This is a genomic window from Tolypothrix sp. PCC 7601 (genome assembly GCF_025677855.1).
GTDB lineage: Bacteria > Cyanobacteriota > Cyanobacteriia > Cyanobacteriales > Nostocaceae > Aulosira > Aulosira diplosiphon.
Genome location: NZ_CP064879.1, coordinates 8,247,022 through 8,304,692, shown reverse-complemented (window position 1 = coordinate 8,304,692; position 57,671 = coordinate 8,247,022). Strand labels below are relative to the sequence as shown.

51 protein-coding genes and 2 pseudogenes (1 of these 53 running past the window's edge) are annotated in these 57,671 nt (G+C 43.2%); 25 read left to right on the top strand and 28 right to left on the bottom strand.

Annotated elements, in window-relative coordinates:
- Window positions 1-161: 161 nt before the first annotated feature.
- Window positions 162-2,609, top strand: coding sequence for a VIT domain-containing protein (locus tag HG267_RS33635; protein ID WP_045874048.1), 2,448 nt, complete (start codon window positions 162-164; stop codon window positions 2,607-2,609).
- Window positions 2,610-2,923: 314 nt separating this feature from the next.
- Here the strand turns inward: HG267_RS33635 and HG267_RS33630 are convergent, their stop codons facing one another.
- Window positions 2,924-3,097 (bottom strand): hypothetical protein, encoded by a 174-nt coding sequence (locus HG267_RS33630; RefSeq protein WP_263420002.1) that lies wholly within the window; start codon window positions 3,095-3,097, stop codon window positions 2,924-2,926.
- Between the two features lie 681 nt (window positions 3,098-3,778).
- On the opposite strand from HG267_RS33630, the gene HG267_RS33625 reads away from it, so the two are divergent.
- From HG267_RS33625 to HG267_RS33600, 6 genes and pseudogenes are all read left to right on the top strand, one after another.
- Window positions 3,779-3,994 carry a hypothetical protein gene (locus HG267_RS33625; protein WP_155539611.1) on the top strand — a complete coding sequence of 72 codons (216 nt, stop codon included), beginning with the start codon at window positions 3,779-3,781 and terminating at the stop codon, window positions 3,992-3,994.
- A gap of 133 nt (window positions 3,995-4,127) precedes the next feature.
- Window positions 4,128-4,367, top strand: coding sequence for a hypothetical protein (locus HG267_RS33620; RefSeq protein ID WP_045874044.1), 240 nt, complete (start codon window positions 4,128-4,130; stop codon window positions 4,365-4,367).
- Window positions 4,339-4,566, top strand: coding sequence for a hypothetical protein (locus HG267_RS33615; RefSeq protein ID WP_096621716.1), 228 nt, complete (start codon window positions 4,339-4,341; stop codon window positions 4,564-4,566). The genes HG267_RS33620 and HG267_RS33615 overlap by 29 nt, the downstream gene beginning before the upstream one ends.
- Before the next feature lie 114 nt (window positions 4,567-4,680).
- Entirely contained in the window at window positions 4,681-4,908 is a 228-nt protein-coding gene (locus HG267_RS33610; RefSeq protein WP_045874043.1) for an antitoxin, read from the top strand.
- A pseudogene (gene vapC, locus HG267_RS33605) lies at window positions 4,909-5,309 on the top strand (type II toxin-antitoxin system tRNA(fMet)-specific endonuclease VapC). It abuts the gene before it with no gap.
- Between the two features lie 307 nt (window positions 5,310-5,616).
- A complete protein-coding gene (locus HG267_RS33600) occupies window positions 5,617-5,748 on the top strand; it encodes a hypothetical protein (RefSeq protein WP_255325363.1) in 132 nt (43 codons plus the stop codon).
- 157 nt (window positions 5,749-5,905) lie between these two features.
- On the opposite strand, the gene HG267_RS33595 is transcribed toward HG267_RS33600, so the two are convergent.
- On the bottom strand, window positions 5,906-6,112 hold the full coding sequence (locus HG267_RS33595) for a hypothetical protein (RefSeq protein WP_155539609.1): 207 nt from the start codon (window positions 6,110-6,112) through the stop codon (window positions 5,906-5,908).
- A gap of 151 nt (window positions 6,113-6,263) precedes the next feature.
- Between HG267_RS33595 and purD the strand changes: the two genes are divergently transcribed.
- The gene (purD, locus tag HG267_RS33590) at window positions 6,264-7,553 is read left to right on the top strand and encodes a phosphoribosylamine--glycine ligase (protein ID WP_045874041.1); all 1,290 of its coding nucleotides are present in this window, start codon (window positions 6,264-6,266) and stop codon (window positions 7,551-7,553) included.
- Between the two features lie 278 nt (window positions 7,554-7,831).
- Window positions 7,832-9,727 carry a two-component system sensor histidine kinase NblS gene (nblS, locus tag HG267_RS33585; protein WP_045874040.1) on the top strand — a complete coding sequence of 632 codons (1,896 nt, stop codon included), beginning with the start codon at window positions 7,832-7,834 and terminating at the stop codon, window positions 9,725-9,727.
- A 138-nt stretch (window positions 9,728-9,865) separates the two neighbouring features.
- Here nblS and HG267_RS33580 read toward each other — a convergent pair whose 3' ends face one another.
- The 8 genes and pseudogenes from HG267_RS33580 to HG267_RS33545 all read right to left on the bottom strand — a co-directional run bounded on the left by HG267_RS33580 (window position 9,866) and on the right by HG267_RS33545 (window position 20,555).
- Window positions 9,866-10,501 (bottom strand): Uma2 family endonuclease, encoded by a 636-nt coding sequence (locus HG267_RS33580; protein WP_045874039.1) that lies wholly within the window; start codon window positions 10,499-10,501, stop codon window positions 9,866-9,868.
- 80 nt (window positions 10,502-10,581) lie between these two features.
- Window positions 10,582-11,451, bottom strand: coding sequence for an oxaloacetate decarboxylase (locus tag HG267_RS33575; RefSeq protein ID WP_045874038.1), 870 nt, complete (start codon window positions 11,449-11,451; stop codon window positions 10,582-10,584).
- 663 nt (window positions 11,452-12,114) lie between these two features.
- Window positions 12,115-17,070, bottom strand: a pseudogene (locus HG267_RS33570) (AAA family ATPase); the annotation flags it as partial.
- An 8-nt stretch (window positions 17,071-17,078) separates the two neighbouring features.
- On the bottom strand, window positions 17,079-18,389 hold the full coding sequence (locus HG267_RS33565) for an IS701 family transposase (protein WP_096621593.1): 1,311 nt from the start codon (window positions 18,387-18,389) through the stop codon (window positions 17,079-17,081).
- Between the two features lie 38 nt (window positions 18,390-18,427).
- The gene (locus HG267_RS33560) at window positions 18,428-18,904 is read right to left on the bottom strand and encodes a serine/threonine protein kinase (RefSeq protein ID WP_052335259.1); all 477 of its coding nucleotides are present in this window, start codon (window positions 18,902-18,904) and stop codon (window positions 18,428-18,430) included.
- Window positions 18,905-19,422: 518 nt separating this feature from the next.
- A complete protein-coding gene (locus HG267_RS33555; RefSeq protein ID WP_045871570.1) occupies window positions 19,423-20,049 on the bottom strand; it encodes a Uma2 family endonuclease in 627 nt (208 codons plus the stop codon).
- 87 nt (window positions 20,050-20,136) lie between these two features.
- The gene (locus tag HG267_RS33550; protein WP_045871569.1) at window positions 20,137-20,379 is read right to left on the bottom strand and encodes a DUF6887 family protein; all 243 of its coding nucleotides are present in this window, start codon (window positions 20,377-20,379) and stop codon (window positions 20,137-20,139) included.
- Window positions 20,379-20,555 (bottom strand): DUF6888 family protein, encoded by a 177-nt coding sequence (locus HG267_RS33545; protein ID WP_194007800.1) that lies wholly within the window; start codon window positions 20,553-20,555, stop codon window positions 20,379-20,381. Before HG267_RS33545 ends, HG267_RS33550 begins: the two co-directional genes overlap by 1 nt.
- A 181-nt stretch (window positions 20,556-20,736) precedes the next feature.
- On the opposite strand from HG267_RS33545, the gene HG267_RS33540 reads away from it, so the two are divergent.
- Both HG267_RS33540 and HG267_RS33535 read left to right on the top strand, forming a co-directional pair.
- Window positions 20,737-22,854 carry an ATP-binding protein gene (locus tag HG267_RS33540; RefSeq protein ID WP_045871568.1) on the top strand — a complete coding sequence of 706 codons (2,118 nt, stop codon included), beginning with the start codon at window positions 20,737-20,739 and terminating at the stop codon, window positions 22,852-22,854.
- A gap of 10 nt (window positions 22,855-22,864) precedes the next feature.
- Window positions 22,865-23,239 (top strand): response regulator, encoded by a 375-nt coding sequence (locus HG267_RS33535; protein WP_045871567.1) that lies wholly within the window; start codon window positions 22,865-22,867, stop codon window positions 23,237-23,239.
- A 10-nt stretch (window positions 23,240-23,249) separates the two neighbouring features.
- On the opposite strand, the gene HG267_RS33530 is transcribed toward HG267_RS33535, so the two are convergent.
- Complete coding sequence (locus tag HG267_RS33530) at window positions 23,250-23,831, bottom strand: phycobilisome protein (RefSeq protein ID WP_045871566.1); 582 nt, start codon at window positions 23,829-23,831, stop codon at window positions 23,250-23,252.
- Between the two features lie 227 nt (window positions 23,832-24,058).
- On the opposite strand from HG267_RS33530, the gene HG267_RS33525 reads away from it, so the two are divergent.
- Complete coding sequence (locus HG267_RS33525; protein ID WP_045871565.1) at window positions 24,059-24,856, top strand: DUF1838 family protein; 798 nt, start codon at window positions 24,059-24,061, stop codon at window positions 24,854-24,856.
- A 114-nt stretch (window positions 24,857-24,970) separates the two neighbouring features.
- On the top strand, window positions 24,971-25,630 hold the full coding sequence (locus tag HG267_RS33520) for a HEAT repeat domain-containing protein (protein ID WP_045871564.1): 660 nt from the start codon (window positions 24,971-24,973) through the stop codon (window positions 25,628-25,630).
- 43 nt (window positions 25,631-25,673) lie between these two features.
- Here the strand turns inward: HG267_RS33520 and HG267_RS33515 are convergent, their stop codons facing one another.
- The 7 genes from HG267_RS33515 to HG267_RS33485 all read right to left on the bottom strand — a co-directional run bounded on the left by HG267_RS33515 (window position 25,674) and on the right by HG267_RS33485 (window position 36,147).
- Complete coding sequence (locus HG267_RS33515) at window positions 25,674-28,790, bottom strand: PatA/PatG family cyanobactin maturation protease (RefSeq protein ID WP_045871563.1); 3,117 nt, start codon at window positions 28,788-28,790, stop codon at window positions 25,674-25,676.
- Window positions 28,791-28,860: 70 nt separating this feature from the next.
- Window positions 28,861-29,778 carry a LynF/TruF/PatF family peptide O-prenyltransferase gene (locus HG267_RS33510; RefSeq protein ID WP_045871562.1) on the bottom strand — a complete coding sequence of 306 codons (918 nt, stop codon included), beginning with the start codon at window positions 29,776-29,778 and terminating at the stop codon, window positions 28,861-28,863.
- A gap of 302 nt (window positions 29,779-30,080) precedes the next feature.
- Window positions 30,081-30,329 carry a DUF5837 family cyanobactin class RiPP gene (locus tag HG267_RS33505; RefSeq protein ID WP_045871561.1) on the bottom strand — a complete coding sequence of 83 codons (249 nt, stop codon included), beginning with the start codon at window positions 30,327-30,329 and terminating at the stop codon, window positions 30,081-30,083.
- A 137-nt stretch (window positions 30,330-30,466) separates the two neighbouring features.
- A complete protein-coding gene (locus HG267_RS33500; RefSeq protein ID WP_045871560.1) occupies window positions 30,467-32,797 on the bottom strand; it encodes a TOMM precursor leader peptide-binding protein in 2,331 nt (776 codons plus the stop codon).
- Window positions 32,798-33,063: 266 nt separating this feature from the next.
- Window positions 33,064-33,822: a cyanobactin biosynthesis PatC/TenC/TruC family protein gene (locus HG267_RS33495; RefSeq protein WP_081584057.1), complete on the bottom strand. Its 759-nt coding sequence runs from the start codon at window positions 33,820-33,822 to the stop codon at window positions 33,064-33,066.
- 6 nt (window positions 33,823-33,828) lie between these two features.
- On the bottom strand, window positions 33,829-34,059 hold the full coding sequence (locus HG267_RS33490) for a cyanobactin biosynthesis system PatB/AcyB/McaB family protein (RefSeq protein WP_045871559.1): 231 nt from the start codon (window positions 34,057-34,059) through the stop codon (window positions 33,829-33,831).
- Window positions 34,060-34,152: 93 nt separating this feature from the next.
- Window positions 34,153-36,147 (bottom strand): S8 family peptidase, encoded by a 1,995-nt coding sequence (locus HG267_RS33485; RefSeq protein WP_045871558.1) that lies wholly within the window; start codon window positions 36,145-36,147, stop codon window positions 34,153-34,155.
- 1,928 nt (window positions 36,148-38,075) lie between these two features.
- On the opposite strand from HG267_RS33485, the gene HG267_RS33480 reads away from it, so the two are divergent.
- Window positions 38,076-38,282, top strand: a complete 207-nt coding sequence (locus tag HG267_RS33480; protein ID WP_045871556.1) for a hypothetical protein — start codon at window positions 38,076-38,078, stop codon at window positions 38,280-38,282.
- A gap of 79 nt (window positions 38,283-38,361) precedes the next feature.
- On the opposite strand, the gene HG267_RS33475 is transcribed toward HG267_RS33480, so the two are convergent.
- The gene (locus HG267_RS33475) at window positions 38,362-39,174 is read right to left on the bottom strand and encodes a pentapeptide repeat-containing protein (protein ID WP_045871555.1); all 813 of its coding nucleotides are present in this window, start codon (window positions 39,172-39,174) and stop codon (window positions 38,362-38,364) included.
- A gap of 105 nt (window positions 39,175-39,279) precedes the next feature.
- Between HG267_RS33475 and HG267_RS33470 the strand changes: the two genes are divergently transcribed.
- From HG267_RS33470 to HG267_RS33445, 6 genes are all read left to right on the top strand, one after another.
- Window positions 39,280-39,867 carry a phycobiliprotein lyase gene (locus HG267_RS33470; protein ID WP_045871554.1) on the top strand — a complete coding sequence of 196 codons (588 nt, stop codon included), beginning with the start codon at window positions 39,280-39,282 and terminating at the stop codon, window positions 39,865-39,867.
- A 174-nt stretch (window positions 39,868-40,041) separates the two neighbouring features.
- Window positions 40,042-40,608, top strand: coding sequence for a Uma2 family endonuclease (locus tag HG267_RS33465; protein WP_045871553.1), 567 nt, complete (start codon window positions 40,042-40,044; stop codon window positions 40,606-40,608).
- Window positions 40,609-40,756: 148 nt separating this feature from the next.
- Window positions 40,757-41,488, top strand: a complete 732-nt coding sequence (locus tag HG267_RS33460) for a 15,16-dihydrobiliverdin:ferredoxin oxidoreductase (protein WP_045871552.1) — start codon at window positions 40,757-40,759, stop codon at window positions 41,486-41,488.
- Window positions 41,489-41,572: 84 nt separating this feature from the next.
- A complete protein-coding gene (locus tag HG267_RS33455) occupies window positions 41,573-42,322 on the top strand; it encodes a phycoerythrobilin:ferredoxin oxidoreductase (protein ID WP_045871551.1) in 750 nt (249 codons plus the stop codon).
- Between the two features lie 168 nt (window positions 42,323-42,490).
- Complete coding sequence (locus tag HG267_RS33450) at window positions 42,491-42,730, top strand: hypothetical protein (protein WP_045871550.1); 240 nt, start codon at window positions 42,491-42,493, stop codon at window positions 42,728-42,730.
- A 4-nt stretch (window positions 42,731-42,734) separates the two neighbouring features.
- Window positions 42,735-43,676, top strand: a complete 942-nt coding sequence (locus HG267_RS33445) for a HEAT repeat domain-containing protein (protein WP_317891619.1) — start codon at window positions 42,735-42,737, stop codon at window positions 43,674-43,676.
- A 34-nt stretch (window positions 43,677-43,710) separates the two neighbouring features.
- On the opposite strand, the gene HG267_RS33440 is transcribed toward HG267_RS33445, so the two are convergent.
- The 5 genes from HG267_RS33440 to HG267_RS33420 all read right to left on the bottom strand — a co-directional run bounded on the left by HG267_RS33440 (window position 43,711) and on the right by HG267_RS33420 (window position 47,101).
- Complete coding sequence (locus HG267_RS33440) at window positions 43,711-44,007, bottom strand: type II toxin-antitoxin system RelE/ParE family toxin (protein WP_045871548.1); 297 nt, start codon at window positions 44,005-44,007, stop codon at window positions 43,711-43,713.
- Window positions 44,004-44,228 carry an addiction module protein gene (locus tag HG267_RS33435; protein WP_045871547.1) on the bottom strand — a complete coding sequence of 75 codons (225 nt, stop codon included), beginning with the start codon at window positions 44,226-44,228 and terminating at the stop codon, window positions 44,004-44,006. The genes HG267_RS33440 and HG267_RS33435 overlap by 4 nt, the downstream gene beginning before the upstream one ends.
- A gap of 208 nt (window positions 44,229-44,436) precedes the next feature.
- Window positions 44,437-45,180 carry an SIR2 family NAD-dependent protein deacylase gene (locus HG267_RS33430; protein ID WP_045871546.1) on the bottom strand — a complete coding sequence of 248 codons (744 nt, stop codon included), beginning with the start codon at window positions 45,178-45,180 and terminating at the stop codon, window positions 44,437-44,439.
- A gap of 349 nt (window positions 45,181-45,529) precedes the next feature.
- Window positions 45,530-45,856, bottom strand: a complete 327-nt coding sequence (locus HG267_RS33425) for a hypothetical protein (RefSeq protein ID WP_045871545.1) — start codon at window positions 45,854-45,856, stop codon at window positions 45,530-45,532.
- A gap of 285 nt (window positions 45,857-46,141) precedes the next feature.
- Entirely contained in the window at window positions 46,142-47,101 is a 960-nt protein-coding gene (locus HG267_RS33420) for an orange carotenoid-binding protein (RefSeq protein WP_045871544.1), read from the bottom strand.
- A gap of 367 nt (window positions 47,102-47,468) precedes the next feature.
- Between HG267_RS33420 and HG267_RS33415 the strand changes: the two genes are divergently transcribed.
- A complete protein-coding gene (locus tag HG267_RS33415) occupies window positions 47,469-47,636 on the top strand; it encodes a hypothetical protein (protein ID WP_155539359.1) in 168 nt (55 codons plus the stop codon).
- Window positions 47,637-47,671: 35 nt separating this feature from the next.
- Here the strand turns inward: HG267_RS33415 and HG267_RS33410 are convergent, their stop codons facing one another.
- Complete coding sequence (locus HG267_RS33410; protein ID WP_045871770.1) at window positions 47,672-47,857, bottom strand: DUF433 domain-containing protein; 186 nt, start codon at window positions 47,855-47,857, stop codon at window positions 47,672-47,674.
- A gap of 154 nt (window positions 47,858-48,011) precedes the next feature.
- On the bottom strand, window positions 48,012-48,779 hold the full coding sequence (locus tag HG267_RS33400; protein ID WP_045871543.1) for a TetR/AcrR family transcriptional regulator: 768 nt from the start codon (window positions 48,777-48,779) through the stop codon (window positions 48,012-48,014).
- 65 nt (window positions 48,780-48,844) lie between these two features.
- Here HG267_RS33400 and HG267_RS33395 point away from each other — a divergent pair, with 65 nt between their 5' ends.
- Together HG267_RS33395 and HG267_RS33390 are read left to right on the top strand one after the other, a co-directional pair.
- Window positions 48,845-49,861 (top strand): Rieske 2Fe-2S domain-containing protein, encoded by a 1,017-nt coding sequence (locus tag HG267_RS33395; protein WP_045871769.1) that lies wholly within the window; start codon window positions 48,845-48,847, stop codon window positions 49,859-49,861.
- Window positions 49,862-50,111: 250 nt separating this feature from the next.
- The gene (locus HG267_RS33390) at window positions 50,112-52,946 is read left to right on the top strand and encodes a poly(A) polymerase (protein WP_228045450.1); all 2,835 of its coding nucleotides are present in this window, start codon (window positions 50,112-50,114) and stop codon (window positions 52,944-52,946) included.
- Window positions 52,947-53,168: 222 nt separating this feature from the next.
- Here HG267_RS33390 and HG267_RS33385 read toward each other — a convergent pair whose 3' ends face one another.
- Both HG267_RS33385 and HG267_RS33380 read right to left on the bottom strand, forming a co-directional pair.
- The gene (locus tag HG267_RS33385; protein WP_071989426.1) at window positions 53,169-54,887 is read right to left on the bottom strand and encodes an ankyrin repeat domain-containing protein; all 1,719 of its coding nucleotides are present in this window, start codon (window positions 54,885-54,887) and stop codon (window positions 53,169-53,171) included.
- Between the two features lie 167 nt (window positions 54,888-55,054).
- Window positions 55,055-55,600 (bottom strand): RNA 2'-phosphotransferase, encoded by a 546-nt coding sequence (locus HG267_RS33380; RefSeq protein ID WP_045871541.1) that lies wholly within the window; start codon window positions 55,598-55,600, stop codon window positions 55,055-55,057.
- 405 nt (window positions 55,601-56,005) lie between these two features.
- Between HG267_RS33380 and HG267_RS33375 the strand changes: the two genes are divergently transcribed.
- Together HG267_RS33375 and HG267_RS33370 are read left to right on the top strand one after the other, a co-directional pair.
- Complete coding sequence (locus HG267_RS33375; protein WP_045871540.1) at window positions 56,006-57,031, top strand: HEAT repeat domain-containing protein; 1,026 nt, start codon at window positions 56,006-56,008, stop codon at window positions 57,029-57,031.
- A gap of 569 nt (window positions 57,032-57,600) precedes the next feature.
- Window positions 57,601-57,671: the 5' end (the start) of a DUF2809 domain-containing protein gene (locus tag HG267_RS33370; RefSeq protein WP_045871539.1), read on the top strand. It continues 310 nt past the right edge of the window; the window shows 71 of its 381 coding nt (coding positions 1-71); it begins with the start codon at window positions 57,601-57,603; the stop codon falls past the right edge of the window.

Here is a 57,671-nt window from a genome sequence, read left to right as displayed (position 1 = left end):
CACCAATGCCCAATGCCCCATGCCCCATGCCCCATGCCCCATGCCAATGCCCTATGCCCAAAAACACCATCTGAGCATATAGTGAGCACAAAGGTGAGCACTTTTGCCCGATTAACCCACCTACGCTAGAGACAGGAAAGAAATAGCGATAGGTAATTTATATGACTCAAACTTTAGAACGCCAAGCTGGTGGCTTATATGTTCAAACTCCCGATCAACAGCAAATTGCTTTTCCTTTAAAGCACACTGAAGTACAAGCGCAAGTAGCGGGTAATATCTCGCGGGTGGAAGTTACCCAAAGCTTTGAAAATCCCTTCACAACTACATTAGAAGCTGTTTATATATTTCCGTTACCTGATGAGGCTGCTGTTGATGATATGCTGATTCGCATTGGCGATCGCACTATTCAAGGCAGTATCAAAAAGCGCCAAGAAGCACAGCAAATCTACGAGCAAGCTAAACAACAAGGACGCACGGCTGGGCTGCTGGAACAAGAACGAGATAACATTTTTACTCAATCCCTCGCTAATATCAAACCCGGTGAGCAAATTGATGTGATTATTCGCTACACCGAAAGCCTAAAATTTACGGCGGGAAATTATGAGTTTGTCTTCCCAATGGTGGTAGGGCCACGTTACATTCCTGGGACAACCATTGAAGACAATACCCAAGGTGGCGGTTCTGCTGCTGCACCGATGTTGCAAAATCAAGATACTGACTTAGTACCAGATGCTTCGCGCTTGAATGCACCGATTTTACCTGCGGGTACTCGCTCTCGCCATGATATAAATGTCACGGTAGAAATTAATGCGGGGGTGGACATTCAGGATATTTCCTCACCTTCTCACCAAATCCAAATCGCCTATGAGGGACAACGAGTACAAGTCAAACTCGCGGGTGGAGATACAATTCCTAATAAAGACTTGATTTTACGCTACCAAGTAGCAGGTAAAAGCACTCAAACAACTGTACTCTCCCAAAATGACAAACGGGGTGGACACTTTGCCGTTTATTTAATTCCGGCTGTCCAGTATCGCCCAGAACAGATGGTTCCCAAAGATGTGGTGTTTCTGATTGACACCTCTGGTTCTCAAAGTGGCGCACCATTGATGCAATGTCAGGAATTAATGCGGCGTTTTATTAATGGGCTGAATCCTGACGACACTTTCAGCATTATTGATTTTTCTGATACCACTCAGCAACTTTCACCTGTTCCCCTCCCCAATACCCCGCAAAATCGCACCTTAGCGATTAATTACATCAATCAATTAAATGCAGGTGGCGGAACAGAAATGTTACGCGGGATTCGTGCGGTGTTGAACTTCCCCGTTACAGATCCTGGACGCTTGCGGAGTATTGTACTGCTGACTGATGGCTATATCGGCAACGAAAACCAAATTTTGGCAGAAGTGCAACGCCATCTCAAACCGGGAACCCGCCTTTACAGCTTTGGCGCAGGTAGTTCGGTGAATCGTTTCCTACTCAATCGCATTGCGGAATTAGGGCGGGGTATGGCGCGCGTGATTCGCCATGATGAACCAACTGATCAAGTAGTGGAAAAATTCTTCCGCCAGATTAACAATCCTGTCCTCGCCAACATTAACTTGCAATGGGAAGGCGATGGTACATCCCCAGTTATGTATCCTTCCACACCACCGGATTTATTTGCAGAACAGCCGTTAGTGCTATTTGGCTGCAAACCAGATAGTCGTGCAGGAAAATTGCATATTACTGGCATAGCTGCAGGTGGTACGCGCTACCAACACACCTTCCAACTGGATTTTACAGCCACAGGTAATCCTGCGATCGCACAACTTTGGGGTCGTTCCCGCATCAAAGATTTAATGAATCAGATGGTGAGTGGTGAAACCAAGCTAGGTGTAGAAGCTGTGACGGATACAGCCCTTACCTATCAACTGTTATCGCAATATACAGCCTTCGTTGCCGTCAGCGATGATGTGCGTGTTAATCCCAGCGAGGCTTCTGTTTCTGTGCAAGTACCTGTAGAAATGCCTGAAGGTATTAGCTATGAGGGCATATTTGGTAGTGCTGTACCAACTGCAATGGCTGCGCCTATGGTGGAAATGGTCTATTCCTCGCCTCAGCTATCTGCACCACCACCCAGCACTATTTCTCCCCCTGCATCCAGGGCAGAAATGCCACCAATGGCAAAACCATCTTTTGATGCGATGGATTCAGCCAAAGTAGAAAGGAAAAAGGCTAAAAAGGAAAGTAATTATCCAATCCCAGGCGGCGGAAATTTTGGGACTAGAGATGCAGAATTGGAAGAATTGGCAGGGAAACTCTCAGAAATTGCGCCTGTTTATCGTCCGCAAATTGTCAGCGTATCAGGATTGGATCAACAAATGATTTCTCTGCTTACTCAACATTTACAATCAATTCAGTTCTCTACAATTTTCAGTGGCAATTTAGTCTTTGATTTGCAAATCAGCAAAGGAAGGGTGAGACAGGTAGTGCTTGATGAGCAATTGTCTTCTTTAGAAGACCATGAAGTAATTGAAAAAATTAGGCGATCGCTCTTAACTTGGCGAATACCCCGAATTCTCACAACCACAGTCATTCTCACAATTCAAATGCAACAAGTCTAAAGTAGTTTTCATAGTAAGTCTGCGGGAAACTTCATCACCTTTTGGGTAGCCAGTAGGGTGCGTTACACTTCGTGATAACGCACCGTATTCTGGGCTTTGGTGCGTTGCGCTGCGCGACAACACACCCTACTGGCGTGGCAAGCCTTAAATGTTGCAATAATTTTTCTTGTGGGGTGGACATCTTGTCCGCCCCGGACGGGCAAGATGCCCATCCCACAAGAGTTTTTTTCATGCACTATTTTTGGCGTGTCAGTCCACTACGTGTATTTCAGAAATCAAATATGAGTCCTATATATCGTAATAAAGAATTGGTATTATGCTGTTTCTATCGGCTCAACAGGTGGTTTCTCTGTACCTGATTTGATGTGAGTGATAGTAGCCTTGCGGATGCGATCGCTCTTGGCGTTGGCGAAGCCATCACTCTTGAATACTCCACCAGCTTGCACATATTCAGCGCTTTCTTTTCCGTATCTGCCAGCAACAGACATCAGCATATTTTCACATAAAACACCAAGGTTTTTTCTAATACCAATTCAAATAATGTTTGCGACAGATAAATTCTTTGTAGGGGCACGGCATCCACAATCTTTTGGTATATCAAATATCTTACAGGTGCCGTGCCCCACCCATCTTTTTTCAAAACGGTATAACTTATCAATATCAGTTTTGGAGGCATCAACTACAGCCAAAGCAGTATTATGAGCGTTGATGAGTAGGTTGGGTTGACGTAAGGAAACCCAACACCGAAATATCGGTTAAGCATTTTGAAAGCAAAATTGGTTTTGGGGAAAAGGTGAAAGGTGAAAGGTTAAGGGTTCAAGGTTTTTTCTTCCCCTTTTCCCCTTAAGCGACAAGTATTGACACCTAGGCGTAGGTTGGGGAGCTACTGCGTTGACGGGTTTCCCGGCTTAAAGCAAGTGGCGTTTGAGGGACGAAACCTAACATTGTCACAACTTTGTTGGGTTGAACGGAGTGAAACCCGTTTGGTTGCAAGGTTTCGCCCTCACCCCCAGCCCCTCTCCCACAGGGCGAGGGGAGCAAGAGATTTAGTTCCCCTTCTCCTGCGGGAGAAGGGGTTAGGGGATGAGGGCGCGAGGTACAGCCTCTTAATGCAAAAAATTGGCTCGTTGGTTGTGAATGAGATCTGGTTGTGAACGAAGGAGCGCTCATTGATAGACAACCCGATCACGTTGGTCATGAAGGAACCGATGTTCTCTATGGATGAGCGTTCATTGATAGACAACCCGATCACGTTGGTTGTGAAGGAACCGATGTTCTCTATGGATGAGCGCTCATTGATAGACAACCCGATCACGTTGGTTATGAAGGAACCGATGTTCTCTATGGATGAGGTAATTTTGGGAAAGAAGGCTGATTTGGCGTAGATGCTGCATCGCTTGGTGGTAGAAATCGCCTACTATTCTCTAGAAAAGACGGCATTTCGCCTTGGCAAAAACATAACTGTTAAAATCAGCATCATGAGCCAAAATGCGAAAAAACGCACCTAGTAGGAGAAAAATGCCAGCTATTGTTAAACTACAACTCTCTTTAGAAACTTTAGCAGAAGCAATATCTTCTCTTGATTTACAAGAAAAGCGTCAACTTCAAGAGCTAATTGAGCAACAGATTTTTGAAGCGGAAGAAGCATTGTATGAAGACGATGCAGAAACAGTCGCAGAAATTCAAGCGGTGCGTGCTGAGTATAGGGACGGCGAGTCATTAACTATCGATGAATATCTTGCTAACCGAGCGAATTAGAAAAGCGATCGCATTTTGTAGAGAAGCGATCGCTTTTTCTGGAGTAGTCAACCGCGATCGCATTTTGTCGAGCAGCGATCGCACTCTATACTTTGAGACTGGGAAGGCGATCAAATCCCCAAATCCCAACGCTGTAAGCCCAAAAATCCTACCTGCATCACAAAACCGTCAGAATGCGATCGCTAATTGTGGAAAATAACACGATGTTTGTCCATAGGGTGAACAATATCCATCAAAACCCAGATATGCTTGAGATTAGCTACTCTAAACTGAAAGCTAAAGTGTACGAAACCAAATTTCTATATAAATTCTCATGAACACCGCTAAACTTAGCACTGATGGCACTCACCAAGTTGTGATTTTGCCGGAAGATTTTCAACTCACTGGCACGGAAGTTTATATTAAAAAAATTGGTAATGCCATTATTCTCATTGCCAAAGATAACTCCTGGCAATCTCTCATTGAGAGTTTGGACAATTTCTCCGATGATTTCATGACTACTAGAGAGCAGCCACTAATAGACACCAGAGAGAGTTTGTAAATGCAATACCTGCTTGATACAAATATCTGCATTTATATCATCAAGCAAAAACCCCAAAAAGTGCTGGATAAATTTCAAACCTGAGCATTTCTGATGTGGGTATCTCCTCTATCACTGTGGCGGAACTTGAATATGGAGTAGCCAAGAGCCAACAGCAAGAGAAAAACCGCACCGCCCTGCTACAATTTTTGCTACCCCTAGAAATAGTTGATTTCAATCCAACAGCAGCAACGATTTACGGCAGCATTAGAAGCGATCTCGAAACTAGAGGAATCATTATTGGTGCAATGGATATGCTCATTGCTGCTCATGCTCTAAGTTTAGGAGTTATTCTTGTTACTAATAATCTAAGAGAATTTTCGCGCATTCCTGCGCTGTTATTAGAGAACTGGGTTGATTAGCTGTAAATAGATGATGTGTAACGAACTGATCGCTGTTAAATCACCGCCACCATCGCGCTACATCTACAATTGCACGGGCAATTTCTGCTGTTGCCACTTCGCCACCTAATGCAAAGATAACTGGAAACAATGCTCCGCCGACTTAAAGCAACTGGCGTGCAAAAATGCAAAGAAGAATTTGAAAATTACGACTTTTGCAAAAAGTCTATTATTGTGGGTTTTCTGCCGATATTTCTCCACAAAAGCAGCGTGAGCATCAGCAAGATTTAAAAATATTGCCAACAAAACCATTGCTTTGTTACTGGCTATGCAAGTATTTCTCATTGGCTTACAAGCTAAAACCCGTATTGACCAAGGTAACTCAACTCTTGAGACTTTAATCTGGATGATTCAACAGTATATTCCGGTTTTGGTTAAGGTTAAAAGGTTGGATGGGTAAGGGGGAAGGGGTAAGGGGTAAGGGGGAAAGATTGCACGGTAGGGGCACGGCACCGATCATTGGTGTAAACTTAAGCTAAAAGCTGTATATGGCGGGCGTTGTACAAATACCTCGCGCCCTCATCCCCTAACCCCTTCTCCCTGAGGGAGAAGGGGAATTAAATCTCTTGCTCCCCTCTCCTGCTGGGAGAGGGGCTGGGGGTGAGGGCAAAACCTTTGCACAAAGAGGGTTTCACGTTAAGTTGACACCAATGACACCGTAGGCTACCTGCACCCCCATCTCCCAGCACCATTTCTCCCCCTGCACCAAGAGCAGAAATGCCACCAATGGCAAAACCATCTTTTGATGTGATGGATTCAGCCAAAGTAGATTAGGTAAAAGGGTAAAAGGTAAAAAGGTGAAAGGGTAAATCCAAACCTTTCCCCCTTCCCCTTTTCCCCCCAGGCCTTGCATGATGATCGGAATTGATGAAAAAATTGATCCGCGAGTAGCCCAAGGGATACAAGAGGAAATCTGTGAAAGTTTTAGTTATTGGGAATGGGGGGCGCGAACACGCTCTGGCTTGGAAACTGCTGCAATCTAAGCAAATTGAGCAAGTTGTTTGTGTCCCTGGTAATGGGGGTACGGCGAGTATGACAGGTTGTCAAAACTTGCCTTTAGCTGTGGATGATTTTGATGGAATTAGCAAATTTGCACTGGAAAATGGCATAACTCTCGTGGTAGTGGGGCCAGAGGTGCCTTTAGCTAAGGGAATTACAGATTATCTCCAGGCAAAAGGATTGATGGTATTTGGCCCTGTTAAAGCTGGGGCGCAAATTGAAGCTAGTAAGGCTTGGGCAAAAGCTTTGATGCAAGAAGCGGGGATTCCCACAGCTAAAGCCGCAGTCTTTACAGAAGCCGCCGCCGCGAAATCCTATGTGAAGGCTCAAGGTGCGCCGATTGTGGTGAAAGCCGATGGCTTGGCGGCTGGTAAGGGTGTCATAGTGGCGGAAACGATAGAACAAGCCCACAATGCCATTGATACGATTTTCCAGGGGCAATTTGGCAGTGCTGGAGAATTTATAGTTATTGAAGAATGCTTGATTGGGCAAGAAGTTTCGGTTTTAGCCTTAACTGATGGCTTAACCATTCGCCCTTTACTGCCAGCACAGGATCATAAGCGGATTGGGGAAGGCGATACCGGAGAAAATACTGGTGGAATGGGAGCTTACGCCCCTGCACCAATCGCCACCCCAGAGTTAATGGCGCGAGTTCAACAAGAAGTTTTAGAAAGAGCGATCGCAGCTTTAAAAGCTAAAGGCATCGATTACCGAGGTGTACTTTACGCCGGGTTAATGATTTCACCCGATGGCGACTTTAAGGTTTTGGAATTTAACTGTCGCTTTGGCGATCCCGAAACCCAAGTAATTCTGCCACTTTTAGAAACGCCTTTAGAAGAATTGATTTTAGCTTGTGTACAGCAGCGTTTAGGCGAAATGCCCCCGATTGCTTGGAAACCAGGTGCAGCGGCTACCGTCGTGGCTGCGGCTGGCGGCTATCCCGGAGCGTATGAAAAAGGACAGGTAATTACTGGTACTGAGCAAACAACAACTGCCAATGTGACTGTGTTCCATGCAGGGACTAAGCTCAATGAACAGCAGCAAATAGTAACCGATGGCGGACGAGTATTAAATGTAACTGGTATTGGTGGGGATTTTGCAGAGGCGATCGCCCAAGCATACGTCGGCATTCAATCAATTCACTTTGAAGGAATGTATTACCGTAGAGATATTGGTCATAGAGTGCTGAGAAAGGCTGAAGTATGAAAAACTCCACCCACAAGGGGATGGAGTTTTAGGGCATGGGGCATGGGGCATGGGGCATGGCTAAGAGTTCCCAATGCCCAATGCCCAATGCCCCAAGTCGGCGGGCGGCTATCCCTCTTCACCCACAAGGGGATGGAGTTTCCCACCGACTTCCAATAAATGTTAAAGGATGAAGTCAATTCATCCTTAAAATCTCCCTAACTCTACATTTTGATCAAATTAACTGTTAATTTTTTAGTTGTTGGGGTTTATAAAACTACTAACAACTTTTATTTAAGATGCTGGCTCTTGTGAAGACAATCCGAGAAACGATCGCGAATTGGTGGTCAGATTTCACCCTCCAGACGAAGCTGTTAGCTGTTGCCACTTTGGTGGTTTCGTTAGTTATGAGTGGTCTGACCTTTTGGGCGGTGAATACAATTCAACAGGATGCGCGGATGAATGACACGCGCTTCGGTCGTGACTTGGGACTGCTGCTAGCTGCCAATGTCGCCCCTTTAGTGGCTGACCAAAATCTCACTGAAGTTGCCCAATTTTCCCAACGCTTCTACAGCAGCACCTCTAGTGTGCGCTATATGCTTTACGCTGATGAAACGGGGAATATCTTTTTTGGCATTCCTTTTTGGGAAGCGGAGGTGAAAAACTCCCTCACCATTGAACGGCGAATCCAACTGCCAGAAGATTACCCTGGGGAAGGGGACAAGCCAATGGTACGGCAACACATGACACCTGATGGTGCTGTAACTGATGTGTTTGTACCATTAATCGTCAATAAAAAATACTTGGGTGTATTGGCGATTGGCATTAACCCCAACCAAACTGCTGTCATCTCCACCAATTTCACCCGTGATGTTACCATTGCTGTTTTTATCACCATTTGGGTAATGGTAATTTTGGCAGGGGTAATTAATGCTTTAACAATTACCAAACCCATTAAAGAACTACTGGTAGGCGTGAAACAAATCGCCGCCGGAAACTTCAAGCAAAGAATTGACTTACCCCTAGGAGGTGAACTAGGAGAGTTAATTTTAAGCTTTAATGACATGGCACAGCGTCTAGAAAGCTATGAAGAACAAAATATTGAGGAACTAACGGCAGAAAAAGCCAAGTTAGAAACTCTAGTTTCTACCATTGCTGATGGTGCGGTGTTGATTGATAATAATATGCAGGTAATTTTAATCAACCCCACAGCACAACGCATTTTTGCCTGGGAAAATGAAGAGGTCGTAGGTAGCAATGTGTTATATCATTTGCCCTCGGCTGTGCAAATGGAAATTACCCGGCCTTTATATGAAATGGCTGCGGGTGAATGTGAAAGTGCTGAGTTTCGCATTGCGCTGAACGAACCCACAAAACGCACAATCAGAATTTTGCTGACTACAGTGTTAAATTTACAACGGGAAAGCATTAAAGGCATTGCCATTACAGTGCAAGATATCACCCGGGAAGTAGAACTTAACGAAGCGAAAAGTCAATTTATCAGCAACGTTTCTCACGAACTACGAACACCTTTATTTAACATCAAATCTTTTATCGAAACATTACATGACTACGGCGAAGACTTGAGTATAGAACAGCGCCAAGAGTTTTTACAAACAGTTAATCATGAAACCGATCGCCTAACACGCTTAGTCAACGATGTTTTAGATTTATCCAAATTAGAATCAGGTCGCGCCTACAATTTTGATGGCGTAGATTTATCGCAAGCAATTGAACAAACCTTACGAACTTATCAATTAAATGCCAAAGATAAAGGCATTGAATTAATTCAAGAAGTAGCCCCACAGTTACCCTTAGTGTTAGGTAATTATGATTTATTACTACAAGTATTAGCTAATTTAGTGGGTAATGCTCTCAAATTTACACCTGCTGGCGGTAAAGTAGCTATCCGCGCCTATCAATTAGATTTCATCCATACTTCTCACAATCAGCCGCTACCTGTGCGAATCGAAGTCTCTGATACTGGCATTGGCATTGATTCAGAAGACCAACAAGCGATTTTTGACCGCTTCTTCCGCGTAGAAAATCGCGTTCACACCCTTGAAGGTACAGGTTTAGGTCTTTCCATTGTCCGCAATATTATCGAAAGACATCGTAGCCAAGTGCATTTAGTTAGTGAAGTGGGAGTAGGTACAACTTTTTGGTTTGATTTAACAGTTGTGAATAATTCCTAATTCGTAAAATTCACCTCGATAAAAATTCGCTGCCCAGATCCCCGACTTTTTCAAAAAGTCGGGGATCTAAATCTTGCTTGATAATGCGTTGGTGCGTTGCGCTGCGCGACAACACACCCTACATTTACTTTTTACTTTTTACTTTTTACTTCTCACCCACTCCCTAAACTCTCGCATTCTGGCATTTTCTCCCTTTTGTGTGTCTAATTGCATAAATCTTGTGAGTTCTTTGATAGGAAATTTGCCGAAAGCTAAACTACTATCTGACTCTATGTAACCTGTATCAGTGAGAATATTTATAATTAATTTCCCGGCTTCATATCGCCAAACTTCGGGAACTTTTAATTCAGCATAAATTGCCATTTTATCAATCGAAGGATTTGTTATATCAATTTCAATTGCTAAATCTGGTGGTGGGTCATTCTCTAAATTAATATTCAATTTATTCCGAACTTTTATTTCATTTTGGATGTAAAAACATTCATCAGCTTCTTTTCCCACAGATTTTGGTTGTGAACGCCAGGTAGTAGATTTTAAACCTCTAATTTCCATCCCTAACTCTTCAGTTAGCACTGTGATTAACCGACCCAAATTCCAGGCATAGGTTTCATGTTCTGGTAGTGGTGTCATCAATTCCAATGTTCCCTGATAATAATTCATCCGCAGCTTGGGATATTCAGCAAATGCATCTAAAAGCTTCTCGTAGGTTTGCCAACTGACATCATAAAGAACAAGACGAGAACCTTCAATAGGTGCTGCTAGAGCTTGAGTCATAATTGCTGATGTAGCATTCGTTATGTCTATATTATCGCTGGGAGTTTTGATTTCAATTCGAGGTTCGCAATCCTACTGGTTTATTTTTCCGCCGCAAATCTTTTTTCCGTTTGCAGAAATTGCGGAACACCCATTAATTCCTGAAAATCTTTAAAAGTTACTAAATCTGGTAAATTTGCAGTTGTTCCTTGCGTTTTTAAATGCTGGAAACAAGCATTCATGACATGAGTAACAGCCATCAGTGCAGTGAGTGGGAAAAAGACGATTTTGAAGCCTAATTGCTGTAACTGTGCAGTCGAAATTTCTGGAGTTTTACCACCTTCAACAATATTAGCTACCAGTGGCACATCAGGAAAAGCAGAGGCGATCGCTTTTAATTCTTCAACGGACTGGGGGGCTTCTACAAATAGTACATCAGCACCAGCAGCAATGTAAGCACGACCACGAGCGATCGCAGCTTCTAAACCCAGTGGCGCACGGGCATCTGTACGGGCAATAATTACTAAACCACTATCACCACGTGCTTCTACAGCAGCTCTAATTTTCCCAGCGTGTTCTTCCAGAGAAACTACTCGCTTACCTTCAAAATGACCGCACTTTTTCGGCCATTCCTGATCCTCTAGCAACACGCCAGCTAAACCCAACTGTACAGCATCCTTGATAGTACGCATCACATTTAAGGCGTTACCGTAGCCAGTATCTAAATCGGCTATGAGCGGTACAGTAATTGACTGAGCAATCCTCCCGACACTATAAAGCATTTCTGTAGCGGTGAGAAAACCATAGTCGGGTAAACCCAGTGTAGAAGCAGCAATGCCAAAGCCACTAGTAGCCACTACTTCAAAACCAGACTGTTGAGCCAACTTAGCACCCAGACAGTCGTAAACCCCAGGAATAACAATAATTTCAGGACTCGCTAATAACTCTCGCAGTTTTTGTGCAGCAGACATACAGCAATTTATGGGTGCAAAATACTCCTATTTGAGGATACAGCGAATGTTCACCATCAATCAATTTTAGATTGGGGATTTTAGATTTTAGATTGGATGTTTCAATGCAAAAAATGAAATCAAAATTAGTCAATTTATTACTAATTTAAAGATTATTTGCAATATATAAATTCTGCATAGGGATACAAAAATTTTGTGCCCTTATCCATTTTTAGATAACACAGTATTGGATTCTTATATTCCCTAATTCTTTTCCTACTTGTGAGTTCACGTAGTAGACTGACACAGCTAATTTGATGCAATAGCAAAAATTCATCGGCGTTTATCGGCACGGCAGTTGCTTCTCCCAAGGGGAGACGCTACGCGTAGCTTGCTTCCCCGTAGGGGTACAAGTCGGGGAACCGCAAGGGCGCACTGCCTTGTTTATCTGCGGTTAATTTAATCAAATCTAATGCCTCATTTTAGGCGTGTTAGTCCAGTAGTGGCGTGGCAAGGCTAAAATGTTGCAATAATTTTTCTTGTGGGGTGGACATCTTGTCCGCCCCGGACGGGCAAGATGCCCATCCCACAAGAGTTTTTTTCATGCACTATTTTTGGTGTGTTAGTCCAGTAGGATGCGTTACGCTATCGCTAACGCATCCACGCCCAAATCCAAAATTTGCATTAACCCCGAACTGGGAGGGAAATGAAAAACTCAGAGCCTTGTCCCAATTGGGACTCGACTTCTAGCCGACCACCATGTTTTTCGATGGCAATTTGACGGGCGATCGCTAAACCTAACCCCGTTCCTTTGCCAACCTCTTTTGTGGTAAATAAATGGTCAAAAATCTTAGATTTGACTGACTCATTCATGCCTTTACCGTTGTCGCTAATGCGAATTTCCACCGTATTTTGTGCCGCCAATAATGTAGTTTGAATTGTTATTTGTTGGGGATGGTTTTCTAACTCTTTTAAGGTTGCTTGCTGTGCCATTTCATCGAACATATCAATTGCATTGGCTAGAATGTTCATAAATACTTGGTTAAGCTGACCGGGGAAGCAATCAATTTCCGGGATATTACCGTAGTTGCGGATAACGTGAATGGCAGGACGATGTTCATTCGCTTTGAGTCGATACTTGAGAATTAACAGCGTACTATCTAACCCTTCGTGTAAGTTGGCTCTAACTTTATGTTCCGTATCAGCACGAGAGAAGGTACGTAGGCTAGTGCTAATGCTTTTGATGCGATCGGTCGCGCCTTTCATCGAGTCAATTAACTTTGGTAAGTCTTCCAACAGAAAATCCAGGTCAATCTCTTCAGCTAATTCAGCCACCAAATCGATAGGCGGCTGGTGCTGCTGATAGGTATTTAACAACTCACACAGGTCTTTGACATAATCTTTGGCATTGTTAATACTGCCGTTAAGAAAGCCGACTGGGTTATTAATTTCGTGAGCAACCCCTGCTACCAAGTTACCCAAAGTCGCCATTTTTTCGTTTTGTACAATCTGTAGCTGAGATTCTTCCAGCTGTTGAGCATAGGCTTGAGCTTGCTGATAGAGACGAGCATTCTCTAGGGAAATCGCAGCTTGGGCACAGAGCAGATTTAGTACTTCAACGCGATCGCGGGTAAAGGCTCCGGTTGCCAGGTTATTTTCCAAATAGACTATACCTAGCAACTTGCCTTGTTGCATGATGGGGCTACACAGCAGACTCTTGGGTTGCCAGTTTTGGATATAGGCATCACCAATAAATAGGGAATCTTGCGTGGCGTTGCTAATCACAGCAGCCTGCAAGCTGCGTTTGACTTTTGTTACTAGACTGACGGGCACTATACCACTATCAACAAGCGACTGCGCCGGATGCAAAATCTTCGTTTCGATTTGGTGCGATTCTGTAAGTGTGGCCCTAGCCTGAACCGTGAGATTTTGCCCCTCACTCAACATTAAAGTGCATTGGGTCGCACCTGAAGTTTGCATGACTGTTAGCAAGAGAGTGCCAATTAACTGCTCAAGCTCAATTTCACTAGAAAGAGTTTGAGAAGCTTTGAGGATGGCAACTAGATCCAGGGAATCAGAAAGACTGGTGGAGGAAGTACTAGTTGAGGTGACAGTTGCAGTGGCAAATAAGGTTTCGTCAATAGAGAGTGGTGTCTGTGCTTTTTGGAGGATGGGAGTCAGCAGTTGCGGATAACGAGTTTCCAAATCGGCGAGTTTGGCTTTCGCTCCCCAGCGCACATAGCTATAGTAGGCTTCAATCATGTAAGCTTGGGCGATCCGCTCTTTATGCCAATCGAGATAGAATTTGGCCGCTAGTTCATTGGCAAGGGCTGCTTCTTGAGGGTAGCTATTGGCTTTGGCATTTGCGATCGCCAAATCGTAAAATTCTATAGCTTCCTTTTGGTGATCAAGAACGCGATGTTTTTCCGCTTCCACTAAATGATATTTGTGCAAGTAGTTCATGGGAGCATAATCTGCCCATTCTTTTAACTTGGCTTGATTTTCTAGCATTCGCTGCCATCGCGGTTCTGACTCTGTCATCGATGCAGGTGGAGTAGCAAGCACGGTCAGAGAATCATAGAAATATAACAAAGGTTCAACAATATTTCCCATTCCCGCAGCTAAATATTGGCGGGTTTGAGCCGCATCATGTTCCGCTTTGGCAAAGTCTTGCAGCCAGTAATTCAAGGTGAAGCGATACAGATAAAAGTAGCAAAGTCGGTAAAAATCGACTTTAGCCTCAGCTAGGACTTGTTCTTCATAGGCATCTTGGCGTAAGGGAATTTCTGCCTCTGACTGACCCAAGAGAATTTGCGCTGCTTGCGAGTAAGCCAAAACACAGTTTGCTGCGGTGAATTGGTTGAGGTCGCATAACTGTTGGTAATAGGCACGAATTTGGGGTTCGAGTTCAGCAAGTGGTTGACCGCACCAATAGGCATTCAAGCAGTACAACTGAGCATCGTAGCCCAGAAATTCTAGATTGCCAGTTTCTAATGCGGCTTGATAACCTTCCAACAGAATAGGCAGCGTTTTTTGTAGATGAGTCGTCCAATGACCCACATATCCCCCCATTAACAAAGCTGTTGCTGGTCGGATATTTTTGGCATCTGGCTCTGAGGCCAGTTGGTATCCTAATTGCCCAAACTGAGGTACTTTGCTCATGTCTCCCCACAATATTCTCAGTTGGAAGGCGTAACCCGCATAGCAATAAGCCGAAACCGGACTATTGCCGAATTGAATCGATAATTTGACCTGTAACGCAACTATGAGGAAATAGAGCTTTGAGCCTGTCATGTAACAGACGGGTGTCAGCCGAGCCGCATTTTGCATAATCGCGAGCTGCTGGGCATCGGTCATTGGCGGCAGATCAATAAATGATTCAATGGCGCGATCGCTAATTAAGGCATCGATTTCCTGCTTCAGTAGCCGAATATCCTCTAGGGTTGGTTCGTCTGGCAGATTCACGCCCAACATTTGAAAGACCGATTGACCGATAGCGATCGCTTCTAAAAATTGATTGCGAGCGACTAATGCCTGGATTCTGACTTGGTAGACTTGCACCTGTTCTAGAGGCGTTTTTCCCCGCTCAATTACCGCTGCAATCCACCGATCCATCTGCTCAAAATCGCCAATCAAGAAAGCGACCTCGGCAGCTAAGTCATGCAGAGCTAGGGTCATTTCGTACTGCTGTTGCCAAGCCTCCCCTCCCAGCAGTTGCAGTCCCACGGAGGCATATTCACGGGCAGCTTGATAGGCGGTTGCAGCTCTGGCTTTGCGGCAAGCTGTGAGGTTGAGTTGGGCGAGTTCGTCCCGTTCCTGCTGTTTTCTCAGAAGTGTGGTGCCGTAATTTAACTGATTGACGATTTCAAAAATGCGCTCTTCTCTAGCGCCTGGGGAAACTTGTCGCAGCAACAATTGTCCAATCTGGTAGTGAGTGGTTTGTTTTTGCTCGTCAGGAATGAGGGAATAAGCAGCTTGCTGAACGCGATCGTGGAGGAAGCGATAGGAACAATTAAAGGTGATTGGCTGCTGGACTTCTGCCACCTTGAGTTCTGATGGCTGATAGAACTTATAGACATCGCTGATGGGCAAAATTACCCCTTCTTGCAAGGCTTTCCAGAGGTCGATCGCAGTATCTTCGGGCGATCGCTGATTGACTATCGCTAGGGTAGCCAAATCGAACTGAGCGCCAATGCAAGCCGCCAGTTTTAAAGCAGTCTGAGTGGCAACAGGTAATTTTTGTAACTGCAGGGCCATGAACTCGACAACATCATCAGTGAGTGCGAGTAACTTCACCGTTGCTAGGTCACACTGCCAATGTCCTGTGTGGGAATCAAAGGAAATATAGCCGTCCTCTTGCAGGGCTTTGAGAAATTGGGTGAGGAAGAAGGGATTACCCTTAGTTTTTTGATAGAGCAATTCCGTTAGCGGTTGAGCCAGTTCCAAAGAACAACTGAGTGTATCTGCCGTTAACTGATTGACATCGACTTGGCTGAGGGGTTTCAGGGTAAGGGTATGGATAAAAGTTTGAGCTTTTTTGACCTCGTCGAGCATCAACATCAAGGGGTGTGTCGGGAACACTTCGTTATCCCGATAGGCTCCAATCACGAACAGATAACCGCGATCGCGCTCTGTCAGCAGTAGCTTCAGCAAGTCCAGAGAAGCTGAATCAGCCCACTGCAAATCATCCAAAAAAATCACCAGTGGATGCTCTCTGGTGGTAAACACCGTGATGAACTTTTGGAATAGCAGATTGAAACGGTTCTGAGCAGCACTACCCGATAGTTCTGGTACGGAGGGTTGTGAGCCAATGACCTGTTCGAGTTCCGGAATCACCTCGATTAGCACCTGGCCATTGTCACCTACAGCTGCCAGAATCTTTGCTTTCCAATCTTGCAACTGTATGTCATCACTACTCAGTAGTTGACCCATCAAATCGCGGAAGGCTTGAACAAAGGCGCTAAAGGGCAGATTGCGGTTGAATTGGTCGTATTTACCTTTGATGAAATAGCCATGCCAACGCACAATCGGTTTATGGACTTCATTGACGACAGCGGTTTTACCAATGCCAGAAAAACCTGCCACTAACATCAGTTCCGAGGCTCCGTTAGCAACGCGGCCAAAAGCATCGAGCAAGGTTTGCACTTCTGGTTCTCGGCCGTAGAGTTTTTCAGGAATCAAAAAGCGATCGCTAATATCCCGTTCGCCTAACTCAAACCAAGCGAGTTTGCCTGCAAGATGATACTCTTCCTGGCATCTCAGCAGATCGTGCTTCAGCCCAATGGCACTTTGATAGCGGTCTTCTGCGTTCTTAGACATCAGTTTGCGAATGATTTCACTGAGCATGATCGGCAAATCTGAGTTGAGATCGCAGATAGAGAGGGGTTGCTTTGCTAGATGAGCATGAACCATTTCCATTGGCTCGTCTGCTGGGAATGGTAACTGTCCAGTCAGCAGTTCAAAAAAAGTAATTCCCAAGGAATAGAAATCACTGCGGTAGTCAATCCCCCGGTTCATCCGTCCGGTTTGTTCCGGTGAGATATAAGCGAGAGTGCCTTCTAAAACATTGGGATTTTGAATCTCTCTAGTTTCGCGGGTTAACAGAGAGGCAATACTAAAGTCAATCAGCTTAACCCTCTTTTGTCACTCTAGGCAGAGGAAAAGTAGAAATCAGGGTGAATCAGGGATATAAAAATTGAACTGGTGAGGCTATAAATAATAGATTGAAGTTTAAAAAAACCCAAAGCTAATTGAGGAATAGGAAAAACCGTTAACCAGGGATATATCAGATTAAATAAAGTAAAAGGTTGAATAATCAAACGAAGATTGTTAAGAATGTTCTTCCAGCCATTTCCATTATCCCACCAAGGATGTGAAACAAATTTTGACTCTCGTTGTGATGGAGACTGAAACAGTTGCTCCGAATGCAGACTAACCATTAAATAAGCACTGCAAATAATTTCCCACCATCGCTCAATATCTGGGTAGTGAGTCAGGCGAAAATCTGACCAACCTAATTCATTCTTACTTTGTTTTAACCCGTACTCGACCCAAGTTCTTAAACCGTAAAAATTTCCAACTTCTCTTGGCGTAATGTCTGGATATTTACTCATCACATACCAAGTAGTGTTATCAGGCAAATTTTCTGGATCTGTAGTAATTTGCCAATATCTAAGTTCTCCACGTTTTCCCGGAATAATTTCTCTAATAAATCGATTTTCCCGACTCAAGTCAGAGAATACCCTTTGAAACTTCTGCCACTTTAAATATTGAATATGTTGTCGTGGAAGTATTTCTACATAATGATTTGACCGAATCGCTACTATATAGTTCAAGTTTAGTTCATCTAATACAGATATGAAATTCTTACCACTCTCTCCATATAAGCTATCTGCAAGTACTAAGTTGAATTTAAAACCCATTGATTGTAGCTTTTTTATCAGTATTGCTGCTATTTCTGGTTTAGTGCGGTACTTATCTCCTGCCTGTAATCTTTCCCTGGGTTTATACACTTCAAACAGTAATGGAAATGTCATCCCACAGAAAACACCATATACTGTCACTGCCACAATTCCATTATCTGTTTTTCCCAAATTTCCTATATACTGCCGTTTCACATAATCTGTCTTGCTCCCTTTCTTTTTATCCCCTGTCTCATCAATAATTAAAATGATTGGTCTACCTTTTAGCACTTGTAAAATTAACTCTAACCTTAAGGTTCTTAACTTTTCTATATCCCAAGGTGATGTAGTTAGAAAATGATGCAACCCTTGCTGGTTATCTAATCCTACGATTTTTGCTATTTCTGGCAATGTTTTACGTTTTAGATCAGAAATGCAGCCTACATGGAGATATTTAAAAGCCTCGAAACTCCTAACATCTGGAAACAGACTTTTATACCACTGGCAATATTCGTCCACAAATTTGACTGTTGGTGCGGCTGGACGGGGCTGTACCATGCTCTGTGTCTTGGTTCTAGCATTTTTACCTTATTATACTACTGCCAGAGTGACAAAACAGGGTTAATCTGCCCCGTTGCTGGTTGAATCAGAATATTGGCTGGTTTAATGTCTTTGTGAATAATCCGTTGCTGATAGAGCTGGTGGAGGACATCCACAATTTGCAGGGCAATCGGCCAGAATTGTTCGACAGTCAGAGGGGAAGCCTGGATGTAATGACGTAGAGAGATGCCCCCGATATCTTCCATCACCAGAGCATAGCCATTAGTAGAGGGTTCTAGACTAAGCGGTTGAACAATGCCTGGGATGTGAATATTTTTAGCGATCGCATACTGATTGCGAAACTGCACTAATTCGCTGAAGCTAGGATAATCGTGTCGCAGTGTCTTAATCACCACCGGACTTTGCTGCAATCCTTGCACTCCTCGATAGACAGCAGTCCTAGAACCTAGATACAATTGCTCAACCAAGGTATAACCAGAAACTTTAGGAAATTGCTCTGCTAGAGAAGTCATAGGTTTAGGAAGAGTGTTTTGACTTCAACTAGGATTCCCTTCAGTTTTGGTTAGTTAACAGACAGACTAATAGTATAAATACTTAGATGATGGGAAACTTTCTATATAATCTTTTCTTAACCCTAAAATATCAGGCATTACAGCTACTCATGCCTGAACATAAATAAGTATTAAAACAAGTTTAGATTTGTAAAGTAGGTGCGTTACTCGTAAACAAATCTAATATTTACCATTCAAATTTGTATGAATTTACTGCATTAGAACCCTGATTGTCAGAATATCTATAGAAACTGAGGAAATTATGAGGATATCTAGAGTATTTCTTGCAAAAATCGTTTAATCTATAGACTAGAATTTATACACACATTTATAACCGGAGTATTAAAGCGGTTTGTAGTCTGGTTGATAATAATTGATACGTAGCAACGGCAATTTTTCCATCTCAGGACTCTATACTGAGTGTTTTTCTTGCTCCTTATAGGCTGTTTTTTAACTCAGCACTCAGCACTCAGCACTTTTCATCTCCCAGCCCTCAAAACCTGTTCAGCCGTCAGTTTTAAATTGGGGAAGGTTAGAGAAACGATAGTCTGATTGCCTCGAAACTGCTGAATTTCATACTCTCCATTGAATAGCGTACAAATAGAGAGGGTAGGTTGTTTAGGTTTTCCAATGTGTCGAGTACCACCACTACCTGCGTAGTCTGCAATCCAATATTCGGGAATTCCTAAAACCGCGTAGTCTTCAACCTTACGGGCATAATCATTTTGCCAATTGCTACTAACAACTTCTGCCACAAATTTAATCGAACTACCCAGAGTCAGAATCGATTGGTCAGACCAAAGCGGTTCTTTAGTTAGTTCATCTCTATCGACAACTGCAACATCAGGTCGAAACGCTGTCATACCAATATTAGCAGGGCGTAATAGTCCTCGCTGAAGGACAAACCAAGGTAAGCCTGTCGCATCGATCTGCACACAGATTTTTGCGGTAATAAAGGCTGCAACCTCTTCATGCAGACCTGTTGGTTCCAAGTCAAACACCTCTCCATCGATCAGTTCATAGCGGTTATTGCCACCATAACGGGCAATAAACTCGTCAAAGCTGAGTGGCTTCTGTTGTATTGGTTGGTTGATCGCAGTGGTCATAGGTCAATTTAGGAACTACCAACTAAAAAAATATGCCATCACTGTGTAGGTAGGAGGCAGATAAGACCAAAACGAAGAGCAAAAACTCTATTCCGTCGGCTCCACTGTGTTTTTAGCTGGCTGGCTACTACGCGATGCTTCTAATTTCTGCCGAATTGCTGCCTGAATCTTTGCGTCAAAATCAGGATCGCTTGGGCTGGCAATGAGGGATTTTGGACGCTGAGTGAACCTGTCCAAATACGCCTGAAAAGCAGCTTGATCTTGGCGGTTTGATAGAAAGTACTGTTTTAATTCGGCATCACTCATGGCATCAAAATTTACTTGACTCATCAGAACACCTCACCATTCGGTACAATTTCAAACTCAAGGTCTTCACCATACCCAGCTAATACATACACATTGAGAGTCCTCTGATCAATACAAACTAGATGAATCGGTTGCAGCATTATATACGTCAACTGATAGCTAACACGATATAAACTCTCTAGTTGTGCAGCAGTAGGCATTTCGGTCACTTACTCCACCTAATGCCCATTGTAACAGGCGGCTTGATGAGAACTAGAGATGCTAATGCCTGTCGTGAGGAACTTGTACAAAATGTTAACTTTTCCAACATTAACTTAATCAAAATTGAACTTGAGATAAGTTCAGTAAAAAATGGAAATGTCCCTTTGCATATATATGTAGGTGTCTAAAAGTTCCTCGAAGCAGCTAAAGCAATCCGGCGCAAAGAAATCTAAACATCAACGACGAACTCAAAAGCGCTTGATTAAAACTTTATTTCAGAACGCCCATGATGCGATCGCTCTCATTGACGATCGCTTATGTTTCGTAGATATGAATATTGCTGCTTGTGATTTACTTGGTCTACCACGTCAGCAACTTAAAGGGCAAGCTTTATCTAATTTCATTACTGCAGAATTTACTCGTCAACCCAAGTCTGTGGGTTTTCCATCAGGAAAATCATTAATGGGGGAGCTGTTAGTTGTATCTGCTGCTCAAACCCCACGAGAGATGGAATATACTTTAACACCTAACGTCCTGCCCCACTGTCATCTACTGTTATTGCGAGATATTAGTCAACGCCGAGAATCAATGCAGGCGGAATTAAGACAGCAACAGCAGCGAGTGGAACTGTTTTCGGAAGTGACGCTCAAAATTCGCCAGTCGTTGCAGCTCAAGGAAATTCTGCATACCACTGTGACAGAAGTGCAGCGGATTCTCCAAGCCGATCGCGTGCTAATTTATCATGTATTGCCTGATGGTACAGGCAAAACCATCAGCGAATCAGTGTTACCAGACTATCCCACACTCATGGATCTGGAATTTCCCCAAGAAGTTTTTCCCCAGGAATATCAACAACTATATGCCCAAGGAAGAGTCAGAGCGATCGCAGATGTACATGATCCAACCGCAGGATTAGCAGAATGTTTGGTGGAATTTGTCGATCAATTCCATATCAAAGCCAAATTAATTGTACCGATTGTGCAAAACCTCAATGCCAACTCCCAGAATCAGCTGTGGGGTTTGTTAATCGCCCACCAATGCGACAGCGTTCGCCAATGGGTGGATTTTGAGTTGGAATTAATGCAGCAATTAGCGGATCAAATCAGTATTGCTTTATCTCAAGCTCAACTATTAGGAAGATTAGAAGAGGTTGTAGCAGCGCGCACCGCCGAATTGCAAGAGGAAATTAATGTGCGGATGCAAGCGGAAGCAGCATTGCGACAGAGTGAAGAACAATTGCGATTGATTACCAATGCCTTACCAGTACTGATCGCTTATGTAGACGAGCAACAGCAATATCGCTTTAATAATCAAGCATATCAAGATTGGCTGGGACAATCGCCTCAAAAAATTTATGGTTCCCATCTGCGTCAGGTTTGGGGAGAAGATTGCTACCAAAGAATGGAAGTTTATGTAAAAACCGCTTTATCTGGGCAAGCGGTCAACTATGAAAATGATATTGTTTTAAGAGATGGGAGTTGGCGAGCGGTTGATGTGACTTACATCCCGCATTTAGATGACGAAAACATGGTCAAGGGATTTTTCGCACTGAGTAGCGATATTAGCGATCGCAAAGCTATTGAACGGATGAAAGATGAATTCATTTCTATCATTAGCCACGAACTGCGGACTCCCCTAACTTCCTTGCACAGTGCCTTGAAAATTTTGGCTACAGGGCGATTAGGTACTCTCTCGACTGAAGGACAACAAATGCTAGGAATTGCTGATGACAGTACTGAACGCTTAGTGCGTTTAGTCAACAACGTCCTCGATTTACAGCGAATTGAGTCTGGCAAAGTCATTATGGAGTGCCAAGCCTGTAATGCTGCTAATTTGATGATCCAAGCAGCAGAGGCCATGCAAGCAATGGCACAGCAGCAAGAAGTAACTCTAGTCAAACAACCACAAGATATTTCTGTGTGGGCAGATGCCGATTATATCTTGCAAGCCTTGACAAATTTACTTAGTAATGCAATTAAATTTTCATCACCAGGGGGGACTGTTTGGCTAACAGTAGAACAAGAAAAAAACTCCTCAAACAACCCCAAAGAAGTGGTGTTTCGGGTGCGGGACGAAGGACAAGGCATTCCGGCTGACCAACTCGAAAGGATCTTTGAAAGGTTTCAACAAGTAGATTCGTCAGATTCCCGCAAAAAAGGTGGTACTGGTTTAGGGCTGACTATCTGTCGCAAAATTATTGAACAACACAACGGCAGAATTTGGGCTGAGAGTACTCCAGGGTGTGGAAGCACTTTTGCCTTCACATTACCTACCCTTGAGTACGCCAATATCCAATGAGGGGGGAGCTATGCAGACCAAGCGGATTTTAATTATTGATGACGAAGAAACCATCCAAACTGTTGTGCAATTTGGTATCAAGATGGCTGCTGGATGGGAAGTTTTCACTGCTAGTTCTGGTTTTGAAGGCATCCAAGCTGCCCAAACGGCAAAACCGGATGCAATTTTGTTGGATGTGATGATGCCAGATATGGATGGTATTGCTACCTTTAAAGAACTCCAGTCTCATTCCGAAACAGAACAAATTCCGGTGATTTTGTTAACTGCCAAAGCCCAAACAGCAGAAAAGCGCCAATTTAATGATTTGGGAGTTAGCGGTGTCATTACCAAACCCTTTAATTCCCTGGATCTACCAGAGCAAATAAGTAGAATTCTCCATTGGTAGCCGAAATACCTTAGCGAAATTGTTTTAATTGCTCAATCAAATGTTCAAAATAAGGGGCAACCATTGCTTGCTGCTCTGGTTCTACTCGCTTTAAACTGGCAGTTTTAATGCCTTCTAGCCCCACAACCATTGCATCTAAAGGTACTTGCAATTCTTGATACAAGAGTTGCATATAGCGCAATCCTTCAGAGCTTGTATAGTCGGTATGCTGACCAGCAATACCGTAAGTAATACAGCGTAAGAAGTGCCAAAAATCACGCCAGCAGGCATCGGCCCTGACTGCGGGGTAGAGTCCACCACCAGGTTGGGTAATGTTGGGGAATGTAGCTAATACCTGGCTTCTGGCTTCATCGACAATTTCATGGACGCGATCGCGTAACTCCTTACTTACGGGAATAAGTGCTGTATTTGCCGATCCCAGTTGCTGAATCTGCTGCAAATCTTCATCAGTAAGATACCGTCCTTGGTCGTCAGCCGCCTGGAATAGCTCAATAGCCTCTGCTGAATGGGTATTTTGCCAAGTAGCAAAACTGACAATCCTGGCTTTTTTAATCAGTTCTCGAACTTTTTCACTTAATTGTGCCTGAGTCACTTCGCTTCGCTCCGAATTCAAAATTCAAAATTCAAAATTAATTGTTCTCATAACGAAGTTTAGGGCTTGTATCCTTGTGGTTTTCGGTTATTTTCAAAAGTATTAATTGATTGAAAAGAACTCTTGCCCCTTTTTAAACTTCTAGCAGGGTTGTGGCAAATAGCCTCACAAGTGAGCTATTAGTAAAACTTTAGCGGTAACTTGTTGCGAAACTCAACAGGCCAAGTATGAACAATTCCGAAGACTACATAGTTAATAACCTAGATTTCTATAGAAATCATCATGGTCAGCAGCTTTATTATCGCTGGGAGGGAGAAGTCTTTTGGCAAGAGACAGGCGAACATCAACGGGAGAAATTATTCTCGATTATTGGGATGAATGCAACTAAAGTTTTCATTCGTCCCGATTCTGAGTTGGGCCAGGTGGGTTATCGGATCAATCGAGAGTTGGGTTTGTTTTGCGATCCGCAGACCCAAGAAATCCTGCATACATGGCAACCCAGTTCGACTCGTCCGGCTGTAGCGATTGTACATATTGCCAATCGCATAGTGCAGGGGGCTGTGCGACCGAAAACGACGGTCATCCCCCAAGGACAAGATTATGTTACCTCTGTTGTAGAAATTCCCCTCACCTATCCTCATCCATTAGCAGCAGATCCTCAATATCGAGATTATTGTCCCGGTGAAACCTTTAATGGCACAGAATATTTCACCAGCCACATTGCCCGACCAGGGGTGAAGAATCTGCCTCCAGCGACCTGGGCAAGAGATTGTCCTTGGTTACCTTGGATGAAACTGGGCTATGGTCATCCTGCGCGCTTACGATTTGAGACCACAACGACTCGGGTTGAATCCTTTGAACAACTACATCCCAACCTGATTAAACTAATTCGCGCACAAGTGCCAATATATGAATTTACTCCTGACCAGAGTAACGAAGCAAATATGACCAGTACACTGTACTTTAAGCAGCATTTTGACGCTTACCTCAAAGGAGAACGCTTTCCCATTCCTGAACGGGTTTGAGAACGGTTTGAAACTTTAAGCTTTTGCAGGCATAGGAAAGAATGCCAATGCCCAATGCCCAATGCCCAATGCCCAATGCAATTTTCTCTAACTTAATTTCAGTGTGTCAATTCTATGGATCTCAGTCAAATCGAAACCAATCTGCAAAACCCTGATTTTCAATACCGCCTCAAGGCAATATCTGCCCTGCAAGATTATCCGGCTGATATCGCTGTTCCTTTACTTAACCGCCATATCCAAGATCCAGAGTTTTTGGTGCGAACCTTTGTTGCGAGGGAGTTGGGTAAGCAAAAAACCTCAGAATCTTTTGCTGCTCTGTTGCAAATTATCAAGTTTGATAACACTCCCAATGTCCGCGCCGAAGCGTCTAATTCTCTATCCTTATTTGGCCAAATTTCTGCCTCTCATTTAGTACAAACATTTTTACGAGACGATCACTGGTTGGTACGTCGCAGTATTTTGGCAGCCTTAGTAGAAATGGATTGCCCGGAAGAAGTTCTAGAAGTGTGTATGCTAGGGCTAGAAAGTGACGATGCCGCAGTCCAAGAAGCATCTGTAGATGGGCTGGGGTGGTTAGCGAATTCTCGTCAATCTGGAGCCGCTTTGTCTCAACTCCTGAACCTGAAAAATTCTGAGTATGAATATATCCGGGTACGAGTTGCCTATGCCCTCAAGCATTTTAATACTCCTCAAGCCAAGGAAGCCCTCGCACAACTGAGACAAGATGCCGATCACCGGGTGGTAGGGGCGGCAATGGAAAATCTAATCTCTTGATGTTTGTTTAGTATATATGCACAGAGGAAAGTCAGTTTAAGACCTAACTTTCCTTTGAGCGAGACGGTAGAGACCAACTTTTAATTTCACCGATAGTTACTGGCATAATCAGTGCCACATCAATGGTAAAGCAAAAAACTTTGCGTCCTCGACGACTGCTTTCTGGATCAGAAAACTCCAGCCTGATGTCCCAACAATCGCTATTGAGGCGACAGAACGGACTTTTTTCAACCGTAATTATATCGAGTTGACGACCTTGAGCGATCGCCTGGGCAAAAGTGGCAGCCGCTTGGAAAATATTGGTAGCCGCAAAGTTAAGGGCGCGATCGCGGGATGTGTTTCCTATGTTGCGTAAATCGTTGTAAACTCGGTGGAGGAAATTGCTCAAAGCCTGACGCACTAGGGGAGCTTGGGCTTCGTCCACCCGACGAGCAATAGCTGCCATCGCTGCATCAACCAGAGTATTAACTTTCCAACCGTACATTCCTCGCACATTATGTACTTTCACCACAGGTAAAACTTGACCGGAGAAAAGTTCCACTGTGCGGTTAGTTAGTTTAGCTGGAATACTAACTCGCTCAACAAAATCATTGCTGCTTTCTGGCTCAAGTTGTCCTGCCAACATCAACAAAAACATCTCGTATATCTGGGACGAAAACGCCCCTGTTGGCTCTAGTGCATAGATTATGTCTCCATCCAAGCTCAAAGTCCAGATGAGAGAACGGCTGTCATCAGGATGGCGATCGAGGTGTTCGACCATCTGCCGCGGATCGTAAGGGTCTGGTGGTACAATTACACCGTTAACTTCCGGCGCAAACATCGTTTGTTGGAATGTATCACGGCGGGTTTCGTCTCCAAAGTCGTAACCGATAGTCCCCAAAGCATAAACATTACCAGAGTAGGCGGCGCTAGCTTCCACTGTGTTTGTGTCTGCCGGAATTGCGGCGGCGGTGACGGATGTCTCGTTTGATGTGGTAAGGACGGCTAATTGCACAACTGGGTTGGCGACTGTCGGGGTAATGCTTGCCGGGGTAACTGTAGCGGTAGGCATAGCATATCCAGCGTGTTCCGTGCGGATTACTTGGTCGCCTGCAAAGGAAATAGTGACGGAGGGTTGCCCAAACAGCACCTTCATTGCACCAGGAATATTGACAAAACCACGTAAGCAGCGTTCTGGTTCTTCTACAACCTCTGGGTTACAGGGAATCGCAGTATTGAGTAGTGCCGTGCGGACTGCTTCAGCATCAACTGGTTTACCCTGCTGCAGTTGCAAACTCATCAGTAATGCGGATATTCCGGTCATGACAGGAGCTGCCATACTTGTTCCTGTTAGGCGTACTGGTTTTTCAGTATAGGGTTGCGCCCCCAAGACATCTTCACCAGGAGCTAGGATACCTTCCTTTGCATTATTGCCTCCCCAGTTGCTAAAGTGGCATGGTGTTCCATCAACTTTGGCAGATCCGACCGCCAAAGTTCCTGATAGTACGGCAGGCATACACCAGCATTCACCTAAATTGTTTCCTGTTGGCGAGACGATCAAGACATTGTTTTCTTGACATTTTTTAATCGCCTGCACCAGCATTTCTTCCCCTTCACCGGTTTGGGTGGGGCGACAAAAACCACAGTGGATAATATTTGCACCCAACTCTAAAGCTAACTCGAAGCCACGAGCTAGGTTGAGGGGTGACAGAACATCGTCATAATTTCCAACAACTAGGGCATCTTGCGGTATGTTTATTACCCGGCAATTGGGAGCAATGCCAAAAACTGGACTGTGTTCTTGCCCCACAATCGTACTCGTAACGTGACAGGCATGATCATTGAGTTCAACACGCTCCTTGTTTTCTCTTAAGGCAGCTTTGAGTGCATCTTCTTTCTCCTGACCCTTCAGCCCTTGATCACGAATTGCTTGGAAGGTAATGTAATCTTCTGCAGTGATCGCATCTGCTGGTTCGTGCCAGTAAGGAAAAACTTTGGAAACTTCAGCACCTTCAAAGCAGGATAATGTGTGGTCTGGGTCGCCGTCTAAAATTACAATCGTGATGCGGGGATCGCCAAGGGTTTGGTTATGGAGTTCTGCTAGTCCAGGGATGCGATCATCGAGGTCATGGGGGTGGAGTGCTACTGATTGTTTGATGGCAGAACTCTCAATTTCACTCGCTGAAACTGTTGCCAACTCGCTTTCTCCTTCAGCGACAATAGATGTATCTGGAGTTTGAGCGATCGCATGATCAGCCATCAAGTCAACAGCCTCAAGCTCAGTAGATTCCACTTTCACTGAGGTATTCACACCACTTTCCCCTAGCTCATCTGAAGCAATTTCTGCTACTAATCCAACAGACTCAAACTGATTTACTAATATTTCTGTGTCAATAGACTCAGATTCAGCCTCAACTCTACGCAGTTCAGCCTCACTTCCTGAGAAAGTCGCCTCAGTTAATTTTTCTGACTCATCAAACTCAATCGACTCTACCCTACTTGTTTCAATATAGTTATGACGACCATTGCAGCTACGACTGTGGAACAGCAAGTTATGAAAGTCCCAAAGTTGGAGGGAGGGGGGTTCGGGGTCAGATGTTAGAAAACCCGTGGACCATAGCAAGTTGAGGAACTGATAGGCGGTTTCTGCTCCCAAGTAGGGTGGTGGTGTTAATGTCGCTAGGGATTGAGGCTGGGCAAGCTGGGCTAGGATAGCACTTGCTCGCCATTCTAGCAGCTTGACTCGAAACTTCGAGAGGGGAGACTCCAATACCATTGTGCCTTCGTAGGGATGCTGGTAGGCAAAGCGGGAAAGGGTGACATAGGTTTGTGTCCAGTAGGGTTCGGTCAGATTTAATTGGGCGGATTCTACCATTGGGACTGCTACTGCCAAAGGCAACACAGCATAACTCAACCAGCCCCGCTCATCAAGTTGTTGTAGCATCCGCCCAAACTGTTCTCCTGTCGCCTGACCATCCAGTTCGATTAACCCTTGCACTAGTGATTCGGGGGTAATATTACCTGCTTTGAGGTGATTGAGAGCCATACCAATTCCGGGTGTTGTCGCCAGAGTGAACAAAGCGGTTGGATCAGACTCTACTGAGTGCAAAGTGCAGTAGTCTTCGGTAGTTGTCACTTGGACAAAGGGATTTAGGGAAACCGTGAAGGGGTGATGGTTCATAGTGATGGATAACTACAGAAAATGACTAAATAAGAGAGTTCATAGTGAGCGGGTATTTGAATCTGATATTTTAAGAAAATTCTCGTCTGTAGTAGAACCGCAAATTTTCAACATGGTGTGACTCTAAATCTTTCTGAGTCACACCCACACACGGTAAAGGCCCAGCACCTTGACTGCGGCAAAAGTCATAGATTCTCTGACCTAAACTTGTGAATAAAAAGTATTTCGGCATATCCTCGATATTGTTAAATCCGAAATATATAACTGCTTCAGTATTTGCTTTAGAAAAGCCTGCCATGAAAAGATCACAAGCTTCTAGCAAATAAAAAACTTTTTCAGAAAAATTTCTCTTAGCGTAAGACTTGAGATATATTCCCTGATTACCTACTAATTGCTGTTTTCCTCCTGGACAAGAGGTGTACAATTCCACTTCTGAACGACCATTCAGGAAAAAATCAAATCCAATCATGTAAGAGTCTTTGAGAAGAACTTGAATCAATTCAGGAGAATATTGGCTGCCATCAAGACCGATCGCAGTCATCACAAGTTCTTCAGTATCTTGATTTGGATCTATACCAATATGAATCTTGACACTAGAATCTTCAACATTGGGACGTAAATCAATTCCGGTTGTGTTCCAGAGAATTTTGTTAGAGTTAATATGCACAGCTAAAAATTGTTGGAGCAAATCACGATTGATTTGAATTCCTACCCGGCTTTCGACTTCATCTAAAAATTTTAGTGATTGCCCCAATGACTGGGGCCAAGCGTCTCTATAACAAATATTAATTCGTGCTGCAAATAACTGATTACTTTCCACTTTACACGAAAGTTCAACAACACATCGAGATCCTAAAGCTTGGGCTAGATTTTCCAGCAGAGGCAGAGGAAATTCAGGTTCTACATCAAATGCCTCTTGATGAGATCGCATAAACCGAAGCCGTCTTTCTTGCAAAATACTATGCTGAAATGCAGGAGTAAAAGTCATAAACTTACTTAGGAAAATACACTTAAATTCAATATTAATTTACTTCTATGCTTATAAAATATACATCTTTATAAATTCAGTTTTTTATATAGAATAAGGCTTGCAGCTTAATTATTTAGATAGAAATTTCTAATGATATTGAGTTGATCTTTATTCCAGGATATGAGGTGGATATAAGAGCAGAATACCGGATAAAGTCCGATGGCTGCCCACACATCCTGAACCTCATATCCATCAAAATCTAGTGTTATTTAGTCTCAATGCAAAGACAACTAAACACTATGCTATTGAAACACACTAGATTATTCATCACCATCATAGGAGCAGTAGCAGGGTGCAGTAGACGCATCTACTCCATCGTAGGAGCAGTAGCAGGGTGCAGTAGACGCGTCTACTCCATTGTAGGAGCAGTAGCAAGGTGCAGTAGAAGCATCTACTCCAGCACCACCAAGAGCTTCTTCAGAGAGTTCAGCCAAGTGGCTGGGGAGTTGACCGTTGGTGATCCGAATGACGGGCTTGCCCTGTTGGGGTAGAATGTTTTTCTTGTCCATGAGTAATGTCCTCATTATTGAGTTAATTTAGTGGGTTGACCCGTTCAGGTGGGTCAATCCTCTTCTTCAAGAGAAGAAGCCTAGAGGGGCGATATTGGGTATGTAGCGAAGTTGATCGCCCACAAACTTTAAAAAACTTAAAATGGCATCGGTGTGGGATTCATCTGATTTTCTGTGAGTGGTTCAGCTAACCATCCCAACTTCACCGGCACATCATAGAGCCGACCTGCACCAAACCGCGACCAAAAATGCCGCATTCCTGGTATGGTCACCTTGACCACATTCAAACCAATGTCTGGTCGGGTTTGATCTAAAACTAAGGTTTCTAAACCTGCACTTTGGGCAATCTCAACACAGGTCATAACATCGGTGTAAATGTCATTACTCCAAAGCTTGGGATAATCCTGGGCTGTCTTGAGAGGTTGTGTAGCATCAGGAATAAGATAGGGATGATCTGCCAATTTCGCCGTGAGTAACCAATCAGTAGCATCACTTTTTAGATTCTCATCTGTGACTTTATCCAATTCCAAACCTATTTGATTCACCTCTGTGAGAGTTCGCAAGATAGCAATAGTGGGGTCAAGGTGCGCGCCAAAGCCAAGAATCAGCCTTTCCGAATTTCCCGTTTTCCGATTCGACACCGCGACAAAAGCAGGAATCCCTAAGTCTGCTGTCAAATCCAGCACCCACAAATCACGATCATTTTGCCGATAATACTGCTGTAACTCAACAAAATACGGCTCATCAAAACTGCTTAAATCCACCTGGGGACGACGCAAGCGGTTGTACCACCACAACGCCACACTATCTCGCTCTACCAGTTCCAAAAACCCTTGTAATATTGCTTCTTCTAGGGTATTTCCTGCAGCGTTACCATTGGAATCTCCCCGACAGAAGGAATGGTCTTTGGGTAAAGGATAGTGGTAGTAGCATAAAGCTGTAGGTAGATATTTATGGGTTTGCTCCGTCAGTGACCATACTGGAGTCCAGTCAATAGCTTGGCTAGTATCAAACCTCTGGGGAATCCAATCGTGAGCCACCGTTGCTTGCTGGTTCAAACTTTCCCGATTGGCATATTGCTCATCACTAAAGCATAGAGATTTTTCTGGATGAATCGCTAAGTCTCCTAATTCCGCCAGGGTTGCCCGTTGACGAGGTTCGTCTCCCTGAAAGATACCAGAATAGCGTTCTATCGCTTCACACAAACCACTCGCCTTTGATTGGCTATCCGTCTTACCTTTGCCAGAACTCTTGTGTTTTAGAGTATTGCGTAGACCTCGCAGAGATGTGGCACTACCAAAACTATGCCCCGCCCGGTATGTATGTACAAATGGATTAGCTGGGTCAGATATCCGCACCAATTCCGTTACCACTCCCGTGATTGGGCTAATCAAGTGCTGGTATTTCTGCACAGTGTTTTCTGGCGTAGTGGCACGATGACCACCATCATGGGTAAAGTTTTTGCGGCGTGATTCTAGTTTGAGTGGTTCAAATCCTCGCCGTTGCAAAATTTTTGGGTCGCCACAGGTTGGACATTGCTGACGCTTAATCAAGATATGATTTTTCAATTCCAGAATCGTCTGGTTGAAGGTAATAATCTTGCCGTCAAGGGTAGGGAAGCGGGCTGTTCCTGGTGCAATGCTATTGACATGTTGCTTAACAATCCACTTAGCAATCTCGGTAGCCGCAAACTGTAGACCTGTTTGCAGAGTAGATGGTAGGGTTGCTCGTGCTGTGGGCAAGCTGCCCAGCAGCTGTCCTGACTTTCCATTGCGTCCTTGCTGCGCCTGTTTTTGCCGCAACACCGATGACTCGACTTCGCGGTTGCCCCGTAGTCGGTGGGCAAGACAACTCCAACAACCCGTTTCTCCGGGAACAAACACTGGCCCCAGCCACAGTAAACTACCCACTGGCTTCACCAGCAACCAAGTTTGTTGACTTTTCAAGGCTTCCTGGTTAATAGTAGCTAGTTCTGGCTGCAAATAATCATCGGTTAAGACAATATTGATGGCTACAGATGAATCTGCATCTTGAGCGTTCTGTACAGTAATGCCTATATCTCTGAGGGCAGTGGTCAGAGCAGCAACAGTGACTTGGCTAATATTGTCACCTACGGCGGTCAGCTTGACTGACTGCTTTAGACCCTGTGCAGCAACGGGTGGTGCAATTCCTAACTCTGTCCAAAATGCCGCTACTTCCGGGGATAGATCCGGGGTTGCTTCAGTAAGATAACCTTTTTCCGCCAGACGGTCAAGCACATAGTCAATATATTCTGGTGGCACTTGCCCATCTAGCTGTTCAACAATCTGCTCAATGGTATGTTGACCATCCAATAGCGGCACAATTTGACAGTAAAGCTGTCCAGTGAGAGCATGATTGCCTTGCTCACCAAGCAGATACACTTGCTTTGGTTCGATCACCTCGACATGGAAGTGCGGCTTAATTTGCAGCAGGGTGTTGGATTGCATAGAGCGAACGGTCATTGATGAAGTGGACGATAATGAGGCTGGGATAAGAGGGAAGGACTTCCAAATAAAAAAATAACCAATCCAATCGCTAGGAGTAGCGAGGGAAGCAGAGGAAAAGAAAAAATTTGCTCAATATCTTCGCCCTTGCTGATTGAATAATTTAATTTCTGGAAGTCCTGGAGCAGAGGAGAAAAAGTAGACAAGGTAGGTTTTTACCTAAAGCTATCTTTTGGTTTCTGATTTCACTACTTCCTACTTCCTAATGATTAAGCCCAGATGCGACCCCGACGGTAAGATTTGCTTTGCTTATCAGGGGCTTTCGCTGTTTTTCTGGCGTATTCCCACCAGTAGGAATAATCTTGTAGCCCAGTTTGAGAGGTAGGCACATAAGATTTTTTCTCTTCAGGGGGGGGAGGAGTTTCGGCTGGTGGTGTTGTCTGTTTTTTAGCCATAGTTTCCGCAGTTTCGTTGAGTGGTTGGGGTATTGGGGTTAATCCCTGGGGTGTGGTAGGGGTAGAGAGGTTTGGCGATTTATGGGTAAAAATGACTGCTTCTAGTTTGAGGTAGTCGATCCGATGTGCGCCATCTCCTAGCGCAGTCACAGTAGTCAGGGTGAGGGTATGTTGCCCAGGGCTAAGGGCTGGTAAGGGAGTTTGGGTTTGGGTATATTTGCTTGACCCTGACCCCACAAGTTCGGTGACTGGTGCTCCATCTACCCATAGGGTGTCAACTTCTGAGCCGAAAAAGTTGTAAACAAGTGTAAGTTCCCCTGGTTTGTAGCTTTGGGTGAGCGTGAATTGAATATTCAGCTTTTCAGTGGCAAACAGTTCCTTACCTTTATGCTTAGGTTTGGTTTTGCGACCTGGCGCTACAAGTAATGAAGGTAGAGTCGGCTGGTTGATTGGGTCTGGATCTGACCCAATAATGTAAGTAAATTCACTGTGCCAGCTACCTTTCTGGGAAAATTCTTGACCACCCTTACCAAGCTGACCAATTTGCCAGAGGGTTTCAGTGGTTGGCGACATGGTGAATTAATAAAAGCTGCCCATACCAGCAAAACCGCCCCAGCCCTGGCTAGAGTGCATCACTTGGTTAAAACTGCGGTTAGCAAACGCTGCGGGGTCGTTATAGTTAGCAGCATGGAGTAGATCCATCCGAATACTTACTAAATCCTCTGGACTACCATTTTCCAGATCCACGCACAGTCCTGGCTGAATGAAATGAGGACGTTTGAGGGGGGGAGATAAAATCGGAAGCCGCATGGTTGGGATTCTCCGTATATATAAGGTAAAAAATTAGCTGTTTTGCTGAGAGTGCAGTTACAAAAAGCACTCTTACGCCAATTATATTGCCCTTTAATACGGTGAAGACCAAGAACGCACTTCGCCCAAGGTAACAGGAATCAAGTCACTGACATCAATTGTGAAGCGGAAAATCTTCTTGGCACGACGGCTGTTTTCTGGGTCGAAGAATTTCAATTTCACATCCCAACAATCACTATCTACACGACAGAAGGGACTTTTCTCTACGGTAATGCTGTCGAGTTCCATACCTACAGCTACAGCTTGACTGAAGGTTTGAGCTGCTTGGAAGGCGTTGGTGACGGCAAAGTTAAGGGCGCGGTCTTGAGATGTTGTTCCTAAGTTGCGGAGGTCGTAGTAAATGCGGTTGAGGAAGCCATCTAAGGTCTTACGGATGGTTTCTTCATCAGCTGCTCCAGTTTCAGCTTGCACTGCAGCTAGGGCGGCACTGACTAAGTTGTTAACTTTCCAACCATACAGACCGCGAGTGCTTTGGGGTTCAATTACAGGAACTACTTGACCAGAAAACAGTTTGACGGTGCGTCCGGTGAGGATACCAGGTATGCTGACGCGCTCAACATATTCGGCATCGCTTTCTGGTTGGATTTGACCTGCCAAGAGTTCGTGCAGGGCGCGGTAAGATTCAGCCGCAAAGGGGCCACTGGGGTCGATCGCATAAACTGGGGTAAGTTCTATATTCAGTGTCCAAATTAGCGATCGCGCTTCGGAAATATTATTGTCTAAGTAATCCACCATTTGACGCGCATCGTAGGGATTCGCTGGCACCATCACCCCACTGCCTAGATCAAAGGGAGGCATTAATTGCTTAAATGAGTCTCTACGAGCTTCTGTACCAAAGTCGTAACCCAGTGTTCCTAAGGCGTAGACTAGACGACCAAGATCGGCAAGTTCGCTAGGAGCTTGGCTAGGGGTGACGGAGTTAGCGGTGAAGTTAGGCATAGTTGATTGTTGGTTTACTGGGATGGGAAATGATTGGATTAATTCTTGTAAGTTGGGAGTATTGCTGGGGATAGACCCAACAGATCCAGAGCTAGTTGCAGGTTGCCCTGATGTGCTAGCCACTTCTGTGGTACTGCTTAAGCCACCACCACAACTACAACCAGCAGTTTCCACTGCCGACGCACCAACTGATGTGAATTCCTCAGACATCTTTCCTCCTTTTAATAACGTTATGGCTCCAGGAATATTCAGTTTACCTGCCAGACACCGTTTGTCCTCTTCTGTCAAGTCTGCATCGCAGGGTAAAGCACTCTGCAACAACAGTTGACGAATTTTATGGGGGTCAGGGGTTTCTCCCTGCTCTCGTTGAAGACTCAGCAGCATAGCTGCTACACCTGAGACAATAGGAGCAGCAAAGCTTGTACCACTGAGGCGCTGAGTACCACCACCAACTTTAGCTCCTGGGATATTCTCACCAGGAGCAAGAATACCTTGATTTTGATAGGTTTCACCCCAGTTGCTAAAATCCAGTGGTTTACCATTCGCATCCATCGCTCCCACCGCTAGTACAGAGGGTAAAGCAGCAGGCACATGCAAGCAATTGCAACCATTGTTACCAGCTGCAGCGACGAGTAAAACATTGTTCTCTTGGCACAGACGGACAGCATTTTGTAGCCACCCATCAGATTCGCCATATTCGGTCAGTTGACCTCCACTGATATTGATGACGTTTGCACCAGCATTGATGGCTTGTTCAATTCCCCGCGCTAAATCTAGTTGGGTAGCCCGACGGCGATCATCAGCGAAGACTGGCACAATTATCCCCTTGCATTGGGGTGCGATTCCCTCTACTGGACTGCCCGGTTGCCCAAAGATAATGCTGGCTACATGAGTACCATGAGCAGACATACTGCCATCAATCTGAGCATCTTCTTTAACCAAACTGGGCAAACACTTTAAGTCTGCGCCTTGGAAGCAAGAATGAGCTAGGTCAACAGGCCCATCCAAAATTGCTACGCAGATTTGGGAATCACCAAGGCTTTTTGCCCATAGTGCTTGCATTCCTGCTATTTCTCTGGGATCTGGCATTGAATTTGAGTAAAGGGGTAACAGGATAAGAGAGCGATCGCAATTTTCTCAGAACAAGGTCATCTCACTTTTTGGACTAGGTTCCCCAACCATAAAATCAATAATATCTTTACCATCCAGCAAGATAATTACTTGACTTTTAAATGTATGGTCACTCTCCTTTAAACGCGGAGTCGAACCTCGTCTCTTAATGGATTAGGTCTAAATGATTTCAATTAACAAGTTGCCAATCCTCCAACAAAATCAGGCAATAGAAACGTCTTTCCCTCATTTAATGGATTAGGTCTAAATGATTTCAATTAACAAGTTGCCAATCCTCCAACAAAATCAGGCAATAGAAACGTCTTTCCCTCATTTGATGGAGTAGGTCTTAATGATTTTAAGTAACGAGTTGCCAACACTACAACAAAATCAGGCAATAGAAACGTCTTTCCCTCATTTGATGGAGTAGGTCTCAATGATTTTAAGTAACAAGTTGCTAATATTGCCGCAAAATCAGGCAATAGAAAACGTCTTTTCCTCATTTGATGAAGTAGGTCTAAATGATTTCAATTCACAAGTCGCCAATCCTACAACACAATAAGGCAATAGAAACCGTCTTGCCCTCATTCCATTCACTAGGGGTAATCGTCTCTCCCTAGATGCGGATTGTGGGAATTTTTTTTTCAATTCAATCTACATACATCCAGCTTTAGGTCATGAAACAATCAGTTACCGAATCCAATCAATCGGCAATACTGAGTTATTTATTATATATTCTCCATCAATCAGATATAAACCTTGACGAGACAAAGCTTGTATATCTTTTTTCAGAGAAGTTTATTAGCTCTTTGCAATACTTTCTTAAAGTAAAAGCGCTATTGCAACTATCCCAAGAATCACAAATAACATTGTTTCTTGGTAAATATATGCATTTATACTTTACCTCTATATGCGTGTTTTTCATGCAGATTGTGCTGAAAAACACAATTTTCTGCTTGTTGAATACAATCCTATTATTCAATAAAAAATTCAAGGACATTTAATATCAATTTACAATCATGCTTATAGCTTGATTTTATGGCATGAATACATGATAATAAACGATTACTCATTTTTCTGTACTTTCTCCTATTCGTGAGAGTTTAGAAGAAATGCAAATTGGTCAACAAGAGTAGGAAAAGAAAATCAATCCATTTTGGTGAGTACTTTCCGCAAGGCTTTGACCGTGCCGATTTTAGATTGCCGATTTTAGATTTTTTGGTTCATGCTCCGTCCCTAGTGGAGCCACTCTCGTGGGCGGGTTTCCCGACTTGAGCGGACTGCCGTGGGAACCCCCCTTCAGGTGAATCCTTCGGATACGCTACGCGAGCGCTAGTCGCCTGTAGAGGGAAACCCTCCCGCAGCGCTGGTCTCACCGCAACGCACTGGCTCCTCAGCACTTTCAAGTCAGCTATTCACGCCAGGTTTTGGCACAACCAAACATGAAAATCTGTCTTTCCCATGCCCCATGCCCCATGACGGCAGTTGCTCCACTTGGGGAGACCCCAAGACCGCACTGCCTCCCCAATGCCCCATGCCCATTTTCAAGCTAGAGGGCTAAATAAAAAACGACAACTCCATCGCCAGACGGAGAAGAAAACTATGCAATACTGCTCGGTTAAGGATTTTCAACTCGGAATTTGGTTTGGGGAAAAGGTGAAAGGGTAAGGGTTAAAGGTTTTTTCTTGTCCCTTTTCCCCTTAACCGACAAGTATTGGAAAACTATGTCTTTGAGTTGTACCTAACTCAGTAATGGCTACCTATAATTTATTCATGCTTTACAGCAACTCAATCGAAAAGTCTAGCAAAATTGTAGCAATTTTGACATTAATTAATATTAGGACTGGCAGAATTGGGAAAGAGCAAACTGTAACTCAGTATTTTTGTTTGCAACAGAGGAGAAATCAATGGCTGAAATTCCTACTGGCGGTCAAATGCTCTGGAAATTGGAAGGAGACGATCGCGCTTTGTACCTGCGGCATAATTCGTCAGAGCCTTGGCGGCCGTTTGAGGAATTTCCGCAGTATGTTCTACCTGACCCCCAAGGATTTTCTAAAGGTATTGCTACCTTTCTCGCTTTGCTGAAAAAGGATTGGACAGCGATTAAATCATAAGAAGGGAACAGGGAACAGGGAACGGGGAACAGGAGATAGGTTTGAATTGTTTGTTCTCTTTGTTCCCATCATCAAAATTTCATACAGATATACTTTCCAGACTGGCGCGTGTGGTACGACGGGTTAAAGCATGAGGTGTATCTAGCTCTTGTGCAGGTTGACTAAGGAGGCGCGATCGCATCTCATCAGTTAGCCCCTGAACATGGGTAAAGTCTGCGCCTGCAATGCTTTCCATCTGCTCGAACTCAACGCCAGTCAAGTCTGCTGCTCTTAAATCTGCTCCTGCTAAGTTGGCTCCATTTAACCGCGCATTGCGTAAAGATACTCCAGGTAGCCAGGCTTTGCGTAAGTCAGCCTGAGTTAGCCGTGCGCCCTGAAGATTAGCCCGAGTTAGATCGGCCCCACCTAAATATGCTCCCAACATACTTGCACCCTGCAAATCAGCATGACGTAAGTTAGCTGTATTCAGCTGGGCACCATTCAAATAGGCATTTGGCCCAATCGCTCCAGAGGATTTGTAATTAAAGCCTTCAGGAAACAAAGTTTGGCTATCATATCTTGCACCTAGTAGCTTAGTGGTGGTCAAATTAGCTCCGCGTAAGTCTGCACCACTCAAATCGGCTCGGTACAGACAAGCTCCCTCTAAATTGGCATCCTTTAAAATTGCTTGGCACAAATCCGCTGCTCGTAAATCAGCACCACTGAGATCTGCTGCACTCAAATCTGCTTTACTGAGATTCCCCCGAATCAAAGTAGCTTGATGCAAATTGGCTCTTTGTAGTTCTAAACCACTAAGGTTGAATTGATATAAATCTTTCTGGATGAGAGCAACCCCTGCCTTGAGGACAGCCAAAACCTCTTGGGGTGTCTTATGAGTCTCCCTGCTGATCATGGATTGAAATCATGAGATTATTTAGGGTATTGTACCGCGACCTATCTACACTCAATAAAAAGGATGAAGTGTGAAGTGAGTTCGCACTTCATTAGAGGAGCAGTTATGCCTTTTGTACAACCAATGACCATGATGGAGTTTTTTCACAAGAGTGAAGGAGTCTGGTTTACCCAGCGCACGGTGCATCACTTTGATGCAGTGGCGGATCAGTCAGGAGAATCAAAGCTTTATGTGCAAGTAATTACACTCGACGATCCACGGGTGAAAACAATTTGCGAATCTCAAGGTATCGATCCAGCTAGTGCGAAGGGAGGCGCTAGCTTTATGTGGCAAGAACACGACGACGATCGCGAACCAAATCCGGATCAAGCTGCTGTCTTAATTGATGTCCCAGATGATGAGACTGGGCGATCAGGAAAATTGCTACGGAACCAAGGCTATGTAGAAAGAATTCCAGTAGTTAGCCGTTACTGGTTTGGACAAGATGGTATTTTGACCATCGATACTGAATATGAAACCAACCAAGGTCAAGAACGCTGCTGGTTTATGACCGATGATTTTCGGATACGTGTAAGCACGGTAAGAATGATGAATGGAGTATATTTAATGACTTACTGTTCGGAAAGACGCTATTTGACAGAGGCGAATTTAGCCCAAATGGTACAACAAAATTTATCTAGAGCTTCATCATGATTGTCAATAGATAATTGGGAACAAATGTACAGCAGGTTAAAATTGAAAAAGCACTTTATTCCCCTCATATTCAGAAAAATCATGATATGCGAGTTGGGAATTTTCCCACAGATTTTAGAAGTTTTAGGACTTAATTATGTAAAAAAATAATTCTAATTTGAGGATGCGATCGTAATGGTACAAGCTACAAATACAATATTTACCTTAGAAGAGTTTCTTAAACTACCAGAAACTCAGCCTAGCCTAGAGTATATCGACGGACGAATCATTGAAAAACCTATGCCTCAAGGAAAACATAGCACGATTCAAGGAGAACTATGTCCGAGAATCAATTCTGTTGTAAAAGTCCAAAAGATGGGTTGGGCTTTTCCAGAATTACGCTGCACATTTGGTGGACTTTCTATAGTTCCTGATGTTGCTGTATTCTCCTGGGCAAGGCTTCCTGTAGATGAAAATGGTGATATTGCCAATACATTCACTATCGCACCTGACTGGATAATCGAAATTCTTTCCCCTGAGCAAAGCCATACAAAAGTTACAAAAAAAATCTTACATGCTCTCAACCACGGTACACAAATGGGATGGTTAATTGACCCTGATGAACGATTCATTGCCGCTTATCCTGCGGGAAGACAACCTATACCGTTTGAAAATAGTAATGTTGTTTTGCCAGTACCAGATTTTTGTAGTGGGTTAGAGTTGACCGTAGGTGAGATTTTTGGGTGGTTAAAAGTGAGTTGATCATTGGAATGGCGATCGCATCCTCTAGGTATTGCACTATGCACCTGCGGCTAACGTTAAGGATCGTTACTTTGTTTAACATATTCGAGACGGCGAATTTGTGAATCCCGTATTCTCTGGGATTAAGGCAAATTAGTCTCTAACTTTTATGTATAAGTGCTTCCTTGAGCATCTGGAACAATCGCTTTTGCAACGGTTTACATTGGAGAGTCGCCCCATTCCCCCAGGACTAGACTATCAGGTGAGCGATCGCGGCAGAAATCCCGCCACAATTCAGAGTTGGTGCTATCAATGTCCAGAGTTGCGGAAAATTCGCTATACATACATCGACGCAGGTGCAAGCGCCCAGATTATGAATAGTGTGATTTATCCCAGTCATCACTATGATTTGCCCTTACTCGGCATTGACTTTCTGTCATTTGGTCAGGTGAAGAATCTGATTGTGATGGATTTCCAGCCTTTATTTCAAGATGAAGCCTATTTGAAGAAGTATATCCATCCATTGCAGACCTTGCATGATAAGTATCCAGACTTAGCACAAGGCTTAGAAATGAAATTTTATGATGCTAATCAATACTTTTCAAAATATCTGTTGTTTGCCAAAACCGATCCAGAGACAGTGAAAACCAGAGTATTTGAGGCATTTAAAGACTATCTAAACCTTTACTGGCAGATGCTAGCCCAAGCTGAACCTCTAATTGATCAGTCAGACATTCAACGGATTGTCAAAGCTCAAAAAGACTACGATCAATATAGTGCCGATCGCGATCCGGCATCTGGTTTGTTTAGTAGCTACTTTGGACATCAATGGTCAGAGCGATTTTTGTATGAATTTTTGTTTGAAGATGCTGTGCCATTAGCAACTGTTGTAGCCAAATAGGAATTTACATCTATATCCTCCCAAAATAACTTTGGTGATATTTAAATTTTGAATTTTGAATTTTGAATTCGGAGCGAAGCGAAGTTGACTCTCTATCAGCCATTTTTAGATTATGCGATCGCGCTTTTGCAAGAACGGTTGAATTTGCAGCCTTATCCCATCCCCACTGGATTTGAGTCTAAGCAAGCAACAGTGGGCAAAGGCAAACATCAAGAGGAAGTCTTAACTACTAGCTATGCTTATCAAAGTAGCAAACTCCGGCAAATTCGAGCCGCCCATGTACAAGGTGGTAAATCACTTCAGGTATTAAATTTCGTGATTTTTCCCCACCTGAATTATGATTTACCCTTCTTTGGTGGAGATTTAGTGACTTTACCCGGAGGACATTTAATTGCCCTCGATATGCAACCCCTATTTCGGGATGATTTGGACTATCAGGCAAAATATACCCAGCCTATTCTGCCAATTTTCCAGACACATCAGCAGCATCTACCTTGGGGGGGCGACTTTCCCGAAGAAGCCCAACCCTTTTTCTCTCCCGCCTTTCTCTGGACGCGCCCGCAGCAAACTGAGCTAGTAGAAACTCATGTATTTGCAGCCTTCAAAGACTATCTAAATGCCTATCTAGATTTTGTTGACCAAGCGCAACCGATAACCGACTCTAAACATTTAGCAGAAATTGAACAGGCGCAACTGCGTTATCTCCGCTACCGCGCCGAAAAAGACCCAGCAAGGGGAATGTTCACCCGTTTTTACGGTACTGAGTGGACAGAAGAATATATCCACGGCTTTTTGTTTGATTTGGAAAGAAAGCTCACATCAGCTATCAAATAAAGCAAAAACTCCAGGGCTAGAAATTAATAAGAGAATCAGCAAACAAATCTCCAATGCCCAATGCCCAATGCCCCATGCCCATTTTCAAAAAGTTTTGTTTGTTGGTAACTGAATCTGAGAAAATCTAACAAGGGTATTTTAAATCTAATTTTAGGAAGCACAATCAAGATGACTGATACTACAGAACTCACTGCAAACGCTCCAGCCAGCTCTGAAGAACTGAATTTAGCGATCGCAGAATTGGAAGAATATCGGGAACGTCTAGTTAACGATACCTTGTCAATGGCACAAAAAGCTAAAGTGATGAAGGCACAAGCACTTGCTAGTCTAGAACCTCAGCTGGCTCAATTAGACGCAACTCTTGAGTCTCTACGCCAGCAGCAGTCTACGCTGACATCTGGTAATTAGAGGATTGAAAAATAGCGGTGATAAGGAATTTGTGATGAGTCAATCACTCAACTCAGAAGCTCCAACAGAGGAAGATCCCATTCTGCGAGTGCAAGCTGAAAATGATGCTTTGGTTGAGAGGGTAAACGAGCAGATTACACTCGAAACCTTCGATGCTACAGATAAAGCAGTTCTCAAACAACTCGTGGAGGGTTTAGGAGATCCACGAGGATTGGTGCGACTGCGGTTTGCGGAAACCTTGGGTGAAATTGGTGAACCAGCAACGCCATTTCTCGTAGCAGCATTGGCAAATCATGCCAATGTAGTCGTACGGAGAGCTGCTGCTAAGACACTCACGATCATCTCAGACCCTCGCGCTGTACCAAACTTGCTTGATGCTTTTCTGAATGATGAAGATACAGTAGTCAGAAGTTCAGCAGCTGGAGCGTTAGCGAGAACAGGAGAAGCGTCTGTACCAGCATTACTAGAAATTCTGGCATCAGACAAACATCCACAAGATATTAAAGGTCATGCTGCATGGGCGTTGGCGTTTATTGGCTCGGAAGCAGCAGACTATCTATATCAAGCATTGAACGCCGCCTCTTTAGATGTGCGATGTGCTGTCATTGGTGCTCTCGGTCATGTGGCGCAAGAGCAGTCAGATGAAAAGTCCTGCAACCTGTTGGTTTCTGCCTTAACCGATCCAGAAGCGCTGATTCGCACCGAAGCCGCCGCAGCCTTGGGACAAGTTAATTATCCTCCCTCTGTACCGCATTTAATTCTGGCAATTCATGATACCGATTTAGATGTGAGGAAAGCCGCAATTAATTCACTTGGTAAAATTGGCGATCGCGCCGCTAATAAACCATTACAAGCGCTACTTAATGATGAACAGGAAGTAGTGCGCGTTTTGGCGAAATTAGCGATCGCGCAAATTGAACGTCAATCCGAAGAAGATGATTGGTAACAAGATATCTTGCTGATCTGCTGTATAGGGGTTGCTAGGTTCGTGTCTGCCAAGATGTTGGATCACGCCGACCATGAAAAATGGCGATCGCAATGACCCGACTCGATACAACCCGATAATATACAGCGTAGGGAAAGCGCTGGATTACTGCCCGTCGAATGTCTCTATATACAACTGCGTAAGACTCTGGCATTTGGCAAATTCGATTGAGCATTTCGTCCACACAGTCCAAAAACTCGTCACCCAGCCCTGGCTGTTGGCTTTCGTACCAAGTATAAGCTTCATCTAGTTCTTCGCGAACCTCTGGACGAAATACTAATGCATAATTCATCGCTGTCTTTTAACAGATGCTTTGATGTCTTCCCAAGTTAATACATTATCTGGATTCTTTTCATAGTCCTCAATCCGATAATCAAGCTCCCGTTTTTGCGCTTGGGTCAATTCAGGGTAAGCTTGCTCGGCTGCAATGCTATCCCAGATTGCTTGCACAAGACGAATTCGCTCTTCAACACTGAGGGCTGCAATTTCATTCAATGTAGCCGTAATGTCCATGCAGAGTAATTTAAATTTAGGAGTAGGCGATACACTCTCAATATAGCGGACAAAGTTTTATCCATCAAAGAGAAATATTGTTGAGCGATCGCGCCGCTAATAAACCATTACAAGCGCTACTTATGATGAACAGGAGGTAGTGCGAGTTTTGACGAAATTAGCGATCGCGCAAATTGAACGTCAATCTGAAGAAGATGATTGGTAATGATTAATGAGGTGTAATATCCATATTAAAAAGTAAAGGCAAAAGTTCTTCAGCACGACCTAAATACTCTTCTTGAAAGTAAGGATTTTTAGGTTTCATCGGTTCTAGATTGATGAATATGGTTCTAGCACCCACATAATTTGCCGAACGTACAAAGTTGGCTGCTGGCCATACAGTTCCTGATGTACCTATGGCAATAAAAAGGTCACAATCTCGTAAACTTTGCTTGGCAAGCCACTCTTGCTTAACTGGTATTTGCTCGCCAAATAGCACAATATCCAAACGTAATGGAGAATTACAAAGCTGACAAATAGGTAACAAATCTGTGTGGGGATGTCTGTCTAAATAAGGAGCCAAGCTACAAGTTGGATTACTACACTTTGTATAATTAACGTTACCATGCAGTTCAATAACATTACGGCTACCTGCACGTTGATGTAATCCATCAATATTTTGAGTAATTAAGGTAAATTTTTGGTTGGGAGACAATCGCGCTTCTAAATTAGTTAGTGCTAGATGAGCTGCGTTGGGTTGAGCAGTTTCTAATTGGCTCCTCAGTTTACCAAACAGTTGCCAGATGGCTAAGGGATTAGTTTCAAGAACCGAAATATCGGCAGACTCAAAAGGATTAATCTCGTTCCATAAGCCGCCTTGACCGCGAAATGGTTGAATCCCAGATGCGGCTGATACCCCAGCCCCTGTGAGAACAACAATATTACGGTAGTCAGAAAAATCTAGAGATTGCATTGACTTTGCCAGATAATTTTTAGGTAAAAATTATACAAGCTTCAAATAAGGAGTTAAAAGAATGATTTGCTGCTTTTGGAGCGATCGCACCCCATAAGATACAGTTACAGGCGGTACTCCATGAGTTTGCTATTTCACTATTTTGCCTTGAAATCATCTATAGCAAATAGTAGATTATTGGGCAGAGCTCAATACAAAATGAGATCAGTTTGACATACCCATCAATAAATCAGCGCCAAACGAGATGAATCTGGCGATCGCTCTTAATTATTGCTTATCAAAAACTCTCCGCGTCCCCATGTCTACCTCCCTGCATCAGCCCTAATGCCAGACTTGATATTACTAATAGCTACATCCGTGAAAGAGAGCCAATCTTAGTAAGTTTATCCTGATCCAGCCCCTTGAGTTCATCCAGATGCAACCATCCCTGTTTAATCAGAGTTGCAAAAACAAATACGAGAACTGAATAGTTGTAATCATACTTGCCATCAATCTCGTGTCTTTTGGCACTCAGAAAGTTATGCAACCGCCAGATATCTTCCAATTCGGAAATCTGAACGGCGTTGTCGCGAACGTCCTGAATCAGGGCGTTGATTTCTCGCTCGTATGCTTTTTGAAAGGCGGCTTGAGCAACTTCTTGTTCTAAATCAGACCAACTAACTTCGTTTACCTTCATGCTCCCATCCCAAAATACTCTCCTCCAAGAGAGCAAATTCACTTCATAAGGGAACTCCAAAAAATAAATTATTCCGTTAAAGTCGTTAACGGTTGACAGTTCACAGTTAACCGTCAACCGTCAACAATAGCAATGGAATATTTTTTACTTGGAAGTCTCTAATACAATTTTTGATAGTGTACTGCGTCAGACCGCAGATTTATCATTGGTGGAGGTGTAGAGCTTTGCCCTCTGCGAGGATTGATCACCCTATCACCTCATTTCCTAAGTCTGTTTCTTCTAGTACTAGCGAACCAAATTCAGTAACTCTTTGGGAGATGCTAGTAAGTCTATTGCCACAAAGAAGATTTTATTCTCAGGAGTTAGCAAGAATCTCCAAGCCATATTCATACCCACACTAGCTCCAAACCAGGGAGTTTGCACTGTACCTGTAACTTTGATCTGAGTGTAACCATCCTCTACGGCTTCAGACACACCTCGCTGTGGTATTAACTTGAGGTTCTGACAATCTTCTCGGAAAAACCGATAGACTGCTTCCTTACCTGCGATCGGTTTTTGAAAGGGAGGTTGCAGCGCACCATCGGGAGTGAATAACTCAATCAACGCATCAAAGTCGTTGGCATTTAAGTTATCCATATAACTCAGGATGGTTGGATTATCTATCCCCTCGATAGTGACAGGAGTCCGTTTAGCCATTTCTTTCGGCGGAGCCACAGGTTCACTAACCTTGGTATAACTGCCCAATTTGCTGGGATCATACCCCATATCAACTACAGAATTACGCAGCACGGTAATTTGCTGTCCTGCATCTAGCTCCCTAATTGCTTGCAGAACTGCGGCTGCATTTGCTGATAGTCGATAACCTTGTGGAATAGGAGCTACAATACCCTGCTCCATCCACTCTGCAAGCCGATACCAAAAACCAAGTTTGATGTTTACAGACCAAATTGCATAGGTACGGCAAATGGGCGTATCAGCACGGTTTGCTAGGTCACACATGACCTGAGTTTGTTCCTGGAAAGACATTTGCTTGAGTTCATTCAAGGTGTTTTCTGCAAATACCATATTTGCAGCGCCAGGAGCAGCGATGGTAATCGTTTTACCCATTTCTAGGTAAGCAAACCAGATGAGCGCTAGCTGATCCTCAGCACTCAGTTGGTTGAAGCGAGCAATGGTTGCGGGGACTGAATCGGCAGTCAATGTTTCGGGAAAGATACCGCGAGCTGAATCGATGGTAAACGGCATAAGTGAACCTTAATTAAGAGTTTATGGATGATCAAGCTCAACGCTTAACTGACGTTTACAGCTTTATTTGTGTAAATCTATTTAGTAGTATTAACTATTTGCAACAAAAAGTAAAGAAACTTAATAAATTTTTGTGTCGGTCAAGACAGTAATTGCAGCATCAAGCCTAGCAGTCATATCTTGTGAGTGATTGATTTGAAGACAGCATAAGGAGCTAATACGCCCTTGCGGTTTCCCAACTTGTAGCGACTGGCATCTCAGAGGATCAAGATAGGGTTTTCTAGTTTCTGCATAGATGCAGGAATTATCACTGAATCAGGCGGATATGCTTGTAAAAGCCGGAAATTAAACACTATTCCAGGGTTTTATGTCCAACTTTCAGTTTTTACATGGTGATGCGATCGCACCAAGCAAAGGCGTGTCTTTGTTGGTTTCAGGCAATAAAGCCCTTAATTATAGGGAAATTTTGCGGTACTACTTTGTTGTGGAAGTTAAAAGAATGATTTGCTGTTTTTGGAGCGATCGCACTCCATGAGATAAAGTTACAGGCGGTACTCAATAAGCAGATATTTAAGATCTAATTAGAGCAGCTTCCACTTGAGTTTTGGTGAGTTCGTATTCTTGCATAACTTCTTCTTTGTTCATACCACCAGCTAGAGAACCGATGATAATAGAGATGGGAACACGGGTTCCAGTAATGACAGGTGTGCCGTGGTGGATGGCAGGATCTACAGTGATATGTGGGGCAATTTCCATCGCTACTTTCTCAATGTTTGCTATTTCACTATTTTGCCTTGAAATCATCTATAGCAAATAGTAGATTATTGGGCAGATCTCAAGACAAATTGAGATCATGTTGACATACCCATCAAGAAATCGGCCCTAAACGAGATAAATATGGCGATCGCTCTTAATTCTCCACAAACTGTTTACCACAGTCCTTACAGAGATAGCACTGTTTCCCCCGTCGATAGCCATTTTTAGACAATTGCTGTGATTGACAATGAGGACATTTCATTACTTTCATTACAGGACTCAACCGACTATCGCCCACATATGGCTCTAAATACGACACCAACAAATCCTCAATCTGCTGTACTAGTTGTTGGCGATGCTGTTGATCGGGGTTACGCAGTGCTGACAAAATCAGAGCATTACTGCTGTGAACACAAACCTCTGCTAACAGATGACATTGCACCTCACTTAAATTTGGATTTCTTGGCTGTAAAAGACTTGAAGTAAAGTCAATTGCTTCCTGAGTCATACTGTCATCAATCGACTGGAAAACCTCACGTTTCATATAAAACTGCACAAACACTACCCGTGATACAGGATGCTCAAACATCTCCGTTACAGCCGTTACAAGCCTATGTACCATTTGCCTCAGAGGTAAAGCGATAATTTCTGGTGTGTTTAGCTGTGCCCATAAAACCTGAACTCGCTCGATATGACGTAATTCCATTGCATGAAAAATGGCAGCTTTATCAGGAAAAAACTGATATAGAGAACCGATCGCTGTCCCGGCTTTTGCTGCAATCAGATGAGTAGTAGCCGCTTCATAGCCCATCTCATCAAATACAGCCGCTGCTGCATCTAAAATTTTTTCGACTCGTTCTTTACCTCGCTGCTGTTTGGGTTGACGACGAAGATTACTTGACAAATGTGAATGTTCTGTCATATTTTAGAAACACGACGGATATTTCACAATTTTATAACTTGCTTGCGGAGAACTCTATGGAGTCTATGCTTCCTGGTGCGCCCTGGTTGTTAGCGCACAAGTCTATGCTGGCAGTGAATCAACCCCAGAAAATATCTTTGTATGGTGCTGACTATGTGATGTGGAAGGATGGGAATGGAGACATCCATGCGTTACCTAACGCTTGTCCACACATGGGTGCAATGCTATCAACCGGATGGTGTGAAGCCGAAAGCGATAGCACAAGTACCGTAGTTTGCCCGTTTCATGCGCTGAAATTTGATAGTTCAGGCTGCACTATTTTACCTGGATCGAACAAGAAAACATTACCGCTACTCAAACCCTTAGAACTCATCATTCAAGGGGATTTTATCTGGTCTTACGGAGGATACGAGCCAAAAATACCTATTCCCAGCGTACTGAATGACATTGCCAATCATTACGACTTTATTGGGCATACCGCAGATAGAAGCGTAGAGACAGATCTACTAACTATGTTGCTGAATATGCACGATTACAATCATCAAAATGGCACCCACCGGGAATTGTTTCGGATTACCGAGGTGAATTTTCATCAATTTATTGATCATGGGCATCACTCCCATGCCTTTTATGATATGCCTGCAGCCCCCTATAGTTTACTAGAAAAGCTGAGAAAACCAGATTTATTTTTGCTACCAACCACCATTAAGGCGCACCTGGAAAATCATTTCCCTGCTTTTGTGATTTTTCATGGAAAAACACCGTTAGGTAAAGCAGCGCAATGTCACATCTTTGTACCAGAAGCCGAGAATCGGACAAGAACTTACTTATTACTATTTGGTCAAGCCAAGCACCCGGCTTTTAAGGTATTAGGCAACACCTATCTTAAATTTGGCAAGGTTGTAGTGGATCAAGATGCAGATATTCTCAGCAAAATTTATCCAGATACACCTCAGAAAATTAAACTCAATAATGAAGTGGGTATGGATTGGGTACGCCGTAATTTTGCCAGCTTTCCTGATGTAGTTTCGCCTCAACTATCTATGCAGCGTCACACCGCAAATATAGTTGACAGGGTTTGATCCATCAATTAGGAGGTAGTAAGAGTTTTGGTGAAACTAGCGATCGCAGTTTTGGCATTGCCGCACCTTGTGAAGTATAATGTATTATGAAAGTAATACATTGAAAACCTACGGTAAAAGTATATGTAGTCCCTCGTCTCAATCAAATTCGGTGCAAGTGGCGAATGTTAACTTGCTTAGTTGTTTAATTTCGTCACGAAATTATTTGATTACAGAAAAAGGGAATATGTCAAAATCAGAAAAGAAAAAAATGGCAACCAGTCGCGAGGTTTACCATCGCATTATCTGGGACGAGCGTCTTAATAGCAGTGCTTTTGTTGTCGGTTATCAAGAACGCCTTGCATCTACAGGAATCAGAGAAAAACCTCTAACCCAATGGGCGACAGATGGGGATATACCTTGGCATCGCATCCGCTATATCCGTTGCCAAGACGTGGTTGTTTGGGATCGGGAACAGCATTTAGATTTAATTTCCAGTGGAGAGTTACCTGCGGCGGCGTGGAAAAGCGAGACTAGAGAAAATACAGGGGAAAAAGTTATCACTGTATTAGATAGTACCGTAATATTTACTCCGCGACCCGTTTATAAATACGATATCCAAGGTTGGCAACTAAATACACAAAAAGCCGCAGCCGTCGATTTAGAAACTTTGACAATTGCTAGTTTTAACGTGCTTTGTGACCTCTACGACAAGGAGAAAATCGCAACTGAAAAAAGATTACCAGCAATTGTTGAGCAGTTACGTCAATGTAACGCAGATATCATCGCCATCCAAGAAGCGACACCAGCTTTAGTAGAGTTACTTTTATCGCAAACTTGGGTACGCAATTATTATATTTCGGAATCCAGCACAGCCGAAAAAGTGCGACCTTACGGTAATTTATTATTGTCGCGTCTGCCTTTTACACTCGTTGAACATCAATTTTCTGGACACAAGCGGGTATTGGTAGGGAGTTGTGAAATTAACGGTCAATTATTGCACATTGCAGTCGTGCATTTAACCAGCGATTACGCTCAAAATGCCCTAGAAAAACGCCAACATCAGCTATCTACCATAGTTGCATATCTGCAAACTCTACCAGGAAATAGTTTAATAGCTGGTGACTTCAATACGCGAGGGAACGAACAAGAAGAGATATTAATGGGTGCTGGATATGTCGATATCTGGCAAAAACTACATCCAGATGCAGCAGGTTATACATTTGACCCGCAACGCAACGCCTTAGCGGCGTTGATGAGTTTAACGGGAATACCAGTTAGGCTCGATCGCATTTTACTGCTCAATCCAAACCATGATTGGCAAGCGCAGTCAATTAACTTATTTGCTTGTGAACCCATAGCAGATACAGAGGGGAAAATTTATCCATCAGATCATTTTGGTCTGCGTGCAGTTCTCAGAGCAAAAAAACAAGGAGAAACAGAAACTAAGCGACGTACACAGAAGCCTGTATTTCTCAATCCGAGTGATGTGTCTTCTCTATCTACAGTCCGCCCAGTTTATCAAAGTACCTTAGCCGACTTCCAAACATTTACACACCGCAAAAGTTCTACAGCATGGTTGCGTCCTGTTGTCCAGCCAGAAACCGCATTGCATGAGTTACAAACAGTATTGCAAAATCTGTTTCCCCAATGTAACGAACAAAGCAGCAAAACAAAAGCAGGTTTTACACCCCACCTCAGCGTCGGACAATTCCCCAGTCCGGAAGCGGCTTTGGCTGAGTTACCGCAATGGCATCCAGTTAGTTTTACAGTTGACTCTATCGCCTTAATTAGCCGTCGCGGTGATGAGCCTTTTGCCGTGAGACATATTGTCTATTTGGGAGAAAGCGGAGTCACCCATTCTTCCGAATTGTGGGAGTTAGTTAACAACTTGGAACCAGAACTAACTCCAGCACAGCAATTACCGCGTGACACCGTGTTAGAAGTGGTGACTCAAGCTTGTGCAGAATGTTTGGGTTTTCAACCCTCAATACAGTTATTGGGTTCGGCGCGTCTTGGCGTACAAAGTCCCGACAGCGATTTGGATGCTGTGTGTGTGATTCCCACTTATTTATCTGGGGAAGCTTTTCTAGTTAGCGTCCAACAACGATTGCAAGGATTGTGCCACACTCAACTAGTATTAGATGCAAGAGTCCCAGTACTGCGCCTGCAATTAGAAGGGATATCTTTAGATTTACTTTATGCAAGGACAGAAAACTACCAATTGGCGAGGAAAAATCCGCAAAACCTTGACCCAATTAGCTTAAAAGCTATTGTTGGTTGTTGGGAAGCAGATTTAATTACTGAGGTAGTTAGTAAATATGTATCGCTTGACACCTTCCGCCAGCTATTGCGAGCAGTACGCGCCTGGGCTAAAGCCAGAGATATTTACAGCAATGCTTGGGGTTTTCTGGGTGGTTTCTCCTGGGCTTTACTCTGCGCTTATTGTTGTAAATCTGACAAAAAATCAGAAACAAGCCTAGATAAATTACTGACTAAATTTTTCCAAATTTTGCACCATCATGATTGGCAACAGGCTATTGCACTTACGGATGTAGGTAGACAATATCAGGTACAATCACCACGAGACTGGCTACCTGTAGTCACATCAATAGAACCATGTCAGAATACTGCGCGTAATGTCACCCGTTCTACTGCACAGATAATCCAAAGCGAATTTGCTAGAGGTGCAACACTGACTGAGCGAATTTTAGCAGGTGAAGAAAAGTGGACAGCTTTATTTAAACCAATCGAGCTACACCAAGAATCAGAGATATTTTTGATATTAAAGGTGAGTAATCAAGATGAGCATGAGCTTGGAAAATGCTGCGGTATTTTAGCAGGTTACATCATTAGTTTAATTATTCAGCTTGAGCAACTCGGTATCTTTGTGCGACCTTGGACAGGTATGCAAAAGATGCAGAATACTGCGCGTTTAGTATTAGGTTTACATCTTGCTGCTGATTGTCAAAGCACTACCGTAGAACAGTTGGCGAGAGATTTTTTATCACAGTTAAATTTTCAAAATACTAGTTTTGATGTGATGATATCTCATGATAGTTCTTTAATTACTGATAAAAATTCTAGTATGAACTGGAGGCTCTAACTATAGTTATGAGTTTATGTCTTTTAGTTTACATTTTGGGTCACCGACAATTATGCCAAAACTTCTACCATTCTGAAAAAAGAACGCGACAGTAGGTAAGGGCACGGCACCTGTAAGATATTTGATATGCCAAAATATTGTGGATGCCGTGCCCCTACAAAGATTTTATCTGTCGCAAACATTATTTGAATTGGTATTAGGTTAAAGCTATATTATCAAGAATTAATTATTTTGAATAACCCGACTCCAAGTGAAGTTGCTTAAATCTAAGAAGTAATCATTTAAATTATCTATATATTCTGAATCTTCTTGCTGAATTACCAACAATTTCCCGCCACTAATATAAATTTTACCTGGTTCTCTATAGTAAGCTTTGTGATGGCTAATCCAGCCTGGTTTATCGCCAGTAGTTTCTACTTTTTCTATTTTGAAAGTATGAGAATCTAATCGATAAACGGGAGTTTCATCGGATATGGCTGCATTAGCATATCCTAAATTACCAATAATATATATGTAGTCGCCAACTAAGGTAGCAGAGTGAAAATCTGTTGGCGGAAACACATCTTGAGGATAACCAAAAATCTGGAAGCTGCCATCAGGTTGGTAAACTACAACATCGTTATATATACAGAAATCAGGGTCATAATAGTCTTCATGTTCGCCAGCAATTTCTATAATTCTGCCATCTGGTAATTGTGTAATAGTTCTGCCAAAGCGTTGATAGCACCAGCCTTTATCTTGCCAATTCTCAGTATCGTTAAAAATATTTTTTGCTGCATAAGCAGAACAACCTTCATAAATCATCGCTTGCCAAAAAGGTATGTCCATTAACTCTGGATTTGTTTTGCCAAAGCGCGGATGTTTGCCAGCAAAATATTGCTCTGGGGATAATTTTGATAATGAAAATTTATTGTTGTCTATTTTGGTGAGCGATCGCCGTATATTATCGTTAATATCGCTCAAATTTTCCCCTGCTATCACTAACATTCTGACAATATCCAGATGATTAGCGACTTTAATAGCTGTATTATTGTACTTATCGATTCTGCCAGGATTTACCCCAGCCTCTAGTAAAATTTTGACGCAATCAGTGGCGCTCAGTTCTGCTGCCATCATTAACGCAGTGTTCTCAAAATCATCAGTGGCTTCAATATCAAATCCCTCAGCAATTAGCCACTGTAAGATATCGTGCCGATTGTTTTCTATGGCATACATTAATGGGGTTTTTCCAGAGATTCCCACATCATTGCGGTTTGCTCCCATTGCTAGCAGTAATTTTGTTTTTGCTAGTTCACCCACTTGAATACTTAATAAAAAAGGGGTTCTCTGCCAACTATCACACACATCTTGTTGTGCGCCTTTTTCTAGCAATAACTTTACTTGTTCCAAATTGCCAAAAACTATAGCGTGCATTAATTCTGTCCATCCCAATTGCTCTGGATTAGCACCTGCATTTAATAGTAATTGGACAGCATCAAATCTTCCTAAATGAGCAGCTACTTTAATAGCAGTCTCACCATAGCTACTTCTGCCATTAACAGTAGCACCTCTAGATATAAGTAAATTTAAAATCGAGATTAAATTTTGATCATGCAAAATATCTCGACCATACATTGCTTGAATTAAGACATCATATCCATTTTCTGTTTGATAGTTAATATCCGCTCCCGCATCGAGAATAAATTGGACTTTATCTATATTTCCTGACTGCACAGCCAAGTCAAGTACAGTATGTTCAGATTCTGGTTCAATCGCATTAACATTTGCGCCATGTTCTACAAGGAAACGCAGCATATCTATGCCTGCATCAGAGCTACTAACTGCAACCATTAATGGCGTTTTCTGAAAATCCTCTTCTAGAGAATCAATATCAACACCATTGCTAATTTCGTTTGCAACTCCGGCAATATCTCCCTGCTGTGCATAAAGATGAATTTGCATAATTTTTATATTTATTTTTTAATGTAAATTTTCAGTTCACGTAAGATGCGTTACGCTATCGCTAACGCATCAGATTTGAGATTTTTTCATAAATCAAATCGGATTCCTGTATAAATGTTCATTCTTAATGTAGATATTGCTATAAATTAACAGCTATTACTCAAAAATTAAATTATTTGTAAATACTCAGGAGGAATATTATCTACTAACCAAACACCGTTATCAGAACAGTAGAAGATATAGCCAGCCTGATGCATTGCAACTGCATTAACAGCAAAAACTATCGGCTTTCCATGTCTTGCACCCACATTCTTGGCAGTAGCAATATCTTTTGATAAATGTACATGATGACGAGACATTTTACTTAGTCCCGTTTGTAAAATTGACTCTACAGATTGTTTCGCTGTACCGTGGTAAAGTACATCTGGAGGTACAACAGGTTCTAATTGCAAATCAACTTCTATACTATGCCCTTGATTAGCACGAATTAGAGTACCTGTAGAGTCAAAAGAAAAGCGTTGTTTATCGTTGCTTTCTACTACTAGCTGTAATTCTTGGCGAGTGATAGGAAACTTGTTTTTTGCACAAGCAGTTAGTAGTTCATTAATCTCAATCCAGCCACCAGGGGCAAGTTTTATACCAATATCTGCGGGCTTATGCCGCAGATGTTTACTAAGAAACTTGCTGATTTTGAGCAAGCGAGAATCGTTCATTTGATTGTAATTAAATTTATACTACATATATATATTAATTGTAATACAAAAAATAACTAGCGTCAATTTATAGTGTATTGCAGGTTAATAGAGTAGATTGTTTATCAAAATTAACCATAAAGTAAGCAATACACCTTTGCGGCTAAAAGGCTGATACTCACCAAACAAACGAGCAGGTTAGTAAATGCTCCTAACTACAAGTGATGCGTGTAATTTATGTACAAAAAGAGTATCAAAAAAATCTCTAATTAATTTGACTTCAATCTGGCAAATTTGTTTTCCGAAAAAATGCAGGTAGATGTTGTAGTGACATTAATCTGTTCCCTATTGAAAAACTTCAGTTATCGACTGGGAAGGGGTTCTAATATCTTAACTATGTAACCCAGATACCAACAAAATAATCTTATGAAACAACATATAATTGCAACTAGCCTGTTGGTTTTGACTCTGAGCGCTTGCAATCTAAACTCTGTAAAAGATTCTAAAGTTCAGCGTCTAGCAGATGAGAAAAATGTCAAAGAACTGATAGCTGGTTATATCCAAAAGTCGCCGACTTTCGGCACAGATCAAGCAGCCGAAGCATTAGGAAATTTAGGAGATAAGCAAGCTGTCGAACCGTTAATTGCTGTGCTGAATACTCCTGTGAAAGCCTCTGCATCTTCTGCAGAAATTAAAACTCATGCAGCAGCTGCGATCGCACTGGGAAAACTCAAAGATACCCGTGCTGTTAAGCCTTTAGTCGCCAATGTCAACCATCCCAGTTCACGTATTGCGAATGCTGCTAAAACTGGGCTGAAGGATATCGCCGCCACAAATCCCAAGATTGTCGATCAAGTGCTACCTGGCTTTAAAAAGGACGATCCTGCATCTGTAATTGCTATGGGTGCGATCGGTAAACCTGCGCTGGAACCAATGCTAGCAGCACTAAAAGAACCCGACGCAAGAACGAGGACAAATGCGGCTAGCGTTTTGGCAGATATTGGCGATCCCAAAGCAATTGAACCATTAACCAAAAATTTAACTGACTGGGCATCTAGCCCAATGGTTGGTGTAGCTTTAGAAAAGCTTAACTGGCAAGCAGTATCAGATGCAGATAAAGTGCATTTATTAATCGCTAAAAGTAAAGGAGAAGAATTACGTAATAATTGGGAGATGACAAAAGGCGTTTTGCTCAAAGATTTAGATTCAAAAGACCCCCGGACTTTATCTTATGCCCTATATTCTTTTATTAGTATTGGTGGCAAGGGTACGACAGAAACTTTGGTTAAAGTCTTGAAGGAAGACGGCAATAAAAATTTAGCGCTTGCCTATCTGAATTGTGGCGAACCAACATTAGAAAAAGCTGCTCAAGATTGGGCGACTTCTAGAGGATACCGAGTAGTTAAGACTGCCCAAAAAGACCAACAAACAGTCAAATGGGGTTCATTTTAGCGCTTTTATTGTAATTTGATTTTCATCTTGATAAAAATAGGCTCGTAAGGGCGGGGACAATGCCCATTGGTGTCAACTTAATGTGAAACCCGCTTGGCGACAACGTTCTGCCCTCACCCCCAGCCCCTCTCCCAGCAGGCTACGGTGTACACACAAGTCCTAAAATCCTTGCCGCATAAGATGCAAGCCTTAGTAGGTAAGGTTTTGAGATTATCAATTAGATTGTCAATAGTCCTAACTTATTGATCAGCATTTAACGGAAAATCAAGGATTTAAAACATAAATTTCCGTTCTTGTGCGTCAATTTGATTCCCAAACCAAGATGTGTGTACACCGTAGCTCCCAGCAGGAGAGGGGAGCAAGAGATTTAATTCCCCTTCTCCCTGAGGGAGAAGGGGGATGAGGGTGCGAGGTATTTGTACAACACGCGCCGTATATAGCTTTTAGCTTAAGTTGACACGTATGAATGGTGCCGTGCCCCTACAAAGAATTGATTTATCGCAAACATTGTTTGAATTGGTATAAGTATAAAATTAAACAATACTACAGATTTACTTTTTACTACTCAGATGCTTAAATTCGATAAAAAATATTTATATCTAACGCTCTTACTATTTGTCATAGAGGTGTGTATTGCTGT

Coding starts and splice junctions, on each gene's coding strand:
- HG267_RS33485 (WP_045871558.1), bottom strand. CDS start 36,147: ATGCCAGATCCCAGAGAAATAGCAGGAATGCAAGCACTATGGGCAAAA.
- HG267_RS33520 (WP_045871564.1), top strand. CDS start 24,971: ATGGATCTCAGTCAAATCGAAACCAATCTGCAAAACCCTGATTTTCAA.
- HG267_RS33505 (WP_045871561.1), bottom strand. CDS start 30,329: ATGGACAAGAAAAACATTCTACCCCAACAGGGCAAGCCCGTCATTCGG.
- HG267_RS33555 (WP_045871570.1), bottom strand. CDS start 20,049: ATGACCACTGCGATCAACCAACCAATACAACAGAAGCCACTCAGCTTT.
- HG267_RS33425 (WP_045871545.1), bottom strand. CDS start 45,856: ATGAAGGTAAACGAAGTTAGTTGGTCTGATTTAGAACAAGAAGTTGCT.
- HG267_RS33495 (WP_081584057.1), bottom strand. CDS start 33,822: ATGTCGCCAACCACTGAAACCCTCTGGCAAATTGGTCAGCTTGGTAAG.
- HG267_RS33395 (WP_045871769.1), top strand. CDS start 48,845: ATGCTTCCTGGTGCGCCCTGGTTGTTAGCGCACAAGTCTATGCTGGCA.
- HG267_RS33480 (WP_045871556.1), top strand. CDS start 38,076: ATGGCTGAAATTCCTACTGGCGGTCAAATGCTCTGGAAATTGGAAGGA.
- HG267_RS33475 (WP_045871555.1), bottom strand. CDS start 39,174: ATGATCAGCAGGGAGACTCATAAGACACCCCAAGAGGTTTTGGCTGTC.
- nblS (WP_045874040.1), top strand. CDS start 7,832: ATGCTGGCTCTTGTGAAGACAATCCGAGAAACGATCGCGAATTGGTGG.
- HG267_RS33380 (WP_045871541.1), bottom strand. CDS start 55,600: ATGAACGATTCTCGCTTGCTCAAAATCAGCAAGTTTCTTAGTAAACAT.
- HG267_RS33430 (WP_045871546.1), bottom strand. CDS start 45,180: ATGCAATCTCTAGATTTTTCTGACTACCGTAATATTGTTGTTCTCACA.
- HG267_RS33565 (WP_096621593.1), bottom strand. CDS start 18,389: ATGGTACAGCCCCGTCCAGCCGCACCAACAGTCAAATTTGTGGACGAA.
- HG267_RS33400 (WP_045871543.1), bottom strand. CDS start 48,779: ATGACAGAACATTCACATTTGTCAAGTAATCTTCGTCGTCAACCCAAA.
- HG267_RS33515 (WP_045871563.1), bottom strand. CDS start 28,790: ATGAACCATCACCCCTTCACGGTTTCCCTAAATCCCTTTGTCCAAGTG.
- HG267_RS33510 (WP_045871562.1), bottom strand. CDS start 29,778: ATGACTTTTACTCCTGCATTTCAGCATAGTATTTTGCAAGAAAGACGG.
- HG267_RS33460 (WP_045871552.1), top strand. CDS start 40,757: ATGTATAAGTGCTTCCTTGAGCATCTGGAACAATCGCTTTTGCAACGG.
- HG267_RS33620 (WP_045874044.1), top strand. CDS start 4,128: ATGCCAGCTATTGTTAAACTACAACTCTCTTTAGAAACTTTAGCAGAA.
- HG267_RS33615 (WP_096621716.1), top strand. CDS start 4,339: ATGAATATCTTGCTAACCGAGCGAATTAGAAAAGCGATCGCATTTTGT.
- HG267_RS33535 (WP_045871567.1), top strand. CDS start 22,865: ATGCAGACCAAGCGGATTTTAATTATTGATGACGAAGAAACCATCCAA.
- HG267_RS33630 (WP_263420002.1), bottom strand. CDS start 3,097: ATGTCTGTTGCTGGCAGATACGGAAAAGAAAGCGCTGAATATGTGCAA.
- HG267_RS33410 (WP_045871770.1), bottom strand. CDS start 47,857: ATGGAAATTGCCCCACATATCACTGTAGATCCTGCCATCCACCACGGC.
- HG267_RS33525 (WP_045871565.1), top strand. CDS start 24,059: ATGAACAATTCCGAAGACTACATAGTTAATAACCTAGATTTCTATAGA.
- HG267_RS33375 (WP_045871540.1), top strand. CDS start 56,006: ATGAAACAACATATAATTGCAACTAGCCTGTTGGTTTTGACTCTGAGC.
- HG267_RS33490 (WP_045871559.1), bottom strand. CDS start 34,059: ATGCGGCTTCCGATTTTATCTCCCCCCCTCAAACGTCCTCATTTCATT.
- HG267_RS33635 (WP_045874048.1), top strand. CDS start 162: ATGACTCAAACTTTAGAACGCCAAGCTGGTGGCTTATATGTTCAAACT.
- HG267_RS33435 (WP_045871547.1), bottom strand. CDS start 44,228: ATGGACATTACGGCTACATTGAATGAAATTGCAGCCCTCAGTGTTGAA.
- HG267_RS33450 (WP_045871550.1), top strand. CDS start 42,491: ATGACTGATACTACAGAACTCACTGCAAACGCTCCAGCCAGCTCTGAA.
- HG267_RS33500 (WP_045871560.1), bottom strand. CDS start 32,797: ATGCAATCCAACACCCTGCTGCAAATTAAGCCGCACTTCCATGTCGAG.
- HG267_RS33470 (WP_045871554.1), top strand. CDS start 39,280: ATGCCTTTTGTACAACCAATGACCATGATGGAGTTTTTTCACAAGAGT.
- HG267_RS33580 (WP_045874039.1), bottom strand. CDS start 10,501: ATGACTCAAGCTCTAGCAGCACCTATTGAAGGTTCTCGTCTTGTTCTT.
- HG267_RS33440 (WP_045871548.1), bottom strand. CDS start 44,007: ATGAATTATGCATTAGTATTTCGTCCAGAGGTTCGCGAAGAACTAGAT.
- HG267_RS33385 (WP_071989426.1), bottom strand. CDS start 54,887: ATGCAAATTCATCTTTATGCACAGCAGGGAGATATTGCCGGAGTTGCA.
- HG267_RS33575 (WP_045874038.1), bottom strand. CDS start 11,451: ATGTCTGCTGCACAAAAACTGCGAGAGTTATTAGCGAGTCCTGAAATT.
- HG267_RS33545 (WP_194007800.1), bottom strand. CDS start 20,555: ATGCCTACTGCTGCACAACTAGAGAGTTTATATCGTGTTAGCTATCAG.
- HG267_RS33610 (WP_045874043.1), top strand. CDS start 4,681: ATGAACACCGCTAAACTTAGCACTGATGGCACTCACCAAGTTGTGATT.
- HG267_RS33600 (WP_255325363.1), top strand. CDS start 5,617: ATGCAAGTATTTCTCATTGGCTTACAAGCTAAAACCCGTATTGACCAA.
- HG267_RS33550 (WP_045871569.1), bottom strand. CDS start 20,379: ATGAGTCAAGTAAATTTTGATGCCATGAGTGATGCCGAATTAAAACAG.
- HG267_RS33415 (WP_155539359.1), top strand. CDS start 47,469: ATGTCCAACTTTCAGTTTTTACATGGTGATGCGATCGCACCAAGCAAA.
- HG267_RS33465 (WP_045871553.1), top strand. CDS start 40,042: ATGGTACAAGCTACAAATACAATATTTACCTTAGAAGAGTTTCTTAAA.
- HG267_RS33390 (WP_228045450.1), top strand. CDS start 50,112: ATGGCAACCAGTCGCGAGGTTTACCATCGCATTATCTGGGACGAGCGT.
- HG267_RS33560 (WP_052335259.1), bottom strand. CDS start 18,904: ATGACTTCTCTAGCAGAGCAATTTCCTAAAGTTTCTGGTTATACCTTG.
- HG267_RS33420 (WP_045871544.1), bottom strand. CDS start 47,101: ATGCCGTTTACCATCGATTCAGCTCGCGGTATCTTTCCCGAAACATTG.